General features: G+C 61.9%; 55 protein-coding genes and 3 pseudogenes. 28 read left to right on the top strand and 30 right to left on the bottom strand.

The window, feature by feature from the left end:
* The 3 genes from BLT75_RS15740 to BLT75_RS24880 form a co-directional block, all read right to left on the bottom strand.
* Window positions 1-271: transposase (locus BLT75_RS15740; RefSeq protein ID WP_143028577.1), on the bottom strand; the 271-nt coding region annotated here is incomplete at its 3' end.
* 27 nt (window positions 272-298) lie between these two features.
* Complete coding sequence (locus BLT75_RS24425; RefSeq protein WP_176828071.1) at window positions 299-469, bottom strand: hypothetical protein; 171 nt, start codon at window positions 467-469, stop codon at window positions 299-301.
* 441 nt (window positions 470-910) lie between these two features.
* Window positions 911-1147, bottom strand: a complete 237-nt coding sequence (locus BLT75_RS24880) for a hypothetical protein (RefSeq protein ID WP_093033725.1) — start codon at window positions 1145-1147, stop codon at window positions 911-913.
* A 153-nt stretch (window positions 1148-1300) separates the two neighbouring features.
* Between BLT75_RS24880 and BLT75_RS15730 the strand changes: the two genes are divergently transcribed.
* Window positions 1301-2029, top strand: a complete 729-nt coding sequence (locus BLT75_RS15730; RefSeq protein WP_093033775.1) for a Crp/Fnr family transcriptional regulator — start codon at window positions 1301-1303, stop codon at window positions 2027-2029.
* Window positions 2030-2052: 23 nt separating this feature from the next.
* Here BLT75_RS15730 and BLT75_RS15725 read toward each other — a convergent pair whose 3' ends face one another.
* From BLT75_RS15725 to BLT75_RS15715, 4 genes are all read right to left on the bottom strand, one after another.
* A complete protein-coding gene (locus BLT75_RS15725; protein ID WP_093033722.1) occupies window positions 2053-2217 on the bottom strand; it encodes a DUF3309 family protein in 165 nt (54 codons plus the stop codon).
* Between the two features lie 75 nt (window positions 2218-2292).
* Window positions 2293-2433, bottom strand: coding sequence for a hypothetical protein (locus tag BLT75_RS24420; protein WP_176828069.1), 141 nt, complete (start codon window positions 2431-2433; stop codon window positions 2293-2295).
* Between the two features lie 117 nt (window positions 2434-2550).
* Window positions 2551-2724, bottom strand: coding sequence for a CsbD family protein (locus BLT75_RS15720; RefSeq protein WP_093033719.1), 174 nt, complete (start codon window positions 2722-2724; stop codon window positions 2551-2553).
* Window positions 2725-2816: 92 nt separating this feature from the next.
* Window positions 2817-3452 (bottom strand): YiaD family glycine zipper/OmpA-like lipoprotein, encoded by a 636-nt coding sequence (locus tag BLT75_RS15715; protein ID WP_093033716.1) that lies wholly within the window; start codon window positions 3450-3452, stop codon window positions 2817-2819.
* Window positions 3453-3748: 296 nt separating this feature from the next.
* Here BLT75_RS15715 and BLT75_RS15710 point away from each other — a divergent pair, with 296 nt between their 5' ends.
* Together BLT75_RS15710 and BLT75_RS15705 are read left to right on the top strand one after the other, a co-directional pair.
* The gene (locus BLT75_RS15710; RefSeq protein ID WP_281243173.1) at window positions 3749-4183 is read left to right on the top strand and encodes an AI-2E family transporter; all 435 of its coding nucleotides are present in this window, start codon (window positions 3749-3751) and stop codon (window positions 4181-4183) included.
* Window positions 4184-4365: 182 nt separating this feature from the next.
* Window positions 4366-6234: an OmpA family protein gene (locus tag BLT75_RS15705; RefSeq protein WP_093033713.1), complete on the top strand. Its 1869-nt coding sequence runs from the start codon at window positions 4366-4368 to the stop codon at window positions 6232-6234.
* 305 nt (window positions 6235-6539) lie between these two features.
* Here BLT75_RS15705 and BLT75_RS15700 read toward each other — a convergent pair.
* From BLT75_RS15700 to BLT75_RS15680, 5 genes and pseudogenes are all read right to left on the bottom strand, one after another.
* Window positions 6540-7300: pseudogene (locus BLT75_RS15700) on the bottom strand (transposase); the annotation flags it as partial.
* A 276-nt stretch (window positions 7301-7576) separates the two neighbouring features.
* The gene (locus BLT75_RS15695) at window positions 7577-7786 is read right to left on the bottom strand and encodes a hypothetical protein (protein WP_093033710.1); all 210 of its coding nucleotides are present in this window, start codon (window positions 7784-7786) and stop codon (window positions 7577-7579) included.
* A 120-nt stretch (window positions 7787-7906) separates the two neighbouring features.
* The gene (locus BLT75_RS15690) at window positions 7907-8095 is read right to left on the bottom strand and encodes a hypothetical protein (protein WP_093033706.1); all 189 of its coding nucleotides are present in this window, start codon (window positions 8093-8095) and stop codon (window positions 7907-7909) included.
* 214 nt (window positions 8096-8309) lie between these two features.
* On the bottom strand, window positions 8310-8723 hold the full coding sequence (locus BLT75_RS15685) for a hypothetical protein (RefSeq protein ID WP_245706557.1): 414 nt from the start codon (window positions 8721-8723) through the stop codon (window positions 8310-8312).
* Window positions 8720-9145 (bottom strand): hypothetical protein, encoded by a 426-nt coding sequence (locus BLT75_RS15680; RefSeq protein ID WP_093033700.1) that lies wholly within the window; start codon window positions 9143-9145, stop codon window positions 8720-8722. The genes BLT75_RS15685 and BLT75_RS15680 overlap by 4 nt, the downstream gene beginning before the upstream one ends.
* 444 nt (window positions 9146-9589) lie before the next feature.
* Between BLT75_RS15680 and BLT75_RS15670 the strand changes: the two genes are divergently transcribed.
* The 10 genes from BLT75_RS15670 to BLT75_RS15630 all read left to right on the top strand — a co-directional run bounded on the left by BLT75_RS15670 (window position 9590) and on the right by BLT75_RS15630 (window position 16068).
* Entirely contained in the window at window positions 9590-9934 is a 345-nt protein-coding gene (locus BLT75_RS15670; protein ID WP_093033694.1) for a hypothetical protein, read from the top strand.
* Window positions 9935-10043: 109 nt separating this feature from the next.
* Window positions 10044-11111 (top strand): FtsH protease activity modulator HflK, encoded by a 1068-nt coding sequence (hflK, locus tag BLT75_RS15665; RefSeq protein WP_093033772.1) that lies wholly within the window; start codon window positions 10044-10046, stop codon window positions 11109-11111.
* Complete coding sequence (hflC, locus tag BLT75_RS15660; protein ID WP_093033691.1) at window positions 11108-12196, top strand: protease modulator HflC; 1089 nt, start codon at window positions 11108-11110, stop codon at window positions 12194-12196. The genes hflK and hflC overlap by 4 nt, the downstream gene beginning before the upstream one ends.
* 23 nt (window positions 12197-12219) lie before the next feature.
* A complete protein-coding gene (locus BLT75_RS15655; protein WP_245706556.1) occupies window positions 12220-12540 on the top strand; it encodes a hypothetical protein in 321 nt (106 codons plus the stop codon).
* Complete coding sequence (locus BLT75_RS25205) at window positions 12486-12650, top strand: hypothetical protein (protein WP_342727716.1); 165 nt, start codon at window positions 12486-12488, stop codon at window positions 12648-12650. Before BLT75_RS15655 ends, BLT75_RS25205 begins: the two co-directional genes overlap by 55 nt.
* A 319-nt stretch (window positions 12651-12969) precedes the next feature.
* Window positions 12970-13449, top strand: a complete 480-nt coding sequence (locus BLT75_RS15650; RefSeq protein WP_245706555.1) for a hypothetical protein — start codon at window positions 12970-12972, stop codon at window positions 13447-13449.
* A 177-nt stretch (window positions 13450-13626) separates the two neighbouring features.
* On the top strand, window positions 13627-14007 hold the full coding sequence (locus tag BLT75_RS15645) for a transglutaminase-like domain-containing protein (RefSeq protein ID WP_245706554.1): 381 nt from the start codon (window positions 13627-13629) through the stop codon (window positions 14005-14007).
* Between the two features lie 132 nt (window positions 14008-14139).
* Entirely contained in the window at window positions 14140-14277 is a 138-nt protein-coding gene (locus BLT75_RS24415) for a hypothetical protein (RefSeq protein WP_176828067.1), read from the top strand.
* A 76-nt stretch (window positions 14278-14353) separates the two neighbouring features.
* The gene (locus BLT75_RS15635; RefSeq protein ID WP_093033686.1) at window positions 14354-14887 is read left to right on the top strand and encodes a hypothetical protein; all 534 of its coding nucleotides are present in this window, start codon (window positions 14354-14356) and stop codon (window positions 14885-14887) included.
* Window positions 14888-15141: 254 nt separating this feature from the next.
* On the top strand, window positions 15142-16068 hold the full coding sequence (locus BLT75_RS15630; protein ID WP_342727714.1) for a transglutaminase family protein: 927 nt from the start codon (window positions 15142-15144) through the stop codon (window positions 16066-16068).
* Between the two features lie 706 nt (window positions 16069-16774).
* Here the strand turns inward: BLT75_RS15630 and BLT75_RS15625 are convergent.
* The 6 genes from BLT75_RS15625 to BLT75_RS15600 all read right to left on the bottom strand — a co-directional run bounded on the left by BLT75_RS15625 (window position 16775) and on the right by BLT75_RS15600 (window position 23396).
* On the bottom strand, window positions 16775-17935 hold the full coding sequence (locus BLT75_RS15625; protein ID WP_245706553.1) for an alpha-hydroxy acid oxidase: 1161 nt from the start codon (window positions 17933-17935) through the stop codon (window positions 16775-16777).
* Window positions 17935-18678 carry an SDR family oxidoreductase gene (locus BLT75_RS15620; RefSeq protein ID WP_093033766.1) on the bottom strand — a complete coding sequence of 248 codons (744 nt, stop codon included), beginning with the start codon at window positions 18676-18678 and terminating at the stop codon, window positions 17935-17937. Before BLT75_RS15620 ends, BLT75_RS15625 begins: the two co-directional genes overlap by 1 nt.
* Window positions 18679-18688: 10 nt before the next feature.
* On the bottom strand, window positions 18689-19453 hold the full coding sequence (locus BLT75_RS15615) for an SDR family oxidoreductase (protein ID WP_093033677.1): 765 nt from the start codon (window positions 19451-19453) through the stop codon (window positions 18689-18691).
* A 3-nt stretch (window positions 19454-19456) separates the two neighbouring features.
* Entirely contained in the window at window positions 19457-20755 is a 1299-nt protein-coding gene (locus BLT75_RS15610) for a M24 family metallopeptidase (protein ID WP_093033674.1), read from the bottom strand.
* 66 nt (window positions 20756-20821) lie between these two features.
* On the bottom strand, window positions 20822-21628 hold the full coding sequence (locus tag BLT75_RS15605) for an SDR family NAD(P)-dependent oxidoreductase (RefSeq protein ID WP_093033671.1): 807 nt from the start codon (window positions 21626-21628) through the stop codon (window positions 20822-20824).
* Window positions 21629-21647: 19 nt separating this feature from the next.
* Window positions 21648-23396, bottom strand: coding sequence for an ABC transporter substrate-binding protein (locus BLT75_RS15600; protein WP_245706552.1), 1749 nt, complete (start codon window positions 23394-23396; stop codon window positions 21648-21650).
* Between the two features lie 306 nt (window positions 23397-23702).
* Here BLT75_RS15600 and BLT75_RS15595 point away from each other — a divergent pair, with 306 nt between their 5' ends.
* The 6 genes from BLT75_RS15595 (at window position 23703) to BLT75_RS15570 (ending at window position 29927) form a co-directional block, all read left to right on the top strand.
* Window positions 23703-24650, top strand: a complete 948-nt coding sequence (locus tag BLT75_RS15595; RefSeq protein ID WP_093033665.1) for a sugar ABC transporter substrate-binding protein — start codon at window positions 23703-23705, stop codon at window positions 24648-24650.
* 77 nt (window positions 24651-24727) lie between these two features.
* A complete protein-coding gene (locus BLT75_RS15590) occupies window positions 24728-25516 on the top strand; it encodes an SDR family NAD(P)-dependent oxidoreductase (RefSeq protein ID WP_093033662.1) in 789 nt (262 codons plus the stop codon).
* 33 nt (window positions 25517-25549) lie between these two features.
* The gene (locus BLT75_RS15585) at window positions 25550-26524 is read left to right on the top strand and encodes an ABC transporter permease (RefSeq protein WP_093033659.1); all 975 of its coding nucleotides are present in this window, start codon (window positions 25550-25552) and stop codon (window positions 26522-26524) included.
* Window positions 26525-26537: 13 nt separating this feature from the next.
* Window positions 26538-27539 (top strand): ABC transporter permease, encoded by a 1002-nt coding sequence (locus BLT75_RS15580; RefSeq protein ID WP_093033656.1) that lies wholly within the window; start codon window positions 26538-26540, stop codon window positions 27537-27539.
* On the top strand, window positions 27536-29041 hold the full coding sequence (locus tag BLT75_RS15575; protein WP_093033654.1) for a sugar ABC transporter ATP-binding protein: 1506 nt from the start codon (window positions 27536-27538) through the stop codon (window positions 29039-29041). The genes BLT75_RS15580 and BLT75_RS15575 overlap by 4 nt, the downstream gene beginning before the upstream one ends.
* Window positions 29042-29069: 28 nt before the next feature.
* Window positions 29070-29927, top strand: a complete 858-nt coding sequence (locus BLT75_RS15570) for a fumarylacetoacetate hydrolase family protein (RefSeq protein ID WP_093033763.1) — start codon at window positions 29070-29072, stop codon at window positions 29925-29927.
* Between the two features lie 293 nt (window positions 29928-30220).
* Here the strand turns inward: BLT75_RS15570 and BLT75_RS15565 are convergent, their stop codons facing one another.
* The 3 genes from BLT75_RS15565 to BLT75_RS15555 are packed head-to-tail and all read right to left on the bottom strand — an operon-like array spanning window position 30221 to window position 32375.
* Window positions 30221-30604, bottom strand: a complete 384-nt coding sequence (locus BLT75_RS15565) for a hypothetical protein (RefSeq protein WP_093033652.1) — start codon at window positions 30602-30604, stop codon at window positions 30221-30223.
* Complete coding sequence (locus tag BLT75_RS15560; RefSeq protein WP_093033650.1) at window positions 30601-31926, bottom strand: recombinase family protein; 1326 nt, start codon at window positions 31924-31926, stop codon at window positions 30601-30603. The genes BLT75_RS15565 and BLT75_RS15560 overlap by 4 nt, the downstream gene beginning before the upstream one ends.
* On the bottom strand, window positions 31923-32375 hold the full coding sequence (locus BLT75_RS15555; protein WP_093033647.1) for a DUF2924 domain-containing protein: 453 nt from the start codon (window positions 32373-32375) through the stop codon (window positions 31923-31925). The genes BLT75_RS15560 and BLT75_RS15555 overlap by 4 nt, the downstream gene beginning before the upstream one ends.
* Window positions 32376-32474: 99 nt before the next feature.
* Here BLT75_RS15555 and BLT75_RS15550 point away from each other — a divergent pair, with 99 nt between their 5' ends.
* From BLT75_RS15550 to BLT75_RS15525, 6 genes are all read left to right on the top strand, one after another.
* Window positions 32475-32744 (top strand): hypothetical protein, encoded by a 270-nt coding sequence (locus tag BLT75_RS15550; protein WP_093033644.1) that lies wholly within the window; start codon window positions 32475-32477, stop codon window positions 32742-32744.
* Between the two features lie 300 nt (window positions 32745-33044).
* On the top strand, window positions 33045-34331 hold the full coding sequence (locus tag BLT75_RS15545; RefSeq protein WP_093033641.1) for a site-specific DNA-methyltransferase: 1287 nt from the start codon (window positions 33045-33047) through the stop codon (window positions 34329-34331).
* The gene (locus tag BLT75_RS15540; protein WP_093033638.1) at window positions 34328-34525 is read left to right on the top strand and encodes a DUF7220 family protein; all 198 of its coding nucleotides are present in this window, start codon (window positions 34328-34330) and stop codon (window positions 34523-34525) included. The genes BLT75_RS15545 and BLT75_RS15540 overlap by 4 nt, the downstream gene beginning before the upstream one ends.
* Window positions 34525-34950 (top strand): hypothetical protein, encoded by a 426-nt coding sequence (locus tag BLT75_RS15535; protein ID WP_093033635.1) that lies wholly within the window; start codon window positions 34525-34527, stop codon window positions 34948-34950. The genes BLT75_RS15540 and BLT75_RS15535 overlap by 1 nt, the downstream gene beginning before the upstream one ends.
* Complete coding sequence (locus BLT75_RS15530; RefSeq protein WP_093033632.1) at window positions 34947-35450, top strand: phage terminase small subunit P27 family; 504 nt, start codon at window positions 34947-34949, stop codon at window positions 35448-35450. The genes BLT75_RS15535 and BLT75_RS15530 overlap by 4 nt, the downstream gene beginning before the upstream one ends.
* Before the next feature lie 78 nt (window positions 35451-35528).
* Window positions 35529-36260 carry a recombinase family protein gene (locus BLT75_RS15525; protein WP_093033629.1) on the top strand — a complete coding sequence of 244 codons (732 nt, stop codon included), beginning with the start codon at window positions 35529-35531 and terminating at the stop codon, window positions 36258-36260.
* 229 nt (window positions 36261-36489) lie between these two features.
* Here the strand turns inward: BLT75_RS15525 and BLT75_RS15515 are convergent.
* The 8 genes and pseudogenes from BLT75_RS15515 to BLT75_RS15485 form a co-directional block, all read right to left on the bottom strand.
* A pseudogene (locus tag BLT75_RS15515) lies at window positions 36490-36967 on the bottom strand (DUF411 domain-containing protein).
* 38 nt (window positions 36968-37005) lie between these two features.
* Window positions 37006-39339: a heavy metal translocating P-type ATPase gene (locus tag BLT75_RS15510; RefSeq protein WP_093033623.1), complete on the bottom strand. Its 2334-nt coding sequence runs from the start codon at window positions 39337-39339 to the stop codon at window positions 37006-37008.
* A 68-nt stretch (window positions 39340-39407) separates the two neighbouring features.
* A complete protein-coding gene (locus BLT75_RS15505) occupies window positions 39408-40718 on the bottom strand; it encodes an APC family permease (protein WP_093033620.1) in 1311 nt (436 codons plus the stop codon).
* A complete protein-coding gene (locus BLT75_RS15500; protein ID WP_093033617.1) occupies window positions 40715-41359 on the bottom strand; it encodes a TVP38/TMEM64 family protein in 645 nt (214 codons plus the stop codon). Before BLT75_RS15500 ends, BLT75_RS15505 begins: the two co-directional genes overlap by 4 nt.
* A gap of 1 nt (window position 41360) precedes the next feature.
* Window positions 41361-41747 (bottom strand): DUF302 domain-containing protein, encoded by a 387-nt coding sequence (locus BLT75_RS15495; protein ID WP_093033613.1) that lies wholly within the window; start codon window positions 41745-41747, stop codon window positions 41361-41363.
* Between the two features lie 16 nt (window positions 41748-41763).
* Window positions 41764-41889 (bottom strand): hypothetical protein, encoded by a 126-nt coding sequence (locus tag BLT75_RS25100; RefSeq protein ID WP_281243170.1) that lies wholly within the window; start codon window positions 41887-41889, stop codon window positions 41764-41766.
* Between the two features lie 136 nt (window positions 41890-42025).
* A pseudogene (locus BLT75_RS15490) lies at window positions 42026-43501 on the bottom strand (multicopper oxidase family protein); the annotation flags it as partial.
* Between the two features lie 599 nt (window positions 43502-44100).
* Entirely contained in the window at window positions 44101-44301 is a 201-nt protein-coding gene (locus tag BLT75_RS15485; protein WP_093033757.1) for a heavy-metal-associated domain-containing protein, read from the bottom strand.
* A gap of 246 nt (window positions 44302-44547) precedes the next feature.
* On the opposite strand from BLT75_RS15485, the gene BLT75_RS15480 reads away from it, so the two are divergent.
* The 3 genes from BLT75_RS15480 to BLT75_RS25095 all read left to right on the top strand — a co-directional run bounded on the left by BLT75_RS15480 (window position 44548) and on the right by BLT75_RS25095 (window position 47524).
* Window positions 44548-47025, top strand: coding sequence for a heavy metal translocating P-type ATPase (locus tag BLT75_RS15480; RefSeq protein ID WP_093033610.1), 2478 nt, complete (start codon window positions 44548-44550; stop codon window positions 47023-47025).
* A 72-nt stretch (window positions 47026-47097) separates the two neighbouring features.
* On the top strand, window positions 47098-47349 hold the full coding sequence (locus tag BLT75_RS15475) for a glutaredoxin family protein (protein WP_093033608.1): 252 nt from the start codon (window positions 47098-47100) through the stop codon (window positions 47347-47349).
* A gap of 52 nt (window positions 47350-47401) precedes the next feature.
* On the top strand, window positions 47402-47524 hold the full coding sequence (locus BLT75_RS25095; RefSeq protein ID WP_281243169.1) for a hypothetical protein: 123 nt from the start codon (window positions 47402-47404) through the stop codon (window positions 47522-47524).
* A 119-nt stretch (window positions 47525-47643) separates the two neighbouring features.
* Here BLT75_RS25095 and cueR read toward each other — a convergent pair whose 3' ends face one another.
* Window positions 47644-48096, bottom strand: a complete 453-nt coding sequence (gene cueR / locus BLT75_RS15470) for a Cu(I)-responsive transcriptional regulator (RefSeq protein ID WP_093033605.1) — start codon at window positions 48094-48096, stop codon at window positions 47644-47646.
* Window positions 48097-48671: the final 575 nt, after the last annotated feature.

Raw genomic sequence — 48671 nt, 5'->3', positions numbered from 1 at the left:
TGATCGTCTTGTGCTCAGTCCCCTCGGCAGCCAGGCCTGTCAGGATGCGGGCGAAGATGCCGTTATCGCTCCAACGCTTCCAGCGGTTGTAGAGCGTCTTCGCCGGGCCATATTCCCTCGGCGCATCGCACCATCGCAAGCCATTGCGATTGATGAAAATTATTCCACTCAGAACGCGCCGATCATCAACACGAGGCTTCCCGTGCGACTTCGGGAAGAAGGGCTTCAGACGCTCCATCTGCGCCTCGCTCAGCCAAAAAAGGTTGCTCATCATTCAGGTCTCCTTGCGGACCCTGAATCACGGCAGATGACCAAAATCAATGGGTCTGGAGCCTAGGACACAGAAGGATGCGGCAAGGGCGACGATCAGGATGCCGATAGCAGATGGCAGGCGGAAGACGATGTGATTTACCGCTCCGAACACGCCGGCGAACACAATCAGAAGCGTGCCGATCTGCAAGGCGTTCATCGGGACCTACGTTTTGCTGCCCGACGGTTTCCTGGCAGGCTTGGTTGGGCCATCTGGCTCGGGCCCACTCCAACGCGGAATGGTCAGCTTGTTGTCAGGCCGGCGCCCCGGAAGCCGTCTGTCACCGGTTGTATCGGACGCATCAGCACCTAGACCCAAACCCGTTCCGGCATGTGTGTCGTCAGATGAGCCACTTAAATCAAAACCGGGTCGGTCGATCTTTTGAGCGCCTTCGTCTGGTGGGTGCGGTTCGTCTTCTACGGCCTTCCCGCGCTTGTGTTCGCCGGTTTCGTCTGGGACCTTCAGGGACCGAGACTTAGGTGAAGTGGCAGGTTTTTCGTGATCTTTCATGGTTTTCCTCCTTTTGTAAATAATGGGGCCTGCTCTCCGAACTTGGTGAGTGCGCCATGTTGGCCTGAACCAGGCGCGCCATCTGTAGAGTCACCCCCTGCGAACAGAATTCCCTCCAGCAATGATCCTTCGGAGCAATGCTGCCGCAGCCTGGTGCCTTTCGACATCGGCCGCGGATCCAACGGCGTTCTCATGGGTGACAGCGGCATCCGTCAGAACGCCCATGATCTCTTTCTCGGGCAATATCCCGGCATCGTTCAGTGCGAGGAGCAAGGCCTCACAAACTGAGAGAGCTGCCATGCCTGAATACGTATGATCGTCCGTCATGGAGTATCGACCTTTCCGACGCCTGCGACGCGGGGGGGGCGCCTGTTGTTTACGGAACAGACTTGCAGGAACTCTGTTATGCTGGGCTGATCGACATCAGTCTTCGGGGCGATTTCTTTTGTTAGAAATTCGATGCGCGTCAAAGAGGGACAAATGATCGATAACACTCCGCTTGTCCGGAAGATTGGTGCATTCGTCGCACTTTCGGACCCCGAACTGTCGGTTCTTGCGTCCTTGCACAAGCGCCGCCGCACTTTCGTTGCGGGGCGCGATCTTGTCCATCAGGGGCAAACGGAACAGGCTGCCTATATACTCGCCTCTGGCTGGGCCTGTTCCTACAAGCTTCTTTCGGATGGTCAGCGGCAGATCGTGGATTTCCAGATCCCCGGCGACTTCCTGGGGCTGCGAAGTGTTCTTTTGCATGTCTCGGATCACAGCATTGAGCCGGTGACGGATATCGAGGTGACGGAGGTTCTTGTGGCCGACCTTCTGGACGCATTCACGCAAACGCCGCGATTGGCCACCGCGGTTCTGTGGGCTGCGTCCCGGGACGAGGCGATGGTGGTCGAGCATCTTGTGGATGTGGGGCGTCGGAATGCCGGCGAGCGAATGGCGCATTTCCTGCTGGAGTTTGGCGCAAGGCTTGCCTTGGTGGGCCTGGGGAACAAGGACGGCTATGCCTGTCCGCTGACGCAATACCACCTGGCCGATGCGCTTGGGCTGAGTGCCGTCCACGTCAACCGGGTGCTGAGGCAGTTGCGCGAGGCAGGCATGGTCACGTTTCGGGACGGGTTTGTCGCGTTCGACGACTATGACCAACTGGTCAAGTTCGCCCAGTTCGATCCATCCTACATGGATCATAAAGGGCCCATTCTCCGCTGACGTCTTTGCGCATTGGCGTGCCGTCAGATGCGACCCAGCAGCATCAGGATGACAACGATGATCAACACGGTACCAAGAACACCGGTCCCGGCATGACCGAAGCCGTAGCCATAGCCGCCGAAGCGCCCGCTGAACCCGCCGAGCAGAAAAATGACAAGAATGATGATCAGGATCGTACCAAGTGACATGGCGCTTTCTCCTATGTTGGGGCGCGCTCGTCATGCGAGACGCTCCGATGGTGGTATTGTCGGCAAGAGGTCGTTTCAGTTCCCCTCGATGGTCACGCCATGCTCGTTGATCTCGATGTCGATGCCGCTTTGGCGTTCCTTATAGTAGAGATAGCCTGCGCCGATGAGGCAGACGGCGAGCACACCGATCAGGAGGAGAAGCAAGTTCCGGCTCACCGAAATTGTCCTCGCTGGTACGTGGAGCTCTCGCGCAAGGCAGAACCGTGGTCGCAGGAAGGCCGTGCTGCCGGGACCATTGCCTGCGAATGAGTGGACGCTCGAAGCACTGGGGCTCTAGGCGTCACGGATCGTATCCTTGATGCCGCCAACAGCGTTCTGGACCTTGCCCTCGACCTTTTCGGCTTTGCCCTCCGCTTCGAGCTTGGCGTCGCCGACCGCCTTGCCGACGGCAACCTTGATCTTACCCTTCACGACCTTGGCCGAGCCGATCACCTGGTCCTTGTCCATTGCGTTTTCCTTTCCGAAGGTAGGTGGTCGCCAAATCCGTTGCGACCAGGAGTTATGCTGTCGGCTTTGCGTTGCTTGTGCATTGATGTAGGTCAGCGCGTCGGCGTGATCACGATTTCGACCCGGCGGTTCTGCGCCCGGCCGGCGGCCGTGGCGTTCGTCGTGATCGGCTCGCTGTAGCCGCGACCGGAATAGGTAGTCCGCGAAGAAGACACGCCATCGCGGACCAGAATGCGCGCCACGGCCAACGCCCGATCCTCGCTCAGCTGTTGATTGTAGGCGGCAGAGCCAACGTTGTCGGTATGACCTACAACACGAACCGTCGAATTCGGATGCGCGTTCAGTGAACGCGCGACTTCGCGCAGGGCAGGCCGGAAACTGGAGGCTACAGTGGCGGACCCTGTCGGGAAGGTCACGCCTTCGGGCAGGATAACACGCAGCTGGCTGCCGGTATTGGTGATGACCGCGCCGCTGCCCGCCAGTTGTTGATTCAACTCGTGTTCCTGTTGGGCCATGTTCGCCCCGATGGCGCCGCCCACCGCAGCGCCGATCGCTCCGCCGATGATGGTGGAGCGCGTATCATCCCCAATGGCGTTTCCGATGGCCGCTCCTGTCACACCACCGACAACCGCACCGGTTGCAGGTTGGTTCGGCGTGCCATCATTGTAGGTGCAGCCCGCCAGGGTGATGACGGTTGCCGCAGATAGAATTCCAGTGACTTTGAACATGGTTCTGTCCTTTTGGAGCGAGTCTTTCCAGAAGATGACGTGGTGCCATGTTCCTAACCCGGCGATTGAGTCTTTTTCGCCTCTCGTCCCAAGAGCCGCACTAACCCTGATTAGCCCACGGAAAAGAATGCTGTTGCGTCGTCAAACCCACGTCACAAGATTGCTCTGTGATCCCAATGTGTGGCGGCGGACATGACCTGTTTCACACCCACGGCGTTGTCGTTCGCGCCACGGTACGTGGGGACATTCTCGTATCCCTTTTGCAGGGCTGCCTTGGCGGACTGGGGTTCTAGTTCCTGGGGGTTCATGCTGTCATTTTGTGGACGGTGCTGATGTCTCTCCTGTCGCTGGTTCCAGTGTTCGGGGCGGCACTGGTCTGGGGACCGGTGGCAATAGATTTCCTTGCTAATGGAGTGATCTGGAAAGGAATTGCCCTGATGGTCTATGGCGTCATGGTCATCGGCCTGATCGAAAACATCACCCGGCCATGGCTTGTGGGGCAAGCAACGCGAATACCCCACTATGTCGTCCTGATTTCGACCATCGACGGGACCGCGACCTTTGGCATACAGGGTTTCATCATGGGTCCGGTCATAGCGGCCATGTTTATCGCGGTCTGGACGACATTTCTGGCGAAGGCCAAATCCTTTGGTATGTTGATGCAAGTTAGTGCGGCGCTGTGCATTGCAGAATTTTATGTAGTGGGGATGATGGGTGCTCGGTCGGCTTAGGGAATATGGCTTCGGTTTCGAATATGGCGTCGTGGGCGCTATCAGTGTGATCTTTATCGTTATCGTCGTTCTGGTCCTCACCGTTCGTCTGTAACGGGGTTCTTTAATTATTCATTGCTCTGCCTTTTTGCGCATCTCGTGGGTTGAATTGGCGGAGAATGATCAATCAATAGGAAGCGGACATGATCAAGAACAAACTGGATTCCACAACTGCACTGGTTCTTGTGCTGTCGTTTCTTCAGCCGCTGCCCGCACTGGCGCAGTCCAAAGCCGAAACGCCGGGAGCTATTCCCGAAGCGATGCTGGCCTCGACTCTCGCCTGTCTTGAGAGTTTCAGCGGCAAACCCAAGGCGGCTGAAGAGGCATGTCTTGAGGAGTTGAAACTCACTGGGATTGTCTGCGGTACAAACCTGCTTGAAGTCGATGATGCGGCGAACAAGAAGGACAAGAAAAACAGGGGCGAATCCAACGAAATTATAGCGGAGCGGATCGTGCGCGTAGCCAATGCCGAGGCCTGTTCAATTGAACAGGCTGCTGTCGACTCTGTGAAAGCAACGGAAGACGCGCAGGTCGCGGCCGATGCGAAGGCGAAGACCGATGCCGAAGCGCTTGCGTCAGCCGAAGTCGAAAAGGCTACCGAGGCCAAGGCTACCGCCGACCTGAAAGCTCAGGAAGCAGCAGACGCTGAACTAAAAGTAAAAGATCAAACTGACGCAAAAGCACAAGAAGATGCCTTAGCGGCTGCTTTGGCTGCCGCAAAGGCTGAGGCCGGGGCCGCAGACAAAGCGGCGAAAGCAGAAGCCAAAGCCGCGAAGGCTGCGAAAGCGCAGGCAAATGCCGACGCCCAAACGAAGTCGGAAGCGGAAACAACTGCGATCGTGGATGCCAAAGCCTTGGCGCAAGCCAAGAAAGCCGAAGAAACCGCAATCGCCGAAGCCGAGGCCCGCGCCGCCACCCAAGCCAAGGAATGTGTTGTCGAACTGGTCGACGTCAAAGGCGAAACACTTTGTGCCGATGATATGAGCCAGGCGGAGATCGCCGTCGTGACAGCCGACGCAACAGTTGGTGCCGATATTGAAGTGACAACCCAAACCGTCACCGAGGAGGCCACGCGTTCCAGCAGCGAAGAGTTTGTCGAGCCGAAGGTCAAGTCCAAGGACGGTGGCCTGAGCACTCTTGAAAAGGCCGGCCTGCTCGCGCTTGGCGCACTTGTTGTCGGGTCTGTTCTATCCAATGGGCAGAAAGTTACAGCAAAGACGGGCGACCGGGTCGTCGTGCAGGACCAATATGGCAATTTCAGTGTTCTGAAGGACGACGATATCCTCGTCCGCGAGGCCGGGTCCGACGTTCGCACGGAAACCTTCAGTGATGGCTCGACACGCACATTTGTCACGCGCCAGGATGGTGTCCAGATTGTAACGATCCGCGACGCCTTGGGTCGGGTTTTGCGCCGCACCAGGATTGATAGCAATGGCAAAGAGGTACTGCTGATTGACGACACAAGACGTTTCGAGCCGGTTGAAATTCAGGCATTGCCGAAACCGACTGTCTCTGATCTATCTTATCGTGACGCTACCGACAAGGACACCCTGCGCGAGGCGCTTCGGGCTGCCGAGCGTCGCGACCTCGGACGCGCCTTCAGTTTGAGCCAGGTCAGGGAGTACCGCGAAGTTCGCGACCTGGCGCCCGAAATCAATCTGTCAAACATTACCTTCAGAACCGCCTCCGCTGCTATAGAGCCTTCCGAGGCGGAACAGCTTCTGGAAATCGGTTCGCTGATGGTGGAGTTGATTACAAAAAATCCGCGGGAACTTTTCCTGATCGAGGGCTATACCGATGCTGTCGGTGACGAGAGCTACAACTTGCTTCTTTCGGACCGCCGCGCGGAAACCGTTGCGCTGGCCCTGTCCGAGTATTTCGACGTGCGACCCGAGAACATTGTCGTCCAGGGTTACGGCGAACGCTTTCCAATCGTTCCGACACTGGAAGCCGAGCGCCTCAATCGCCGGGTTGCGGTGCGTCGGATCACAGGACTGATCCAGCCAAAGTGAGATTTCCGCATAGTTTAAGATACTCGCCTCTCGGTGCGCGATTGAGCCAGCCTACGCTCCGGGCGCCGCAGCGATCGGTGTAGACGCGGACTCTCAACAACAAGCCGTTGATGGCCAAGCTCACATGCGGTTGCCGGGGACCCCGGCTGCACCATAATTCCGCATCCTGCGGACAGGGCTCGTGAGGACGGGACCATTCTTAACTACGGCATGTAAGGCCAAACCCTACGCCGGTTCGTCCCCCCGGATCCGCCGACACTGATCAGGTCCCGGTGGAATTGGTTGCTCGTCTTACAGGCTGGCGGTCAGGTGGCCTTCATTCGGGCGCCTTCGATAACAACGCTGGCTGTCACATATTTCCACAATGCGATAAGCAGCTTCCTGGCCAGAGCGACGATCGTGACTTTCCTGGCGCGGGGGCCGAACCGGCGGACCCTCTCGGCAAACCATCGCGCAAGCGCCGTGTCAGGTTGATGCCGCAGCCAAAGCCAAGCCATTTCCACGGAAATGGCGCGCAGACGGGGGGGTGCCCGCCTTCGAAACGCCCTGTTCATGGTTGATTGTGCCACTGTTCCAAGGCGTGGGGGCAAGCCCCGCATACGCTGCGACCTGGCGCCTGTTGGCGAATTTCCGGAACAGTCCTTTGGACCATAAGGCGCCGGCAAAACCAGGACCAATGCCCTTGAGCCCGAGCAGCATCCGAACCGGTTCCGGTGCGCAACCGTTGGCCGGAGTTTCTTCCAAGAGCGCGTCGCGTTCCGCCTTCACAGCCTCGATCTGCCGGTTCAGCAGCTCGATAACATCCAGCTCGCGCAAGGGCCAGTGCCTTCAGGTGTTTCGGCAACGGCCGCCCATCCCCCGTGCGCAGTTCCTCCAGCCGTTCACGGCGGTCCTTGTTCCGCGGCTCGTATCCGCCGACCCCTTGCGAGAAAAACAGCCCTTACAGCCGGTTCACATGACGGACGTGCTCTCCAATCAGCGTCTTCAGCTCCCAGCAGGCACGTCGGCGATCCTCTTCTTCCGGTGACGGAGCGCAAACCATCGAACAAACCCGCGGTTCGCCCCGTTACCCTGCGGTGTGCCCCGATGGTGACGTTTCCGGCACGAGGCCGGTCATTTCAGATCCCCTCGATGGTCATGCCATGCTCGTCGATTTTGATGTCGATGCCGCTTTGACGTTCCTAATATTAGAGATAGCCAGCCCCGATAGCGCAAACGACAAGCGCCCCAATCAAGACGAACAAGAAGTTGCGACTCTTCACGGTCTTCCTTTCATCTTTCCAGTGTTAGGCGTGTCCGAGGGAACGCGTATGAAGCGCTCACTCCGATGGTTTTTGCCCCACTATTCGTTGCGGCAGCCGGGCACGTTCAGGTCTCTGCAAAGGTAACCCGCAGCGCCGCCGATAACAGCGCCGGTAACAGGGCTTCCGCCAGTTGCTCCGGAAATCACTGCACCGCCTGCAGCACCGGCAATACCGCGTTCTGTATCGTTTCCGAGACATCCGCCGAGACCAATCAAGACCGGCAGGAGAAGAATGGCTTTGAAGTACATCTGATAATCCTTTGATCTGTTGGACGAAAATCTGTTAGATGCTCCGAATGGATTTGGCTCGTGCGCGGTCGCCAAGCGGGTGTCGCAGAGCGACCGCGCATTTAATTCAGACGGGAAGCTTTACGCGAGAGCGTGCGTTGCTGCGTCCAGTTCTTTGTTCGTGTCGGTGTCGTTCTTCGCCGTGTTGGCCTTTTCGGCTGCCTGGTAGTGCTTCAGCGCCGCATCCTTCTTCGGGCCAGCGGGCGCCTTGTCCCAAGCGGCTTTCACGGACTTCATCTTCTCGGCAGTCTTGTTCTGTTCGGGAGTCATTGGAATTGTCCTTTCCTGGACGTTCCGAGAATAAGAAGCGTGTCGACATGCGGTCCTTTGGGGATCGACACGCCCACACGCTTCTCAGGTACTCGGAAAAAGATGCACCACCAAATACTCGGCGGGCACGTCTCACCTAAACGGAGTCGGCGCCCCGCCGCACTGACGCAGGTTAGCCCCGGCGCCTGCGGCAGGTCGGTTGCCTATGCGCTTCTCAATTCACCGCAGTTTGCTGGTGGGAAATCCTCAGCCAGGTGTCCTCATCGTTAAGATAGGTTGAGGCGCAGAGCGCCTTGTAGATTGGCACGTCGGGCTTCTCCGCCGAGACCCGATAGGTGAGAATGGCGATGTCATGACATCGCATCACGCGCCGTTCGGCCATGGCAACGGAATGCCATCCGGTCCTTTCACGAAGATGGGTCCAGATCTGGTCGCCCTGGAGGATGCCGGGCGGATAGGGGAAGACCATGACGGCGTTGGTCGCTGTCGTTGCCCGCGCGTTGTCGGCGCCACTGGTCCAGAAGTGTTCCTCCATGTCCCAGAGTATGCCCTGTTCGTGTGGAGAAAGCGTACCGGACTTGTGCGCTGCATGGGCCGGTCTCGTCGCGGTCGCGGTTGAGACGGTCATTCGCCTGACCCCGACCCGCCAACCATGAACATCTGAAACAGTACAAAGATGATCGCGAGTATCGCCCAGATCGCTCCGCTAGTGCCCGGGCGGCCGTCGGCCACCGTGGAGGCAGCGCGCTGCAGGGCAGCTGACGTCTGGCCTTCGGGAAGCAGCTGGCTCAGGTCTCGTGCGATCTTGCCGTGATCGCTTGCGAGCGCGGGTACGTCCCGAAAACGAGCAAGCAGCGTTCCCAAGCGTGCTTGCGCGTCGTCGCGCCCAAGCGTGACCAGTTCAGCGGTTTCTTTCCATGGATCGAGGCCGAGGCGCGCGAGTGTGGAGAGCACAGACACGGCATAGCCGTTCCGGTCCTTGCCGACCGACGCATAGAGAAATCGATCGAACTCGGGCGGGTGCGGGTTGAGAACATCGGGGGCGGCCATCGCCAATCCTTTCAAGGGTTGCAGGAATGCAGATCATCCCTGTTTCGCAAAGGATACGCGCAGGTCGGTCCCCGCGCCCTTACACAGGTCAGTGCGGGCGAGCGCCTCCAGGGAGGTCGCAACCGGTTCGGTGCCCGGGACTAACATGCGATAGCGCCAGTCGAACGTTTCCGATGTACAAGAGGAGAAATCGTTCGACTGGTCGGTCCCGGCCTCCAAGGGGCCGTCAACAGTGGCGAGCGACGGATCTGCCAACATCGCGGAGATCAGAGATGAACATGCGGTCGACCAGATCGACGGTGACTTTTTTTAAACCCGTTCATCTTGCCGGGATACCCGGGCGATTTCCGAAAGCGACCTGAAAGAGGTGCTGGGCCGGGATGCGGCCACGACCGAAACGAACAATCACAGCGAGGCGGCGCTTTCTCCGAAGGAGGACTTGAAATGAATACTCCCAAATGGCTCAAACCGGGCATCTATGGTGCCGTGATCGGTGCTGTCTTTGTCGGCGTCGTCGGGTTTACATGGGGTGGCTGGGTGACCGGCGGCACTTCGCATGACCGGGCGGTGGCGATGTCCCGTAACGATGTCGTCGCCTCAATGGTACCGATCTGCCTCGACATGGCGCGGTCAGATCCAGCTCGGGCGGACAAGCTTGCAACGATTCGGGCAGCCTCGACCTACCAGAGGCGCGACGCTCTCATGACAGCCGGCTGGGCGACGATGCCAGGAACCGATGCCCCAGACCGAGACATTGCGCAAGCCTGCCTGACGGAACTGGAACTCTGAGGTCTTGCTGTTCAGAGCCGACGATGTGATGGCGCAAAACGGGTCGCACCGTCAAACGCGCGAGCCACGCATCGCCCCGAGCGCCGAAATCGAGAGAGAGGAGCTTGCGATGCCTGCTGATGACAATGGACAGGAAGATCGCGGACCTTGGAAAAACAAGCAGACCCGCGTTCCCCCTGAGGTTGACGCAATTCTCAGGCGGGGCCGGGATCGGCTGCACGGCATTCTGCCGGACGGTCTGCCGCCGGTGAAGCGTCTTGCGATCGGGGCCGCCATTGCGCTTGCGGCGTTTGGGGCGTGGTCCTCATATTACACGGTGCCGAGCGACTCCGTTGCGATTGTCCAACGGTTCGGGAAGTACGCGGCCGAGGTCCCTCCGGGGCTGCACTTCAAGATTCCATTCGGGATCGACGTAGCTAGTTTGGTTCCGGTCAAGCGCCAGCTAAAACAAGAGTTCGGGTTCACGACTCCGGGTGCCTCCGATCCCTATCAGAGCCCGACGGACGGTCGCCGCGAAACCGAGATGGTGACTGGCGATCTCAACGCCGCGCTCGTGGAGTGGGTGGTGCAGTACCGGATTTCCGAACCTCGGAAATTTCTGTTCGAGGTGCGTGAGCCGAGCGCGACCCTGCGTTACGTCTCGGAGTCCGTCATGCGCGAAGTTGTGGGAGACCGCACAGTCGACGAGGTGATCACCGTCGGGCGCCAAGAAATCGAAAGCGAAGCCCTGCTGAAGATGCAGGCGCTCGCGACCAAATACGCGATGGGCATCAGTATCGATCAGGTGCAGCTGAAGAACATCAATCCGCCCCAGCCGGTTCAAGCCTCGTTCAACGAGGTCAACCAGGCACAACAAGAGAAGGAGCGGATCATTAACGAGGCCCGCCGCGAATACAACCGCGTCATACCTCTGGCCGAGGGCGAAAAGGACCAGCGCATCCGCGAAGCCGATGGCTATCGCTTGAGGCGGATCAACGAAGCCGAGGGCGATGCGGCCCGGTTCACGGCGCTCCTGACGGAATACCGCCAGGCTCCCGAGGTGACCCGGCGCCGGATCTACATCGAAACCCTGCAGGATGTTCTGCCGGGAATTGGTTCCAAGATCATCGTCGACGGGTCCACGGCAAGCATCCTGCCGCTTTTGAACCTGGATCGACAGACAGGAGAGCATCCATGAAGACCATTTCGCTTATTGCCTCGGGGATCGCGGTTGCCGGGGTCGTCGCTGCGTCATCCGCCGTCTACACGGTCGGCGAGGTCGAACAGGCCATCATCACCCAGTTCGGCAAGCCGGTCGGCGCGCCGATCACCGAGGCCGGTCTCAAGTTGAAACTCCCCTTCGTTCAGGAGGTTAACCGGATCGACAGCCGGGTTCTGGAGTGGGACGGCTCGCCATCGGACATGCCGACCAAAGACAAGCTCTATATCTCGGTCGATCTCTTCGCGCGCTGGAAGATCACCGACCCCCTGCAATACTTTCTGCGCCTGCGCGACGAACGCAGCGCCCAGTCGCGCCTCGACGACATACTCGGCAGCGAGACCCGGAACGCCGTCGCCAAGCACGAACTCATCGAGATTGTGCGGACGACGAGGGGGCGGACACCACTTCGGGATACGCTTCTGACAGACCAAGAGCTTGCGCAGGACATTGGCGCCCTCGTTCCAATCACCAAAGGGCGGGCGTTGGTCGAGCAGCAGATCTTCGAGGCGGCGGCGGAAAAGGTGCGCGTCTTCGGGATCGAACTTCTCGACATCCGCTTCAAACGCATCAACTACAACGAAAGTGTACGGCCCAAGATCTACGACCGCATGATCTCGGAGCGGCGGCAGATCGCCGAACGCTTCCTATCCGAAGGCAACGGTGAAGCGGCCCGTATTCAAGGCAACAGGGTGCGGGATCTGAACAAGATCCAGTCCGAAGCCTATCGTGCCGTCGAGGAAATCCGCGGTACCGCCGACGCCGCAGCAGCAGCAATCTATGCGGGCGCCTACAATGTCGATGCCGTTTCGGTCGAATTCTATGATTTCACCCGAACTATGCAGGCCTACGGCGACATGATCTCCGACGACACGACGCTTGTCCTGACGACGGACAGCGATCTGTTCCAGTTCCTGCGCGGCATGCAGGGCGGGGCAGACCCCGTCCGCGACCCCGGCAGCGTCCCAGGCGATGGTGACGTGGCGTCAATCGGCAGGGCCCGACCAGCGCAAGACCCCGCGACGCCAATCGTGACACAGACGGAGGTCGAAGCAGGCCCGTAGGTTCATGGTGGAAGGCTTCAAGCATGAATAGAGGGTACCAAGCGGGAGCGGTAGCGGTAGACAGGGCGGTTCCCCCACAGGAAGACGACGGCGCAGGGCGCGGCGAAAGGTTGTTTGCCCTGGGTCTGTTGCTGGTTGTGATCGTGGCCATTACCCTCCTCGCTGTCACATTCGAAATCGTGGCTATCTATCGCCTTGGCACAATCCTGCTTGCCGATATTCTGCTGATGTTTCTCTATCTTGAAGTGATCGGAATGGTTGCGTTGTATTACGCCAAACGCAATTCTGTATTCGTGTATCCAATTTTATTGCGATCCCTGCGGTCGGACGGCTGGTCGTCCTGAAGGGCAAGGAATTAGCGCCGGAAAACATACTGATCGAGGCGGCCGCCATTCTCCTCCTCTCATTGTCCGCACTCGTCATCATCTGGGCCATCGGCAAGCAGGCAACATGATGAGACTAACGCGAGATTTCATGCAGGCTTTTTGGGGTTTCCACATATGAAGTGAATTGGGCTACACCGAAGGCAGAAGGACCTACTCATGCCGGAAGCACCTTGATGACACTTGGACTGCCGAGGCCGGTTTCGTTCCGCTTCTGAGCAAGAGACGCCTACTTAATTTTCGTGCCCCTAACCTGCGTCAGCACCCGATGTCCGCCTGGATGTTAGGTGGATGGCAAGAGCTGGATTGCGACGAGGCGACGGCCTCCCTGTCGACGCTCGAACACACGATATCCAGCGTCGCACCACGAAGCGTGAAGGATGATAAGCCATGACATCAGTCAAATATCTTACCAGAACGGCAGCAGAGACGACCGATCTCGAACGGCGCGTGCTGGCCCATGAACGGATCCTGCAGGCCCTGATCGCCTACATGGCTCGTACCGAGCCGCGTTTCGTCGACCACCTGCGAGAACGGTTCGTCGAGCCGATGCGTATGGCCCGGCACGAACATGACCACCGCGAAACGGACGACTACGCGGAAGAGTTCATTCGCGCCGTGATGCTCCTCGGAGAAGAGCGCACGCGCAATGCGAAGGAGCCGGACATGACCGACAAGCAACCCGTGCCGCCGAAAAGCAAAGGAGAACAGGGGTCTTCTATGGTCCGGCCAGCGCAGCGCGGTGGGGTTCAAGTGCGCGAAAGAAACGGCATTTGGGAGGTGCAGGTCGATGGCAAGTTCCGCGGCGACTACCACCAGAAGGAGCATGCTCTTGCAGCGGCGGCCTTGCACAAGTTGTCTTTGCGATGACCGGTAGCACCCACCCGACAATCCCGCAGGACTTCGCGATCCAGGTGGCCGAGAACGAAGGCACTCCATCGAAATCGAATTTCAATGCCTCCCCACCTAAGGTCGAGCGCACCCGACGGCTGTTCGAGACCTCGGCCCCCGGTTGGTCACGCGTTCGGGCGATCTGTGATTTCGTGTATGGACATGTCCGCGCGACTATATGCAGGCGAAGGCGACGCGCACCGCATCGCAGTCCCTCGCCGAGCGACAGGTGTCTGCCGCGACTTTGCACATCTTGCCATCGCGCTGTGTCGTTGCATGAACATTCCGGCCCGCTGCTGCAGTGGATATCTGAGTGACATCGGGGAGACTCGTCCTCATCCGCCCGGGGACTTCGCCGCTTGGATGGAGATTTTTCTCGCCGGTGAATGGCACATGTTCGACCCGCGGAACAAAAAACCGCGATTTGCGAGAATTCTGATCGCGCGCGGCCGCGATGCCGCCGATGTCCCTCTAAACCAGACCTTCGGCCAGAACACTTTGACGGAATTCAACGTCTGGACGGATGAATTGGCCTGACTGATTTTGGCTACCTTTTCGATGCACCATCGTAATTCGGGTCGTTAATCCTCATATAGATATTACCGATGCTAGGTATCCCGGTCCGACATGGACGAGGAGTTGGCGTCGGCCAATCAAAGGATCGATGACATGTCCTTCAAAGACCTGACCGCCAGGGCCGCGGCCGCAATGAAGCCGAAGCCTGTGGAGACCGCGAAGACCCCTGCCAAGGAGACCGAGCCCAAGGCCGCTGGCAAGGAAGCACCCGCGAAGTCCAAGACATCTTGAGACGTACAAAGGTTACGCGCCTCATACCTATGAGGGGCGCGGACCATCCACAGCAACAAGGGAAAGGAACGCGCCAATGGAAGATCTGACGAGCAAGACCGTTGCGGTTTTTTCCCGGCCCTTCACTGTTCCAGGCTTTGACGAGACGCTCGCGGCGGGAGAGTACGAGATCGAAGCGGAGGTTCCTTCACCCCCTGATCAACGGGACCCCGAAGCCTGGAAAGCCTCCGTCCTGGTGAAACTTCATCCCCGGATATCGCATCCGGGGCTTGCGCGGACTCTGACCGTTTCCCTTGCCGACCTGGACCATGCACGCGCCAAGGACAAGCTGACGGGCAGGGCGTTGACCGACTTCTTTTTGGAGGAAATGCTGGCTGATCCGATGATACGTCTCATGATGAAGGCCGACGGCGTCTCCGAGGCGCACTTGCGACATCTTTACTCCGGGCTTGGGACGCCTGATCCCGGCTCAAATGCTCCGACTTCGAAGACGACCACCCAAAGGAGACGGGACGATGAGGCAATCCGGACCGCCGAAAACGAAGGCATGCCTTCACGACCGGACCCGCCGCCGGACTTGCGCACCCGGCTGGCAGCGGGACAAACGTGATGGCGGACGAGGCCCTCTCTGAAGTTGTTGCGCCGGAAATCGCGACCGCGAGGGCCTTGGGTGACGTTCCGCAAGACCGCAAATGCCTGCGATGCGAAACCTTGTTCTGGAGCGAAGGCTTCGGAGAACGGATTTGTCGGCGCTGCAAGGGGTTGAACGCCTGGCGAAACGCCGTGCCTGCTAGCCCGGGCGCATCTCGCCGCCGATGATCCCCATAGGCGCGCGCCGTCTTCCTCGAACCGTACGGGAACACAATTCTGGCCTGTCTCGACATCGTTCACACCACAACCTATCGATACCGTAACGTGGTCTCTCTCGGACCGCACAGGTTGATGGTGCATCCCCGCGAAACTCGGGAACTGCGACTACTTGCGCATGCCCTGCCCATTTCTCCGACGGCGACGGTAACCTGGGCTCATGACGTGGCCGGTAATACCATCGCCACCGCCGTCTTTGACGGCCAGACAGATCATCTGGTGATCGAGAGCCGCGCCACCGTGGAGCTCACCGCGCCAGCGTGGCCGGTCTTTGCAATTGCTGCCTCGGCTGCCCAGTATCCCTTTGTCTACGCCGCAGATGAATGGACGGATCTGGGCGCGTTGACGGTACCGCAATACTACGACCCAGACAGCCACCTGGCCCGATGGGGCGAGGGATTCGTCATGGCACGCCCAACCGACACGCTTTCTTTGCTGAAGGACGTCAGCAACGGTGTGTTCAGCAAGACGTCGTACCAGAGCCGAGACACCGAAGGCACCCAGTCACCGATCGAGACGCTCGAACGGCGATGCGGCTCGTGCCGTGATTTCGCGGTCCTGCTCGCCGAAGCCGCGCGCACGCTTGGACTCGGTTCCCGCATAGTGTCCGGCTATCTGTCCGATGCGGAAGAAAGCCTCCTTGGGTCTGCGGGTTCCGGGTCCACCCATGCCTGGGTCGAGATATTTGTCCCCGGTGCCGGATGGATTGCCTTCGATCCCACAAACCGGAGCTTCGGGTCCCGGAACCTGATACCACTCGCCGTGGCCCGAAACATCGCACAGGTCACCCCAGTGGCAGGCAACTTTATCGGATCGTGCGTCGATTTGCTCTCGATGGAGGTACTAGTAAGAGTGGAGAGTGCTTCGGCTCAAGACAACTCGCTCCTGCCTCAAAGAGGCGGGACGGACATCTCGCTTGTCTGATGGCGTTTCGGTGGGACTGGCTTGCGGCTGCTGGTTTAAACCTCTCAATAACAATGCCTTAACGGCCGGAGAAGGTTTGACGCCAGACCCGTCCCCTCCGCCACTTGCCCCTGCGAAAGCGTTCTCCCGATCCGGCTGCGGCTGGATTTTTGCGTTGTTTTAGAGGGTTATGCGGGAGAAGCTGAGCACTAGCCTAGAGGGCGGAGTGTTCAAAGCGTTCTCTCTGCCCCGATACTCTCTAAAGCTGATGACTGCGCCGATTTAGTAAATTTATGATAAGCATTTGAAGTTAAACAGATATATCTATGGATCACCTTGATACTTCGATCTCGGTGGCGAGTGTCGAGAAAGGCCTGAAATCGAACGTTCGCTCGTACGACAGCGAGAGGGAGGCTGGATATTTTTGCTACGAAGCAAATCAACCTTTTCGATAGGGGGACAGGGAGCGTGAATTCGCCGCGATGCAGCAAGGTTTTCGGCAACCGCCAATGCGGACCTTCTTTACAACGAACCGACCCCCCGCACCTCTACCGGCAAGATCCAGAAATTCGCCCTACGCGATCAGGCGCGGGCGCTTCAGGAGGCATGAACTTGCGAAAGACGGTTTTGCCTCGCTGACAGCGACTCAGGAGCCGATCCGGCAACAGTTAACCGCTGGCGGACTGTATCTACGGTCCGCTCACAGCTCTTGCAGGACCGCGCGCCTTTACGGACGATTGCGCGAAACTGCGGTGACGAGATGCTCGGGACCGACGTCGGCCATGGCAGGCACACCCAGCTGTCCCAACGCGCGGACCAATTCCAGTTTGAGGATATCCATCGCGCGCGCCGCCCCTGCCGCACCACCTGCGCCCACTCCGAAGGCAAGCGCCCGTCCCGCAAGCGCGAAATCTGCTCCAAGTGCGCGGGCGCGCAAGAGGTCCGCGCCGCGCCGGATGCCGCTGTCCACGATCACCGTCATCTTGCCTGACACAGCCTCGGCGATTCCGGGCAGCACCGCCACCGTACTGGGCCCAAAGGCGACCTGACGCCCGCCATGGTTCGACACGACGATCCCGTCACAGCCGAGTTCGGCGCAGCGTTTCGCGTCCTCCGGGTGCAGGATTCCTTTGACCAGAAGCTTGCCCTTCCAGCGGTTGCGCAGTTTCCTCAGGTCGTCCCAGGTAAATCCCGGCGTGATCAGGGTCTTTTGCACCTTTGCGTAGGAGGTCGCGCTTTGAAGCAAGTCGGCGTAATTCGCCACGTTGGGCGTGCCGCAGCGCAGACTTGTCAGCGCCCAGCGGGGGTGCATTGCGCATTGTGCGATGACCTCGGGGGTAAAGCGGAAGGGCACGGCAAGCTGATTACGGATGTCGCGGTCGCGCTTGCCTGCGGCGGGCACGTCCGCAGTGATGAACATCGTCGTGTAACCTGCGGCTTCGGCGCGGGAGATCAACCCTTCGGTCACGCTGTCGTCGCCCGAGACGTAGAGCTGGAACATGCCGTTGCCGTCGGCGGCCTCGGCCAGCGCTTCGAGCGTGGTTGAGGCGGCGGAGGACGCCACGTAGGGGATGTTTTCGCGTTTGCACAGGCGCGCAAGGATCAGATCGGCTCCCGGCCAGAACGCGTTGAGCATTCCAATGGGTGCCATGCCGAAGGGGGCGTTGTAGGTCTGGCCAAACAACGTTGCACGTGTGTCGATCTGCGACACGTCCACCATGTAGCGCGGGGTAAGTTCGATGTCTTCAAAGGCTTCGACGTTGCGGCGCATATTGCGCTCTGACTCCGCCCCGCCGTCCACAAGGTCGAAGGCAAAGCGCGGGATGCGCTGCCGCGCCATCACGCGCAGGTCGTCAATGCAGGCGGCGCGATCAAGCGGGCGGGCCATCAGATCGACCACCCGCCATCGACGGCAAAGGCCTGTCCGGTCGTAAACGCCGATCCGTCGCCCGCCAGATAGCAGACCATCTCGGCAATTTCTTCGGGTTTGCCAAGGCGGCCCATCGGCTGCCGATCCTTAAAAGCTGCCAGCGCCGCGTCGAAATCGCCGGTGGCACGCAGACGGTCTTCGAGCGAGGGGCTCTGCACCGTGCCGGGGCAAATGGCGTTGCAGCGGATACCCTGTTTCACGAAATCGGCGGCGATGGATTTTGTCATGCCGATGATCGCAGCTTTGGACGCGCCATAGGCGAAGCGGCGCGGCGCGCCCTTCTCGCTTGAAACGATGGAGGCGATGTTGACGATGGAGCCTGCGCCCCGGTCCAGCATCCCGGGCAGGACGGCCCTGGTGATGCGGTAGAGTGCCTTGGCGTTCAGTGCGAAAGAGCGGTCCCAAGCCGCTTCGTCGCAGTCGAGGATGGAGCCGTCATGCACCCACCCGGCGCAGTTCACCAGGACCTCGATGCCTGGATAGGCGGCGACAAGGGCGTGCACCGCTGCGCTGTCCAGCACGTCGAGTTGTCTGGCGGTAATGCCCTGCGTTCCTGTGGCGACGGCCTCAACCGCCGCGCCGTCGATGTCGGTGGCGATCACCTTTGCGCCCCGCGCCGCCAATGCCTCGGCGGCGGCGCGTCCGATGCCGTTTCCGGCGGCGGTGACGAGGGCGGACTTTCCTGCAAATGTCTGTGTCATGGTTTCTCTTTCATCTCGCCAGCCAGCCGCCATCCACGGTCACGACGCTGCCATGGCAATAAGCGGCAGCATCAGAGGCGAGGAACACGGCGGCCCCGGCGATTTCATGCGGTTCGGCAAAGCGGCCTGCCGGGATACGCTCCAGCAGCGCCATCGACCGCTCGGGATCGTCGCGCAGCGCCTGCGTGTTGTCCGTGGCGGTGTAGCCCGGAGCGATGGCATTCACGTTGACGCCATGGCCAGCCCATTCGTTGCACAGCGCCTTGGTCAGGCCCAAGACTGCGTGTTTCGACGAAGCGTAGGCCGGCACGCGCAGGCCGCCTTGCGATCCCAGCACCGAAGACACGATCACGATCTTGCCAGACCCCTGCCCGACCATTCGTTTGCCAGCCGCTTGCGACAGCAACCAGACGGAATCGAGATTGACGGACAGTACGCGCCGCCAGTCTTCGAACGGCATATCGGTGCTGTCTCCGCGGTGGATGATCCCGGCATTGTTCACCAGAATATCCAGCCCGCCGAGTGCGTCGGCGGCAAAGCCGACCACTTCCCCGGCGGCGGGTTCGTCCATGCCGGTGAAATCAGCTTTCACCGCCACAGCCTTGCGCCCCATGGTCTCGATCTTGGCGATGGTTTCCTCCGGGGCGTGACTTCGATAGGTCAGCGCCACATCGGCACCCGCGTCGGCAAGGGCAAGGGCTATGCCCTTGCCAATGCCGGTTGCGCCGCCGGTGACAAGCGCGCGTCGCCCTGTCAGGTCGAACGGGTTAGCCATCGCTCAGTACCGGTTCGCAATGGGCAGGTCTTCGGCGGGGAACAGGCTGATGACTTCGCATCCGGTTTCCGTCACGACAACTTCTTCCTCGATGCGCGCGGCACTGTATCCGTCGGCGGCGGGGCAGTAGGTTTCCAGCGCAAAGACCATGCCGGTCTGGATTTCCATCGGGTGATCAAGCGACACGGCGCGGGAAATGATCGGGCGTTCGTGCAGCGCCAGACCCAGACCGTGACCGAATTGCAGACCGAATGCAGCGTCCTCGTTCGGGAAGCCGAATTCCTCGGCCTTGGGCCAGACTTCCGCGACTTTGTCGGTGCTCACGCCCGGTTTGATCATGGAGATCGAGGCGTCGATCCACTCGCGCGCCTTCACGTAGGCGTCGTTCTGCGCTGGCGTCGCGCGGCCGATGTTGAAGGTCCGGTAGTAGCAGGTGCGGTAGCCTTGATACGACTGGAGAATGTCAAAGAACGCCTGATCGCCTGGGCGGAAGAGCCGGTCGGTGAAGTTATGTGGATGCGGGTTGCAGCGCTCGCCGGAAATGGCGTTGATCGCCTCGACGTCGTCCGAGCCCATCTCGTAGAGCATCTTGTTCGACAGGGCGACGATGTCATTCTCGCGCACGCCGGGTTTCAGCTCTTCGTAGATCATGTGGTAGACGCCATCGACCATGGAGGCCGCCTGCGTCAGCAGCTGGATTTCGTCCCAGTTCTTGATCTCACGCGCGGCGAGCATGATCTGCTGGCCATCAATGACGTTGAGGCCTTCTTCTTGCAGGGCGTGGAACATGGCGGTTTCGGCGTAATCGACACCGACCGGCATATTGCCCATGCCGGCATCACGGATCAGCCCGGCGATCTGCTTGGCGTATTTCTTCATCAGACCAAATTCGGGCGGAATTGTCCCTCGCATGCCGACAACGCCGGCAAGGCAGTGCTCGGGCTCCAGCCAGTCGGAATAGCGCTTGTGGTGTTCCGCCGCCGAGCCAAAGTCCCAGACATAGGGGCTGTCATCGCCGGTCAGCAGGCAGAAACGGCACATCTTGTCCCGTTCCCATTCGCCGATCTTGGTGGCGGACACATAGCGGATGTTGTTAACATCGAACAGCAGCAGCGTACCTGCAGGTGAGTTCTGAAGCGCCTGTCGCGTCCGCGCCAGGCGGTAGCGGCGCAGGCGGTCGTGGTCGATCCGGCGTTCGAAATCGACCGACATGTGGCCCCATGCGGGCAGCTTGTCGCGCCACTCCCAGTTGGGTTCCAGATCTTGCGGGGTGAGCATGTTCGGCATCAATGCGCGGGACATGGGGATCTCCTCCGGGCGGCGGATGCGCGGCCCGTTGATTGTGTGAAGTTAAGGAATTTCAGCTCGTTACTTGGTAACCCAACCGCCGTCGACCGAGATCATCTGGCCGGTCATGTAGTCGCTGTCCGAGGACGCGAGGAACGATGCGGTGCCGGTGATGTCTTCGGGATAGGACACCCGTTTGATCACCAGATTGTTGGCCACGATGTCGTCATAGGCCTGACCGGCACGTTCCTTGAAGCCGATCTCGACCAGGTCTTTGTCGAGTTGTTCCCACAGGGGAGTCACAACGACGCCAGGCGCATAACCGTTGACGGTGATGTTATGTTCGGCCAGACCCAGCGCGCCGCATTCGGTCAGCGCCAGACAGCCGTATTTCGAGGTGCAATAGACCGTTACATCAACCAAGGGTTTCTTGGACGCGATGCTGCCTACGTTGATTAGCTTGTATGGTCCGCCCTCGGGGCCCTGCGCGATCATCTGACGGGCGGTTTCCTGCATGCCCAGCCACATCGCCTTGGTGTTGACGTTCATGATCATGTCCCAGTTGTCTTCGTCGATATCCATGAAGAACCGGGGTTTGTTGAGGCCCGCGTTGAACAGACCCACGTTGATCGACCCGAACGCTTCGACCGTGGCTGCCACGGCGCTCGCGTTGTCTTCGCGTTTGGTCACGTCCATTTTGACGGCAATCGCTTTGCCGTTGCCGACGGCGTTGATCCGGTCGGCCACCTTCTGCGCCTCTGCCTGATCAAGGTCTCCAAGGCACACGTTGGCGCCTTGCGCGGCAAAGGCTTCGGCATTGGCGGCGCCCATGCCGCGGGCGGCACCGGTGATCAGTATGTTCTTACCTTTCAGTCGATTGGGGTACATGGTCTCTCCTCCTCGGGTGTCACGGTATTCGGTTTGATTGGATGATGGCGTCGGCGCGGGCCTGTGCCTTGCGCAGCGCGTCGCGCGGGGTGACGATGCCGCGCAGCATGTCGTGGAATTCCTCGCCGCAGATCTGGATGATATCGACAATCTCGGGTACCGGCGGGCGCGGCCAGAATTGCAACTCGTCACGCCAGGACATGGCATCGACCGCCTCGAATATGGACGACGCGCGGCGCACTTCGGGGTCAGACCCGACGGAATAGCGCGGGTTGGTGCGGCTGCCGTTTTGCACATAGAGCTTTTGCGCCTCGGGCGAGGTGAACACGGTCAGCGCCTCTACAGCGGCGGGCACGCGATCTGGGCTCAGGTTGGCCGGGATTCCCAAGACATAGCCGCCAACCGGGGCGACCGGGCTAGCGCCGGGGCCAGAGGGGTGCGGCAAATATCCGGTTTGCCCGCTGGCGGGCGAGCTTTCGTCGAGCTCGAAGTACGGGGCCAGCAAGGTATAGCCATAGGCCATTGCAATGCTGCCTGCCGCGTAGGGGCGAACGCGTTCGTACCACGACATCGACAGAATATCGGGGGGCGAATAGTCCAGCAGTTCCAACAGGAATTCCGCCGCGCGTAGGCCCGCGTCGGTGTCGATGGTTGGCCGGTAGTTGCCTCGCGCCAGGTGATCGGTGTCGAACCCACCGGCGATTTCGGGCAAGTCCAGCACTGGTTGACCAAAGTCCGCCATGGTCATCAAAACAGTGTGCCCCAGCGCGGTGCCGCGCGCCGCGTTCCACGCGATGCCATACCGGCCCCGGCGCGGATCGTGCAGGGTACGTGCGGCAGTCAAAAGCGCGTCGGTGGTTGCCGGGGGTTCCAACCCGGCCTCGGCAAACAAGTCGCGGCGATAGAACAGCAGCTCCGGCGTGGTCTGGGCTGGCACGCCATAGGCGCGCCCACCCCAATGCGCCGCTTTCCAGCCGGCAGTGTGGAAATCCGCCGGATCAAGCCGCACCAGATCCATCACCTGATCCAGCGGCATTAGAACGTTCTTTTCGGCAAACTCGCCGATCCAGGGCAGGTCCACCGCAATGATGTCATAGCGGCTGGCGGGCCGTTCGGCGTTGCGCAGTGCCTCGTCGCGCAGGCGGTCGATGGAAAAGGCGCGTTGTGCAATAGTGGTTCCGATCACCTGTTCGAACTGGCGCTTGAGTGTGTCCATCACCATGAACGTTGGATCGCCATGAACAAGAACCCGCAGGCCGCCCGGCAGTTTCAAAGGCTTTGACAGAACACTGAGCGGCGGGATGGACTGCGCAGCTGAATAGCTGCCGCCGAAATAGTAATCCTTGGTATCCTGTGCCCGCGCCCGCCCACCAAACCGCGTTTCGGCCAAGCGCCGGACCCGCCCGGACAATTGCATCCATTGTTCCAGCAGCTGTTCGCTGGGATGCATGGAAAAGCTTTTGCCGGTCTTCGTGCGGGGGCGCTGTTCGATCAGTCCTGCTTCAACCATTTCCCTGAGCCGGCGGTTCGCCGTGGCATACGGCACGCGGCTGGCGCCAATCATCGAGGTCGGCGTCACCATCTTGCCATCGAAATGGCCCTGCAACAGGTGCATTGCCATGTGCAGATGGGCATTTGGCGCGATGATGTCGAGTGCGCTTTCAAGCTCGTCGTTGAAATCATCCAAAAAGGACAAAATCGCGAGACTCTCGGCCTTCGCCTGAGGCGAAGCCGGTCCGGATTGAATTTGTCCTCCAAGGGCGTTCATGGGTTTAGCGGGTCTCTCTACATTGGCCCTGCGGGGTTCAGGCCGGGAAATGTTCATTTTGAATTTCGACGAGTCGGTCATGCAGCGGCCTCTTTGAAAATGTTCAAGTTGACATCCGGGGCGTATCCCAAAAGTGTCGGATATGGACAATTGTATATCCATTTTGGATACATTGCATGCGTCGCGGTGCAGCGAGAATCGGCAAAGTAGCTTCAGTCGTTCGGTACGCCGAATGCTGCGTCAGTGTCCGGGAGGGGTGCAGGCGCTCAGGGAATGTAACCGGTTCAATCCGGGAGGAGATTACAAATGAAAATTCGCACTGCTCTGGTTGCCAGCACCGCTGTTTTCCTGGCTGGCGCCGCATCCGCCGAAACCATGAAGATCGGCATCACCCAGAATAACGTCGGGGTAGATAGCTATCAGACGACCTACGAAAAGGCCTTCATCGCGGCCGCCGAGGCGAATGCCGATGTCGAGGCTGTCGTGCTTGATGCAGGTGGCGATGTGGCGCGTCAGATCGCCCAGATGGAAGACCTGATACAGCAGGAAGTCGACGCCATCATCATCTGGCCGACCAATGGCGAGGCCGTGATCCCCGCTGTCCGCAAGGCACATCAGGCTGGTATCCCGGTCATCGTGACCAACTCGAACATCGCCGAAGCCGGTTTCGACTTCGTCAAGTCCTTCTCGGGCCCCGACAACATCACCCAGGGTGCACGTTCGGCCGAGATCATGTGCGACAAGTTCAAGGAAATGGGCATCGAGAACGAGGCCCAGGTCGTGCACATCACCGGTCAGCCGGGATACACCACCGCGATCGAACGGGCCAAGGGCTTTGAAGACCGTCTGCCCGAAGTTTGCCCGAACGTGACCGTGGTCGACACCCAGCCGGGCGACTGGAACCGCGAGAAATCCCAGCAGGTGATGGAAGCGTTTCTTGTAAAATACGACGACATCGACGGCGTCTACGCCGGGGACGACAACATGGGCGTCGGGGCTCTGAACGCCGCCAAGGCCGCGGGCCGCGAAGGCATCATCTTTGTCGGCGCCACCAACTTTGCCGTCGGTTACGAGGCAATGGGCGCGGGAGAATACTGGGGCTCGATCTACCAGTCGCCGGTCGACGATGCCGAAGCCGCTCTGAAGACCGCCATCGACGTGCTGGAAGGCAAGGACGTTCCGTTCCTGAACTACTTCGACACGCCGAAGATCACCCAGGACAACATGGGCGACTTCACCAAGCCGGTCTTCTAAGACCAGCCAGCATGCTGCGGGGGTGGTTGGGTCCATGCCCCGCAGATTTTTTTCAGTGACATTCAGGGGGGCACGCCATGGGACGGGTGTCGGATCGCGTCTGTATCGTGACAGGCGCCGCACAAGGTATTGGCCGCGCTATCGGAGAGGCTCTTTTGCAGGAGGGCGCCAAGGTCTGTTTCGCTGACCTGAACGGCGACAAGGTGGCCCAGGTGGCCGAAGCCGCCCGCAGCGCCCACAACGGGCGCGTGACGTCGGCACAAGCGAACGTCACGGACCGCGAACAGGTCCGCGCGATGATTGCGCATACGGTAGAAACCTTTGGCCGTCTTGACGTGAAATTCAACAATGCCGGTGTGAACAAACCGATGAACTTCCTCGATGTGACCGAAGAAAACTGGAATTTCATCATGGGTGTGAACGGTCTGGGCTGCATGATCGGCATGCAGGAGGCCGCGCGCCAGATGATTGCGCAGGGTGGTGGCGGCAAGATCATCAACACGGCGTCCATCGCCAGCCGTCAGGGGTTTGACAATGTCGCGCCCTACTGCGCGTCCAAATTCGCCGTTGTGTCGCTTACCCAGTCGGGCGCGCGCGACCTTGCCAAGCACAACATCACCGTGACAGGCTTTGCGCCGGGCGTTGTGGCCACCGAGATGTGGGAGCAGGTCGATCAGGACCTGATGGAGATCGGGGCCGCTCACCGTCCGGGTCAGGCGATGGAGGAATTCTCGGCAGAGATCCTCAGGGGGCGCGTCGCGACCCCAGATGACATAACGGGAACAACGACGTTCCTGGCGTCGAAAGACAGCGACTACATGACCGGCCAGATCGTGATGATCGACGGTGGCATGACGCTGGTCTGACGGAAAACGCACGGGGACTTCAGGGAGGGGACCATGGCGACACTGACCAAGCAAAAGATCGGCGGCATCCTTGCCAGGCAAGGTATCCTGATCGCCTTTGCGATCTTCATGATCGCGTTCACTCTTGCAAGCGCCAAGTTCCTGAGCGTCGACAACGTGTTCAGCGTCGTTCGGTCCTCGGCCATCCTTGGGGTCATGGCATTGGGGGTGACCTTTGTGGTGATCAGCGGCAATCTGGATCTGTCGGTCGGCTCGATGATGAGCTTTTCGACCATCGTGGTGCTGGATCTGCACGACAAGATCGGCCCGGCGCTGGCCATACCGGCGATGTTTGCCATGACGCTGTGCCTTGGGGCAATCATCGGGTTTCTGGTGGGGTATCTCAGGCTCAATTCGCTGATCGTGACCCTGGGGATGCTGTCGGCTATCCATGGCCTGACGCTGACCTATTCGGGCGGCCAGAACATGGATATCGCCGACAAGGAAGGCACGTGGTTTTCCGTCTTTGGCCAGGGCAGCGCTCTGGGTATTCCGGTGCCGATCCTGATCTTTGTTGGTCTGGCTGCGTTTCTTGGGGTGGTGCTGGCCCGCACGCCGTTCGGTCGCAAGGTCTATGCCGTGGGCGGCAATGGCACCGCAGCCACGTTTTCCGGCATCCGCCGCGCACGGATTGTGTTTCAATGCTACCTGATTTCATCGGCTTGCGTCGCCACCGCCGGTCTTATTCAGGCCAGCCGGTCCTTGGGGTCGCAAAACACCGTTGGGCAGGGGCTGGAGCTTGAGGTTCTGGCCGCTGTGATCCTTGGCGGTGCGTCGCTTCTGGGCGGGTCGGGCACGATCTTCAAGACCGTGATCGGCGTGCTGATCCTTGGATTCATCCAGAACGGCCTTCTGCTGCTCGGTCTGCAATTCTACGTCCAGTTCGTTGTGACGTGGGTCATCATCATCCTTGCTGTCTGGCTCGATATCGCGGCCAAGCGCGGCAAGCTCTTGTCGCCTATAGCTTGAGGGAGTGCTGAATATGCAACCGGGTGCACTGTCCAAAGCGCTGAAAAGCGGCGCGATCTGGGGCTTTATCGTGCTGGAGTTGATCTTCTTCAGCGTGGCGGGGGAATTCCTGTCGCTGTCTGACAAGGCCTTCATGAACTGGGAAAACATGCTGTTGTTGCTGAAACAGTCGGCGCCCATCGGGATCATCGCCATGGGCATGACCATGGTCATGGTCAACGGCAATATCGACCTGAGCGTTGGCGCCACCTTTGCCATCGCCGCGATTGTCCTGTTGGACAGTATGACTTGGCCGATCTTTGCGGGGCTTGGCGACTGGGTGATCCCGGTTGCTTGGCTGCTGGCGCTGCTGGTTGGCACGGCTCTGGGTGCGCTGAACGGGCTGATCGTGTGGAAGACAGGGGTGGATGCCTTTATTGTTACGCTGGGCTCCATGCTGGGCTATCGCGGCGTCGTCTTCATGTTCAACGGCGAAAACCCCACCAGCCACCTGAACTGGACGCTTGTGGACTTTGCCGAAGCCGAATTCCTCGGGCTGGCCACGGCCTCTTGGTTCCTTCTGGCGGTGACGCTGGTGATCTGGTTTCTAACCAAGCACACGGTGCATGGCCGCAACGCCTATGCCATCGGCGACAACCGCGACGCGGCGGTCAATGCCGGTATCCGCGTCGGCCCGCATATGATGATCAACTTCGCGATCATCGGCTTTCTGGCGGCACTGTCGGCGGTGGTGTTCTACTCCGAGAGCGGATCGGTGAACCCCAATGACGGTCAACTGTATGAACTGTGGGTAATCACCGCCGTTGTGCTAGGCGGCACCAAGATCACCGGCGGTGCCGGGTCGGTCATCGGCACCTTTGGCGGCGTCATCGCCATCCAGTTGCTGCGCAAGGGGCTGGGCCATATCGGCGCCGACACCTCGACCGTGAACCTTGTGATCGGCTGCATCCTGATTGCGGTGCTGTTCCTTGATCGACAGCTCAACGTCAAAGGCAAAGAGGAGTTGAAGGTATGACCGATCCGGTTCTGCGTCTCGAAGGCATCGTCAAGACCTTCCCCGGCGTGCGTGCCCTCGACGGTGTGTCCTTTTCCGTCCTGCCCGGCGAAGTTCATGCTCTGATGGGGGAAAACGGCGCGGGCAAGTCCACGTTGATGAAAGTGCTGGGTGGCATCTATCAGCCTGACGGCGGCGAGATTGTCATGGGCGGCGAGACCGTCGTCATGTCCGGCCCGCTGGAAGCCAAATCCAAAGGCATCGTCTTCATCCACCAGGAACTGAGCCTCGCCGAGGAATTGTCAGTTGCCGAAAACATCTATCTGGGCGAGTTGCCGCGCAAATCCTTTGGCCGCGTCGACTGGGCACGGCTGGCCGAGCAGACCAACACCATTCTGAAAAAGCTGAACGTTGGTTTCGATGCCATGACGCGTGTAGGCGATCTGTCCATCGCCAACCAGCAGATGGTCGAGATTGCCCGCGCGCTAACCGTGGATGCCAAGGCGGTGATCTTTGACGAACCCACAGCCTCGCTGACCGATGCAGAAAAGGTAGTGCTCTTCGAAGTGATCGCCGATCTGCAAAAGGACGGGGTTGGGATCATCTACATCTCGCACCGGATGGAAGAGATCTTCAAGATCACCGACCGGATCAGCGTGCTGCGCGACGGCCAGTATCAGGGCACCGTCGAGACCACCGGGACCGACGAGGAAACCGTGACCCAGATGATGATCGGGCGCAAACTGGACCTCAGCCGCAACGCCGCCCATCACGAATTGGGCGCCGTGGCGCTGGAGGTGCGGGGGCTCAGTTGCGGCGACCTCTACCGCGATGTCAGTTTTACTGTACGCCGCGGCGAGGTTGTGGGCTTTTACGGGCTGGTCGGCGCAGGCCGGACCGAGATTGCCGAAACGCTGTTTGGCCTGCGCGTTCCGTCGGCTGGACAGATCCTGCTAGACGGCGAGGAAGTGCACATTCATTCGCCCGCCGATGCGATCGGGAAGGGGATCAGTCTGGTGCCCGAGGACCGTAAGGGGCAAGGGCTGGTCCTGGGCATGAACTGCCGCGATAACATGACCCTGCCGCAGGTCGATGATCTCAGGGCGGGACCGTTTATGGCCGAGGGCGCCGAGGTGGCGATTTTCGACCAATATCGCGACAGGCTGGACATCCGCACACCGGGCTGGCGTCAGAAGGTCGGAAACCTGTCGGGGGGCAACCAGCAGAAGATCGTGATTGGCAAATGGCTATCGATGCATCCCAACGTGCTGATCGTCGACGAACCCACGCGCGGCATCGACGTCGGATCGAAGTCCGAGATCCACAAATTGCTTCGGGAGCTTGCGGCGCAAGGCTATGCGGTGATTGTCATCAGCTCGGAAATGCCCGAGGTGCTGCATGTCTCGGACAGGATTATTGCGATGTATTCGGGCCGCATCATGCGGACGTTCACGAGTGACGAAGTGACCGAAGACAGCCTGATACAGGCGATTTCGGGCCTTGGTGGGGATCGCGAGGCCTGAAGGGCTGCGACAAGTAAACGGAGAGATCATGAAACTGCTTCGCTACGGCGCGCCTGGTGCCGAGAAACCGGGACTATTGGATAAGGATGGCCGCGTGCGCGACCTGTCGCAGATCGTGCTGGATATCGCGGGGGCTGTTCTGGAGCCCGAGGGGCTGGCCGCCCTGCGCGCGCTCGACCCCGACAGCTTGCCGGTGGTTGCGGGTATCCCGCAAGTGGATCTGCGCCTTGGCCCTTGCGTGGGTGGTATCGGCAAGTTCGTCTGCATCGGCCTGAACTACGCCGACCATGCCGAAGAGGCAGGGATGGCTATCCCGCAAGAGCCGATCATCTTCAACAAGTGGACCTCTGCCGTGGTTGGCCCAAATGATGCGATAAGCGTCCCGCGCGGGTCGGTCAAGACCGACTGGGAGGTCGAACTGGGCGTGGTCATCGGCAAACCCGGCGCCTATATCGAAGAGACGGACGCTTTGGATCATGTCGCCGGATTTTGCGTGATCAACGACGTGTCCGAACGCGATTTTCAGCTCAATCGCGCGGGGACATGGGACAAGGGCAAGGGCTGTGACACCTTTGGCCCGACGGGCCCCTGGTTGGTCACACCGGACGAGATCGAAGATGTCAACCAGCTCGACATGTGGCTGGATGTCGACGGCGAACGCATGCAGTCCGGCAGTACGTCGACACTGATCTTCAAGGTGCCGCACCTGATCGCCTATTGCAGCCAGTTCATGAGCTTGCAGCCGGGTGACGTGATCTCCACCGGGACGCCGCCGGGCGTTGGCATGGGCCAGACGCCGGAACGCTATTTGCACGGCGGCGAGGTCGTGACACTGGGAATTGCCGGGCTGGGGCAACAACGGTCACAGGTTCTGCCTGCCGGGTAATGCAACGAAAGGGTGGGTGAACAGCGCCCGCCCAAATGCCTTTTTGCCACTGGTGGAGCATACTGCGTTGTAATGGGCGATATTGGTGCCGATTTGTTCGGTAGTCGGAGTACGCTGCCCTACTTCCTCAGTAGCAGTTGTTTGCCTCGGACGGAATGAACGGCTGGAATGTTTGCGTGAAAGACTCCTTCCTTGGCAGGATTATAGCGCTACCCGTGAATGGTAGCGTTGGCGTGCTGCGTCGCAGCATCCCAAGCGTAATTCGAGTAGCCGGTTTGGGCCATTCACGACGGTCACGACATCTCTTGGACCTGCTTCTCCCACTCGACCGGAAACGGCTCAAGCAGCTGCGTGAGGGTAACCTCCGGTCCCTGTTTCCCGTCCAGACACGCCTCGACAATGTCGGGCGCGAGCAGCGTCAGGCGCAGGACGCGGGTCATGTAGGAGGGTGCGATTCCCTCACGCTCGGCCAGTTCGGCGATGGTGGCGTACTCGCCCGACTCCAGCATGCGCTTCCAGCGGAAGGCGCGGGCCAGCGCCTTGACCAGCGTGTTGTCGGTTCGGCGCGACTGTGTGGCGCCTTCGGGCATCTGCATCTCCTTCCGCCCGCCGCGCTTCACGATACGGAACGGGACATGGAGCGTCACCGTCTCGGGGATCGGTGCGCCGCGGGTCATGCTGCGGCCCCGATGTCGCCCACACGCATTTCGCGGGCAAGGCCGCTGAGACCGTCCACTCGGAGTCGGACGTTCAGCCCGTCCGTGCCGATGTCCACGCGCTCGACAATCAGCGCCACGATGCGCGCCTGCTCTGCAGGGAAGAGCTCATCCCACAGCGGATCGAGCTGCTGCAGGGCCACACGGGCGTCCGCCTCGGAGATGTCGTCGGCGTGAGCCCGCGCCGCCTTCCAGGTTCCCGCAACAATCTCTGGCTGGCGGAACACGGCACGAAGCTGGTCGATGACAGCCTCCTCGATCTCCCCTGCAGGTACGCGGCCCACGGGGCATGACCCGGCACCATGCTTTAGCACGGTCTGACTGACATAGTAGCGGTACAGGCTGTCGCGCTTGCGGGTGTGCGTCGGCGAGAACGCTGCGCCATCGGGACCGAACAGCAGCCCCTTGAGCAGCGCCGGCGTCTCGGCGCGGGTTCGTGCGGCGCGCTTGCGCGGGCTTTCCTGCAGGATGGCGTGGACGCGGTCCCACGTCTCGCGGTCGATGATCGCGTCGTGCTCGCCGGGATAGCTCTCGCCCTTGTGCACCGCCTCGCCGATATAGGCGCGGTTGTTCAGCAAGCGGTAGAGGTACTTCTTGTCGATCCGGTTGCCGCGGGGCGTCCGAAGTCCCCGCGTGCTGACCTCCCGCGCCAGCTCCGTCCCCGAGCCGATCTCGAGGAAGCGGGCGAATATCCAGCGAACATGCGCCGCGTGCTCGTCGTCGACCACCAGTTTCCGGTTCTCGACGCGGTAGCCGTAGGGCGGCACCCCGCCCATCCACATTCCCTTCTTGCGGCTGGCGGCGACCTTGTCGCGGATGCGTTCGGCCGTGACCTCGCGCTCGAACTGGGCGAAGGAGAGCAGGATGTTCAGCGTCAGCCGCCCCATGGAGGTGGTGGTGTTGAACGACTGCGTGACCGAGACGAACGTCACGCCGTTGCGGTCGAACACCTCGACCAGCTTGGCGAAGTCGGCGAGCGAGCGGCTGAGGCGGTCGATCTTGTAGACCACCACAACATCCACCAGCCCGTCCTCAATGTCTTCCAGCAGTCGCTTCAATCCGGGCCGTTCCAGCGTGCCGCCCGAGATGCCGCCGTCGTCATACTGATCGCGGACCAGCACCCAGCCCTCGGATTTCTGGCTGGCGATGTATGCCTCGCAGGCCTCCCGCTGGGCGTGGAGCGAATTGAACTCCTGCTCCAGCCCTTCCTCAGACGATTTACGGGTGTATACGGCACACCGCAGTTTGCGGACGACCTTCGATTTATCCGGCGGCTTCGTCATGTCCGCCCCCTGTGGTTCTTGAGCCCGAAGAACACCCAGCCGTTCCAGCGGGTGCCGGTGATGGCGCGGGCGATGGCGGAGAGCGACTTGTAGGGCCGCCCCTGCCAGTCGAAGCCATCCACTGTGACCGTGACCACATACTCGATGCCCTGCCACTCGCGGATCAGGCGAGTGCCTGTGATCGGCATCAAGTCCGCGCGCATCCTGCTCTTCTTGCGATCGCCGCCGTCGAGGTCCTCGCCCAGCTTTTCCAACCGCCGAACGGTCTCAGGCTTCAACCCGCCATAGGCCAGTTCCTGGCTGCGATAGGCCAGGCGACTTTCGAGGTAGCGGCGGTTGAACGGCGGTGGCTCGCAGTCGAACAACTCGCGCCATTGCGCCTTCAACTCGGATGTTTTTGCCGTTTTCAGCGCGGCCAGGCGCGCGGGGATGGGATCGTGATTGGTCATGCGGTTCTCCGTTTCAAGGTGGTTGCATGACCGCTCTGGTCGGCTGAGTTGTGTAGCGGAAATTCTCCGATACCTGCAGATTGTCCGCTTGACTGCCGGATGGCGGTTCCACCCTCCATCGCCGCAGCCTCGGCCGCCTATTTCGACGAGGAGGATACGGTGGGGCAGTTTCTGCAGGACGAGACCCGCATTGATCCACAAGGCTTCGTGGCCTCAGAGGATCTGATCACCCGATTCAACTTTTGGTCCGAGCGGCAGGGGCTCGCTGCCTGGACACAACGCACTCTGATCAAGGAGTTGAAGCAACGCGGCTTCCAGGATGCGCGCAACAACAGTCATCGGGGCCTGCGCGGGCTCCGTTTAAGGTAGGAATGACAAAAATGACAAAGTACAGACTATCCACCGTATAGGCTTTTTCAGAACTCCCTACACGGGGATAATGGGGAAACTGTCATTTTTGTCACTGCGGCCGCTGATGGCCGGAAAATGTCAGGACTGGCGCGTCAACCCCGAAGGCTTGCGCGCCAAGTAGAGCCAGGAGTTTCGGGACATCGTGTCGGCTCATGTCGGCAAAATGAGGAAATTGTCATTATTACAGTGACTTATCAGCTGTGATATACTGCGAACAAGGCAGTCAGACGGATCAAGGTTATTCCGGACGGGGTGGTGATGGGGCAAGCAGCGGCACTGAAAGAGCAGACATCGGGCGGACTTCCCGGGGCGGCGGCGATCCGGCAAAGTCCGATCGAAGCCCTGATCCCCTACGCAAACAACGCCCGGACGCATTCGGAGGCGCAGGTGGCGCTGATCGCGGGGTCGATCCGGGAGTTCGGCTTCAACAACCCGGTCCTGGTGGATGGGGGCAACGGCATCATCGCGGGTCATGGCCGGGTACTGGCGGCGCGCCAGTTGGGGCTCGCCTCGGTCCCGGTGATCGAGTTGGCACATCTGACGGAGGCGCAGAAACGCGCCTATATCCTCGCCGACAACCGGTTGGCGGAACAAGCAGGCTGGGACCGGGATTTGCTGGCGCTGGAACTTGGCGATCTGGCCGATCTTGGGATCGACCTCGAGGCCCTGGGCTTCGAGGGGGCCGAACTGGACGATCTGCTTGGACATGGACAAGCGGATGCGCGCGAGGAAGCGACCCCCGAGGTGCCCCAGGTGCCGGTCTCGCGCCCGGGCGATCTCTGGGTTCTCGGGTCGCATCGGCTGCTCTGTGGCGATGCGACGGATGCAGCGGCGGTGACACGCCTTCTGAACGGCGTGCGCCCGCACCTGATGGTCACCGATCCCCCCTATGGTGTCGACTACGACCCCGACTGGCGCAACCGGGCAGGCGCGGCGCAGACCAAACGCACCGGCAAGGTTCTGAACGACCATCGGGCCGACTGGCGCGAGGCCTGGGCCTTGTTCCCCGGCGACGTCGCCTATGTCTGGCACGGCGCGCTGCATGCCGCCACCGTGGCCGAGAGCCTCTTGGCGACCGGGTTCGATATCCGCTCGCAGGTCATATGGGCCAAGGACCGGCACGTGCTCTCGCGGGGACACTATCACTGGCAGCACGAACCCTGCTGGTATGCGGTGCGGGGCAAGGGCCACTGGTCGGGTGACCGTCGGCAATCCACCCTGTGGTCGATCCCGAACCGCGATCAGGATGCCACCACGGTGCATGGTACGCAAAAGCCGGTGGAGTGCATGCGCCGGCCGATGCTGAACAACGCAAGTCCCGGCCAGGCGGTGTACGAGCCCTTTTCCGGGTCGGGGACCACGATCATTGCCGGCGAGAGCTGCGGGCGCCATGTCTGTGCGCTGGAACTCGACGCGGCCTATGTCGATGTGGCCGTGCGCCGCTGGGAGGCCTTCACCGGCAAGACGGCGACCCTCGAGGCGGATGGCCGAAGCTTCGCCGAGACAGCCGCCGCACGCGCGGGCGATACGGGGGCAGCGGCATGAGCCAGAATCGCGTCCTGTCCGCGTTCGGGGTCCTGGCGAACGCATTGGTCGGCTGGGCTGTCGCCATCGAGGCGCAGCCGGCGCTGGGTCTGCAAGCCATGCCCTGGCAGCAGGTCACGCTCGGCGTCGGGATCTCCCCGGTCGCGGTGATGCACGGTCATGTCCTGCGGCGCCAGTTCGCGAGGACCGGCTGATGGCGCGCCCGACGATCATGCTGTCGCCCGACCAGGTGCGCGAGGTCGAGACGCTGGCGGCGCTGCTGAGCCAGGATCAGATCGCTGACTATTTCGGGATCTGCCGCAACACCTTCCAGGCGATCTGTGCGCGCGATCCGGAGGTTGATGAGCGGTATAAAAGGGGAAAGGCAAAGGCGATCGCGCATGTGGCCAACGGGCTGCTGCAGAAGGCCCGGTCCGGCTGCACCACTTCGGCGATCTTCTATCTCAAGACACAGGCCGGCTGGCGCGAAGCCAACCGTATCGAGCACACAGGGCCGGATGGCGGTCCGGTGACCTCGGTGGTCCGGGAGATCATCTCGCCCGCCGAAAAGCTGCGGGCGATGCTGGACAAGACGGCCGAGCGCCTCGATGCGGCAAAGCCACTGGTCGGGCGGCAGTGAGAGGACGCAAGCCATATCCCGGCAAGCGCGACGCGCCAAGGCCGCCCGATGCCCTGCCACGCTGCCCGGCGCATCTGACACCCGTTGCGGCCAAGGAGTGGCGCCGGCTGGCAAAACCGCTTTACGACATGGGTGTGCTCTCGATCACCGACCGCGCGGCGCTTGCCGCCTATTGCCAGGCCTGGGCCCGCTGGGTGGAGGCGGAGGAGAAGCTCAGGGAAACGCCGATGCTGATCCGCACCCCCTCGGGCTATGCGCAGCAGTCGCCCTGGCTTTCGATCGCCAACAAGCAGATGGAACTCATGGGCCGATACATGGCCGAACTGGGTCTGACCCCGGCGGCGCGGGCGCGATTACCGGCAAACGCGGTTCCGGATGCGGGCCCGGTGACGGTGTTTCGGGTGCTGTTTCAGGGGGACGACAACAAGTTCCGCGACCAGGACGGCAACATTGTCGAGGATGATGGGGACACCGAGCAGGTCAGACAGAAACTCATGTGAAATCAACGCCATGGGCGCTACACTCCTGCGCCAGAACGCTGTACACATCTGCGCAACCAACGTTTGGCAGATGTGTACATGGTCAACAATGCTGACCCACCTCTCAAATTGATCGCCTACGAGCGGGTTTCCACAGAGAAACAGGGACGCTCCGGGCTCGGGCTCGAAGCACAACGCAAGGCCATCGACGATTTCGCCGAAAGTCGAGGTGGTACTGTCCTGGCTCGCTTCACGGAGATCGAGAGCGGCCGCAAGACGGATCGCCCGAAACTGACGGAAGCCTTGGCACTGACGCGCCTGACCGGTGCCACGCTGGTGATTGCCAAGCTGGACCGGCTGTCCCGCAACGCCGCATTCCTTCTAACGCTGCGGGACTCGGGCGTGAAGTTCCTCGCCTGTGACATGCCCGAGGCGAACAACCTCACGGTCGGCATCATGGCGCTGGTCGCGGAGCAGGAGCGCGAGGCGATCTCGCGGCGCACGAAGGAGGCGCTGGCGGCGGCCAAGGCACGCGGCGTCAGGCTGGGCAACCCGAAGGGGGCGGCTGCGCTCAGGCGGGCGGGGAAGGGCGGATCACCCCTGCGGGCAGCGGTGCAGGAGAACGCGAGCGCCTTTGCGCAGGAACTTGCGCCGGTGATTGACGATATCCGCAGTCAAGGCCATGTCACGTTGCGCGCCATGGCTGCCGAGTTGAACGCCCGCGGTATCCGCACACGACGGGGCGGGCGATGGCATGTGTCGAATGTCCGGAACCTGGTGGAGCGGCAGAACCTGGCTCGAGGCGGCGGCGCGTCGCCCTCGTTCTCGTGATGAGCTTGCTTAGCAGTTGCGCGACGGGTGGTTTTGAGCCAGGTGGGTTCGGGGCTTGTCCGCCGGTTGTCGAGTACAGCCGGGAGCAACAGGCGCGGGCGGCTGAGGACTTGGCTGCCCTGCCGGAGGCCTCGGTGGTCGCGGAGATGCTGGCGGACTACGCTGTGATGCGGGATCAGGTGCGCCTGTGTTCTCGTCCCTGATCAGAAGCGGAGTCGCAGCTTCAAGGTCATGCGGCAGCGTAGCTGGCGAAAATTTCAATCGATCCGTCACGCTGGATCAGGAACACGTCATAGGCCTCGCGCTCGCTTTCCGGCCCCATTCCGGGCGAGCCGTAGGGCATGCCGGGCACTGCGAGGCCGACCGTCGGGACGTTCCACCAGCAGACGGTGAATGTCGGCAGCAGGGACGTGACCCTCGATCATATAGCCTTCCACGCGACCCGTATGGCAGGAGACCATCTCCTGCGGGATGCCGTTGTCCAGCTTGTAGCGCATCAGAAGCGTTCCGGCGCTCGCCTCGGTCGTGACTGCGAAACCGTCATTCGCGAGGATATCGATCCAGGCCGAGCAGCAGCCACAGTTCGGGTCCTTCATCACGTGGATCGACGGACCCACGCCTTGCGTCAACGTCCGAAGGGGCGAGGTGGCCACGAGCGCAGTCGCTCCGACCATGATCGCGCGGCGAGAAATCGTTTCATGGGTCATATGGTTTTCCTTTCCGATTGGTGTGGTGTGCTGACGGGTCAGAGATCGACCCGCCTCAGCCGCAGCGCGTTGGTGATCACCGAGACCGAGGACAGGCTCATGGCCGCCGCCGCGATCATCGGCGAGAGGAGAAGTCCGGTGACAGGGTAGAGCAACCCGGCTGCGATGGGGACGCCAAGAGCGTTATAGGCGAAGGCGAAGAACAGGTTCTGCTTGATGTTGCGCAGGGTGGCGCGGGCGAGCTTGCGTGCCCGCACGATGCCCATCAGGTCGCCGCCCAGCAGGGTGATGCCGGCGCTTTCCATCGCCACATCCGCGCCCGTGCCCATGGCGATGCCCACATCAGCTGCGGCCAGCGCCGGGGCGTCGTTCACTCCGTCGCCCGCCATCGCGATCTTGTGGCCATCGCGGCGCAATTGGTCGATCAGGTCCTTCTTCGCCTCGGGCAGGATGCCCGAGCGCACCTCGTCGATGCCGAGTTTTCCCGCCACCGCCTGCGCGGTGCGCTCGTTGTCGCCCGTGGCCATTATGACTCGCAGACCCTGGGCATGCAGTTCTTGGATCGCCTGTGCGGTGCTGTCCTTGATCGGGTCGGCGACCGCCACGATCCCGGCCAGCGCGCCATCAACCGCGATGAACATGGCCGTCTTACCTTCGGCGCGCAGGGTGTCGGCCTGCGCCTCGGCGGCGCCCGTGTCCAGGTCCATCTCCCGCATCATCGCCGCGTTGCCCAGCGCCACCGCGCGGTCGCCGACCCGGCCCTGCACGCCCTTGCCAGTGACGGCTTCGAAGTCGGCGGCCTCCTGACGCGGGGAGCCCTGTGCTTCGGCGCCGTCGACGATCGCCTCGGCCAGCGGGTGTTCCGAGCCGCGCTCGAGCGCCGCAGCCAGCGACAGCAGCTCCGTCTCGCTCAAATTCCCAAGCGCGACCGTATCCGTAAGCTTCGGCTTGCCCATGGTCAGGGTGCCGGTCTTGTCGACGATCAGCGTATCGACGCCCGCCATGCGCTCCAGCGCCTCGGCGTCCTTGATCAGCACGCCCGCCTGCGCCCCGCGCCCTGCGGCCGTTGTGATGGAAATCGGCGTCGCAAGGCCAAGCGCGCAAGGGCAGGCAATGATGAGGACCGAGACGGCGGATGCTATGGCGAAGACCAGCGCGGGTTCTGGGCCGAAAATCATCCAGACGATGAAGGCTATGATGGCAATGGCGACCACGGTTGGCACGAAGACCGCCGACACCCGATCCGCCAACCCCTGTATGGGAGCGCGGGACCGTCGCGCGTTCGACACCATGGCCACGATCTGTGCGAGCACCGTATCCGCGCCAACCTTGCCCGCCTCGATTACCAGGCTGCCGTTCTTGTTGATCGTGGCCCCGGTCACATCATCGCCCGGACCTTTTTCCACTGGCATCGACTCACCAGTCAACATGCTCTCGTCCAGCGAAGACCGGCCCTCGATCACCGTCCCGTCGACCGGGACCGCGTCGCCGGGGCGCACGCGCAGCCGGTCGCCCTCCATGATGTTCTCCAGCGGGGCATCATATTCGGTGCCGTCCGGCAGGATGCGACGGGCGGTCTTGGGTGCAAGGTCTAGAAGCGCACGGATCGCGTCGCCTGTGCGCTCTCGTGCGCGCAGTTCCAGCACCTGGCCCACGAAGACCAAAGTGACGATGACCACGGCCGCCTCAAAGTAAGTGCCGACGCCGTGTCCCATCCGGTACTGTTCGGGGAAAACCCCCGGTAGGAAGGTCGCGAAGATCGAATACAGGTACGCCGCCGCCACGCCGAGGCTGATCAGCGTCCACATGTTGGGGCTGCGGTTCATGATCGAGTCCCAGCCGCGCCGGAAGAACGGCAAGGCCGCCCAGAGGATGATCGGCGTCGCCAGCATGAATTCGAGATAGCTCGCCGTCTGGTGCCCGATCCAGTCGCGCACCGGCAAGGCGACCAGTTCGCCCATTGTCAGGATGACAAGCGGCACCGCCGCCGCAGCGGAAATCCACATGCGCCGCGTGAAGTCGGTCAACTCCTCGCTGGGCTCGTCCGTCGGCACCATCGGTTCCAGCGCCATGCCGCAGATCGGGCAGGACCCCGGCGCATCGCGGACGATTTCGGGATGCATCGGACAGGTGTACTGGACATTGGCCGGTGCAGCCTTCTTCTGCCCGGACGCGCGGCCGGAGGCGTAGAACCACGGATCCGCCTTGAACTTCGTCTGGCACTTCTCCGAGCAGAAATGGAAGGTCTCGCCATGGAACTCAGCGTGACGCCCATCGGGTTTGATCGCGACCGTCATCCCGCAGACCGGGTCTTTCGCCGTCTCTGTCCCCGCCGGAATGTCGGGCGTCGCGTAATGGTGATCATGCTCCATGGTCTGCCAGCCTTTCGATCTCTTGTTTCAGCTTGCGGCCTCCAGCCGTTGGAAGCTGAAGCTCCTTTTTAGTGATGGTCGTGAGCGTCTTCCGGGGCGGGATTGCGTGAAAGGAAGATCCCGACGAACAGGAACACCAGCGCCATGCCGATCGCGCCAAGGACGACAATGAGGGGGTCGGACTGCCACTTCATCGCGGCGAAGGCGGCCAGTACCACGGCGTCCAGGGCGATGGCCGTCAGCAACACCCATCCCTTCGCGCCGATCTCATCGCGCAGATGCCGGAACACGCCGAAGTGGATGATCATGTCCATCACCATATAGAAGAAGGCCCCGAGCGAGGCGATGCGGCTGAGATCGAAGAAGACCGTCAGGAAGCCCGCGATCACGACGGTGTAGACGAGCGTGTGGTCCTTGATCGTGCCCGGCATCCCGAAATGGCTGTGCGGGATCATTTTCATGTCGGTCAGCATTGCCAGCATCCGCGAGACCGCGAACACGCTGGCGATCAGACCCGACGCGGTGGCTACCAGTGCCAGCGCCACCGTCAGGTAGAAGCCTGTTTGGCCTAGCGCGGGCTCGGCGGCTTCGGCCAGCGCGTAGTCCTTCGCCGCGACGATACGGTCGAGCGGCAGGCTGGAGCCGACCGCAAAGGCCACCAGCAGATAGACGAAGACGCAGATGGCGATGGCCCGGATGATGGCCCGGCCCACGTTGCGGTGCGGGTCGGTGATCTCTGCGCCGCTGTTGGTGATGGTTGTGAAGCCCTTGAACGCCAGGATCGACAGCGCAACCGACGCCACGAACCCTGTCGCTGCAAAATCATCATCCGTCGCCTCGAACGAAACGCCGCTCGCCCAAAGACCGGCCGCGCCGAACAGCGCGATGCCGCCCACCTTGAGCACGGCCATGATGATGGAGAACAGCCCGACCGACCGGGTGCCCGATGCGTTCACGAGATAGGCGAAGACGATCAGCCCGACACCGAGAATAGGCACGAGGATGCTGTCCGGATCGCCGCCGAACGCCCGCAGCGTGTAGGTGCCGAAGGTGCGCGCGACGAGGCTTTCGTTGATCACCATCGACAGCGCCATCAGGAGGGCGGCGCCCGCCGCGACCGTCGTCGGGCCGTAGGCCTTCTTCAGGATCATCCCGATGCCGCCCGCTGACGGATACGCGTTCGACATCTTGATGTAGGCGTAGGCGCTGAACGCGGTCACGATGGCGCCCACGATGAACGAGAGCGGGAAGAGCGGCCCGGCAAGCTCGGCGATCTGGCCGGTCAAGGCGAAGATGCCCGCGCCGATCATCACGCCGGTTCCCATGGCCACAGCACCTGGGAGGGTGATGCTGTTCTTCTCGTAATCGCTTTTCGTCATGGATTTTCCTTATCAGGCTTTTGCCGCAGCGCCACCCACAGCAACGGCAACCCCGTCACGAGCCCAAGTCCGAGCACCGCCCATGTCGCGCGCCCGAGGTCTCCGCTAATCGCCTCACCGCCGAAATGGGCGAGCGTTGCCATTGCGAACCGCCAAGTGTGCCGGCGGCTGAGCCCCGCAGCGTAGCTGATCATGTCGAAGGACACGAAGGGCATAAGGCGGCTGGCGAAAACCGTCGCGGTCAACGCGGCTTGCGACCCGAGAAGCCCGGCATCGACGCGGTCCCCGAAAACCCGCCGCAAGGCATCATGCCCCAGAACCCGTGCGATGCCGAAGGCGATCAGAGCCCCGAGTCCGGCGCCGATCACGATCTGCACGGTCCCCCAGACATGCCCATAGGCTGCTCCCGCCGCCAGCGCGATCGGCGCGCTCGGGATCGGGCTGGCAACGACCGCGAGGGTCATGAGCGTGACGATCACGACCGGCCCCCAGAGACCCGCGCGCACCATCAGCATTTCCAGATGCTCGGGCTCCAGAAGGCTGCGCGCCTCGGCAAATACCGAAGGCGCGAACTGCCAGACAGCGAGCAGTCCGATGCCGAGGATCGCAATGCCCGCGAGAATGGTGGCACGCAGGCTCATCTCAGACCGCCGCGACGGCCTTCGCCAGAAGGTCGCGCACCTCGCCCGCCACGGCCGTCAGTTCGGCGTTCTCAATCGCCTGCATCGACGCCACGGGTTCGATCGCGCTGACCTCCACGCCGCCCCCCACTTCGCGCAGGATGACGTTGCAGGGCAGCATCGCCCCCACGCGCGGTTCGATCCCGATGGCCTGATGCGCCATCTTCGGGTTGCAGGCGCCGAGGATGCGATAGGCGGGCATCTCGACATCGAGCTTCTTCTTCATCGTCGCCTTGACGTCGATCTCGGTCAGGACGCCGAAGCCGTGGTCGCCGAGGGCCTTTCTCACGCGCGCGTCGACGTCGTCGATCCCGGTGTCGGGGATCATGCGATTGATTGTGTAATCCAATGAGAATTCCTCTCGTCTATTTCCGAAGATATTTGACCAGCGCTGCTATGGCCAAAACCACCAGAACGAGGATCAGCAGGCCGAAGAGCCAGCCGAACCCCATTCCGAACCCCATTCCGGAGCCCATGTCGTTCCAATTCATCTTTTCGTCCTCCCGGTTTTCACCCGTATGCTGCGCCTGATATTCAGACATCACTACTGCACGAGCAGTATAGCATAGGATTGGGGTCTGGACGGCGGGGCGCCCTGTCCGGACCGCCCCGTCCGGACCACACCGACGCCGTGACCGCGAACTCGGTCATCATGCCGGTCGCAAGGTGCGGCATGTGATGGCAATGCAGCATCCAGCGCGCGGCCTCGCCGGCGTCCAGGGCGACATCGACCATCGACATCGGCGGCACATAGACGGTGTCGCGCAGAGCACCAGCGAACCGCCGCCCGTTGATGCCCACCACCTGGAACACATGGCCGTGCAGATGCATCGGGTGGCCCATCATCGACATGTTGTGGAACGACAGCACGACCCTCTCGCCGCTCCGCGCGATGATCGGCTGGTGCCGGCCCCAGACGGCGCCGTTGATCGTCCAGACATAGGGCTGCATCGAGCCGCCCAGTATCAGCATATGGCTGCGGTCCACTTGCCGGTCCGGCAGGGCGTCGCTGGCGATCAGGCGCGCCTCCTGCGCAAGTTCGGTGTCGAAGGCCGGGGCTTCGGCCTCCGCGAGGACGTCGAGGCGACGGACCTCCGCTCCCGGCGTCGCGAGGATCAGCCCCGTGCGTTCGGGTGCGCCCTCGCGAAGCGCGAGTATCGGCCAGGCGCCGCCTTCGCTCGGCAGGTCGATCTCGAGATCGAGCCGCTGTCCCATCGCCAGCCCGAAGCGGTTGCCTGCAAGCGGCCGTACCGGATGGCCGTCCACCGCGACGAGGCGCGCCGTGGCCGAACCGGTGTCGATCCAGAACCCCGTGGCCGCCGCCGCGTTGATGACGCGGAGCCGGATACGGCCGCCGCGTTCGACCCGGACCACTTCGGGGTCAGCGAGCGTGCGGTCGTTGGCGAGATAGGCGTCCCAGTCGTAGTCGTTCAGGTCCATGGCCATGTCGCCCATGCCCATCATGCTGCCCATCGGCATGCCGCCCATGGCTCCATGGCCCATGGCACTGTGATCCATTCCCGGCATGGCACCCGCGCCGTCCATCGGCATCCCCTGCATGGGTTGGACGTCGCCATGTCCGCCGTGCCCGCCGTGACGGCCGCCTCCGTGACCGCCCGCGATCTCGGCCAAGACCTCTTCGGGCGACTTGAACGAGAAGTCGTGCAGGAACATCACGACCTCCTGCCTGTCGGCTGCGACGTCTTCGGCCGAGCGCACGATGAGCGGCGCGGCGAGCAACTGCATCTCCTGGATCGGCACGTGGCTGTGCATCCAGTGCGTTCCCGGCTGGGCCTCGAAGTCGTAAGACCGGGTCTCGCCCGGGGCGAGAAGGGGCATCGGCATGTCGGGCACGCCGTCCTGGGCGTTGGGCGGGATTTGCCCGTGCCAGTGGATGATCGTACCGACATCCTGATTCTTGGTCAGGTCGACCCGGAACCGCTGCCCGGGATCGAGTACCAACCCCTGGCCGCCGGGCCCGGCGAGACCGAAGACCGTTGCTGCGCGCCCGTCAATATCGAGCGTTCGGGTCGCAGCCGAGAGGCAGGAGGTCGTTCGTTCAGATCGGGAGACCGGCTTTCGACGCTCGTCCCGGAAGGGAATTGGTGCCTTGAAGGATCCGCAGACCGGGCGGCCTCCGCGACCGGAACCGGAGCGAAAGCTGTCAGCCCCGCGCAGACGAAAACGCAAAGTCCGGCATCTGCCTCGCCGCACGCAGCCTCACCTGCGCAATCATGGGCATCGCCAGCCTCCATGTGAATCATCACGTCGGCATGAAACGCATGTTTCGCCTCCGCACTCATGCTGGCGGCATGCGACGGCGCGACTGTCGTTAAGAGGACGACAGCGAGCAATGCCAGCAATATAATGGCACGAGCGAACATGACGAGAACATAGTGACCAGTGGCTCGGGAGTCCATTTCAGCCGGTATCACTTTCGCGGGTGTGCTGGGCGAGATTGACCGCCCCTTCCGGAGACCGCGCAGCGGGAGCCGCCCTCGCGAGGGCGGCTCTGCAGGAGCGGGGTCAGTGTCCGCCATGAGGCGCGCCAGATGGAGCAACCTCGTGAACGGAGTGGGCGATCGGTTCAGCCGCTACCGGGCCGTTCGCAGCCATTTGCACCTGGATCAAGGCGAGAGCCACGGCGGCAACTGATGCCGTTCCCAGGAACGCGATGGAAAGGCGGGACATCGCCGACCCCGTCACGCGGCTTCGCGGGCAGCGGGATAGCCCGCCTCGGCGAGAACGGCCTCGATCTCGGCGCGCGCGGCCGAGGTTTCGACCTCGATCTTGCGGTTCTCGGGATCGGCCTTGATCACCGCGGCCTTGTCGACCGACTGGATCGCTTTGGTTACGCTCCGTGCGCACCCGAAGCAGGTCATGTTTTCGATGTGGAATTGCATGTTTGCCTCCTTTGCTTGATTGGCAAACGAACAATTGGGTGTTCCCATGCTGGGAGGGTCAAGTGCGTAACTGCGGAATTTTTCCTGGCGGTCGATGATCATGTTCCGGTGCGTCGTGGGTATGAGAACACGCGCGCGCGAGACCATCACAGGCCTTAACAAGAAATCGAAAAAAGGCTGTTGACCCTCCCAACATGGGAGATCCCATTTCCTTGCGCATCACTGCTCATCCGAAGGGAATCAGCCATGAATGCGCCAGCCAGTTTCACCCGGGAGACCGTCTCCCTTCCGATCGAGGGCATGACCTGTGCCTCCTGCGTGGGCCGTGTCGAGCGTGCCCTGAACGCCGTTCCCGGCGTTCTCGATGCCAGCGTCAACCTCGCCACCGAGCGCGCGGACGTCCGCCTTGCAGGGCCCGTCGAACGCGCCGAGCTGATACGGGCCGTCGAGAATGCCGGCTACACCGTCACCGCCGCGACCATCGAACTCGCCATCGAGGGGATGACCTGCGCCTCCTGCGTCGGACGCGTCGAGCGAGCGCTGCGCGCCGTGCCCGGCGTCAGCGAGGCGACCGTGAACCTCGCCACCGAGCGCGCGACGGTGAAGGGCGCGGCGGATCCCGCCACCCTGGTCGCCGCGGTCGCCGAGGTCGGTTACACCGCCCGGGCCGTAGACGGCGGCGCTGCTGCCAACGCAGAGGCCGAGGCGAAGAAGGAGCAGGAACACCGCATCCTGCGGCGCGACCTCGGTATTGCCGCGGGCCTTACCCTGCCGGTCTTCCTGCTCGAGATGGGCAGCCACGTCATCCCCGGAATGCACCACCTGATCGCCTCGACCATCGGCATGACGGCCAGCTGGCTAATCCAGTTCGCGCTGACCACGCTGGTGCTCGCCTTCCCCGGCATGCGCTTCTACCGAAAGGGCATCCCGGCGCTGCTGCGCGCCGCGCCCGACATGAACAGCCTGGTCGCCGTGGGAACACTGGCGGCATACGCGTATTCGCTGGTCGCGACCTTTGCGCCGGGCTTGCTGCCCGCGGGAACCGTGAATGTCTATTACGAAGCCGCCGCGGTCATCGTGACCCTGATCCTGCTGGGCCGCGTGCTCGAGGCGCGGGCCAAGGGCCGCACCTCGGAAGCAATCAAGCGGCTCGTGGGGCTTCAGGCCAAGACCGCACGCGTACGGCGCGGAGCCAGCGTCGTCGAGATCGAAGTTTCCGATGTGGCCCCCGGCGACATCATCGAAGTCCGGCCGGGTGAACGGGTTCCGGTCGACGGCGAAGTGGTCGAGGGCGACAGCTGGATCGACGAGTCCATGATCACCGGCGAACCACTGCCGGTTGCCAAGACCGCGGGCGCCACCGTCACCGGCGGCACAGTCAACCAGACCGGCGCTTTCGCCTTCCGCGCAACGGCTGTCGGCGGCGACACGATGCTCGCCCAAATTATCCGCATGGTCGAAGAGGCTCAAGGATCGAAGCTGCCGATCCAGGGACTGGTGGACAAGATCACCATGTGGTTCGTGCCGGCGGTGATGACGCTTGCCGCGCTGACCTTCGGCGTCTGGTTCTTCTTCGGACCGGATCCGGCGCTGACCTTCGGCCTTGTGAACGCGGTTGCGGTTCTGATCATCGCCTGCCCCTGTGCGATGGGCCTCGCCACGCCGACCTCGATCATGGTCGGCACCGGCCGCGGCGCCGAACTGGGTGTGCTGTTCCGCAAGGGCGACGCGCTGCAGGGACTTCAGGATGCGAAGGTCGTGGCGCTCGACAAGACCGGCACGCTGACCGAGGGCAAGCCGACGCTGACCGACCTCGTCCTGGCGGACGGGTTCGACCGCGCCAAGGTGCTGTCCCAGATCGCCGCCGTCGAGGCCAAATCCGAGCATCCGATCGCCCGCGCCGTCGTCAAAGCGGCCTCGGCCGAGGGCCTGTCCCTGCCTGCGCTGTCGAGCTTCGAGAGCGTGACCGGCTTCGGTGTCGCCGCCGAGGCGGACGGCCTCCGGATCGAGATCGGCGCGGATCGCTACATGGCGAAGCTGGGCCATGACGTGGGCGCCTTCGGCGAAGCCGCCGCGCGGCTCGCCGATGAAGGCAAGTCGCCGCTCTACGCCGCCATCGGCGGGAGACTGGCGGCAATCATTGCCGTGGCCGACCCGATCAAGGCGACCACGCCGGAGGCGATCCGCGCGCTGCACGCCCTCGGGCTGAAGGTCGCAATGATCACCGGCGACAACCGCCGTACGGCGGAAGCCATCGCACGGCGTCTCGGGATCGACGAGGTCGTGGCCGAGGTTCTGCCGGACGGCAAGGTCGCGGCGATCAAGCGGCTCAAGGCGCTCGGCGCGGTGGCCTTCGTCGGCGACGGCATCAACGACGCCCCCGCGCTGGCCGAGGCCGACGTGGGCCTGGCCATCGGCACCGGCACCGATGTTGCCATCGAGGCGGCCGACGTGGTGCTGATGTCCGGCAGCCTGAAGGGAGTTCCGAACGCCATCGCGCTTTCTCGCGCGACGATGCGGAACATCCGGCAGAACCTGTTCTGGGCCTTCGCCTACAACGCCGCGCTGATCCCGGTTGCCGCCGGCGCGCTGTGGCCGGTGTCGGGCATCCTGCTCTCGCCCGTCTTCGCCGCCGGCGCCATGGCGCTCTCGTCGGTCTTCGTCCTTGGCAACGCGCTGCGGCTGCGCCACTTCGCCGCACCGATGGCCGAGGTGGCCCGCTGAGCCGCCCTGCGTCCCCGGCCCGACCGGGGACGCCCCTCCCAACCCGTACCATCCGAGACCCGGAGACTTCCCATGACCGATACCGTCACCGTCTATTCCACGCCGACCTGCCCCGACTGCCGCACACTGAAGGCCTGGCTCACCCGCCTCGGCATCGCCTACGTCGAACGGGATCTCACCGATCAGGCCGTGATGGACGAGGCCAAGGGCCGCTTCGGCGTGCGTGTCGCCCCCATCGCCCAGATCGGCGACTGGTTCACCTACGGCACGTTCCAGGACATCAAGCCCCGGATCGAGGTCCGTCTGAAGGAGATCGGGTCATGACCTATCTGACGCACGAACCGGTCTGGCCCCAGGACGGGCAGGCCCTCCGGTGATGATCGATGCCCTAACGGAAGTCGTTTTGGCTTCGGGGTTGCAGCGCCCCGATCTGCGCGCCTACATCTTCTTCACGCCGCCCGAGGCGTCCATGACCGCAGATGTCGCGGCGGCCAGCTGAGAAACGGAACAGAAAAGCCGGGAGTTGGAAAAACTCCCAGCACACAGTCTGAATGACTTCGTCAACAGCGCGGACGCTCGCGCGGAGATGCGGGATCGGCCAGTATGGTTCGGCGAAACTCAACCCGCGACGCCGAAGCTCCGCCGCGACACCTTCTTGCGTTTGGATTTGGGTTCGGCGTCTTCCTCCGAGCCGAGGCTTGAAAGGATCGGGCAGTCGGGCCGGTCATCACCGTGGCAATGGTGCGCGAGATGCTCGAGCGTCGCAATCATCTCGTCCAGCTCCCGCCGCCGCTGTTCAAGTTCGCGGACATGATCGAGAGCCAGAGACTTCACATCGGCGCTTGCGCGACTACCGTCCTGCCAAAGGTCCAGCAGAGACGCGATTTGCTTGACCTGGAACCCGAGATCGCGGGCCCGGCGCACGAAGCGCAACATCGCAATGTTCTTGTCGGAATATACGCGGTACCCCGACAGGCTGCGGAGCGCAGCACGAACAAGACCGATTTCTTCATAATACCTCAGCATCTTCACCGAGATCCCGGTAGCTTTCGAGGCTTCTCCAATATTCATGGCATTACTCCATTCGCATCCGGTCAGGCCAGGATCGAATCGTGTCTACACCCTACCACCATTGGAGGGTCAACAGCAGACGGCGTGCGTTTAGGGGCCACGCCTTCAATCCGCCACGCCACCTGTCAGAGAACTGGCGGCTTGGTCGAGAATCAGACAGGTCGTACTCGGACCAGATGTGACTTGAGCAGAATGTGCTCGTCTATTTCCTTGCCTTCGATGTCAAGCAACACCAAGCGCTCGAGCGTTCCGTTGCTTAGGACTTACAGAAGATGCCTGATTAGAGTCGGACGATCGGACGACGGGGAAGCATGTTTCATCGAGGTTCTCCGCGCAATGAAGGCATTGTCGAATCGGCTTTTCCGGCTTCCAAGGCAGGCAGGGTCAAGATGAAAGAAGCGCGCCGCGCATCAGCGTCGACAGACTGACTGAAATCGCACCCTGACAGGCTGGGAGGGGCGTTGACCCTGCCACGATTGGAGCCACGAGGACGCAAGTCATCCGTACGAATCTCTACGGCCCAACTGCAACCAAAGCACTTCCTCCGATGTCACTTCCCAATACTGATCCAAAAC

The organism is Ruegeria marina (assembly GCF_900101475.1).
Lineage (GTDB): Bacteria > Pseudomonadota > Alphaproteobacteria > Rhodobacterales > Rhodobacteraceae > Ruegeria_B > Ruegeria_B marina.
The sequence above is the reverse complement of the archived record's forward strand: the minus strand, read 5'-3'. Positions and strand labels throughout refer to the sequence as shown.

Coding starts and splice junctions, on each gene's coding strand:
- BLT75_RS24425 (WP_176828071.1), bottom strand. CDS start 469: ATGAACGCCTTGCAGATCGGCACGCTTCTGATTGTGTTCGCCGGCGTG.
- BLT75_RS24880 (WP_093033725.1), bottom strand. CDS start 1,147: ATGACGGACGATCATACGTATTCAGGCATGGCAGCTCTCTCAGTTTGT.
- BLT75_RS15730 (WP_093033775.1), top strand. CDS start 1,301: ATGATCGATAACACTCCGCTTGTCCGGAAGATTGGTGCATTCGTCGCA.
- BLT75_RS15725 (WP_093033722.1), bottom strand. CDS start 2,217: ATGTCACTTGGTACGATCCTGATCATCATTCTTGTCATTTTTCTGCTC.
- BLT75_RS15720 (WP_093033719.1), bottom strand. CDS start 2,724: ATGGACAAGGACCAGGTGATCGGCTCGGCCAAGGTCGTGAAGGGTAAG.
- BLT75_RS15715 (WP_093033716.1), bottom strand. CDS start 3,452: ATGTTCAAAGTCACTGGAATTCTATCTGCGGCAACCGTCATCACCCTG.
- BLT75_RS15705 (WP_093033713.1), top strand. CDS start 4,366: ATGATCAAGAACAAACTGGATTCCACAACTGCACTGGTTCTTGTGCTG.
- BLT75_RS15695 (WP_093033710.1), bottom strand. CDS start 7,786: ATGTACTTCAAAGCCATTCTTCTCCTGCCGGTCTTGATTGGTCTCGGC.
- BLT75_RS15690 (WP_093033706.1), bottom strand. CDS start 8,095: ATGACTCCCGAACAGAACAAGACTGCCGAGAAGATGAAGTCCGTGAAA.
- BLT75_RS15685 (WP_245706557.1), bottom strand. CDS start 8,723: ATGACCGTCTCAACCGCGACCGCGACGAGACCGGCCCATGCAGCGCAC.
- BLT75_RS15680 (WP_093033700.1), bottom strand. CDS start 9,145: ATGGCCGCCCCCGATGTTCTCAACCCGCACCCGCCCGAGTTCGATCGA.
- BLT75_RS15670 (WP_093033694.1), top strand. CDS start 9,590: ATGAATACTCCCAAATGGCTCAAACCGGGCATCTATGGTGCCGTGATC.
- hflK (WP_093033772.1), top strand. CDS start 10,044: ATGCCTGCTGATGACAATGGACAGGAAGATCGCGGACCTTGGAAAAAC.
- hflC (WP_093033691.1), top strand. CDS start 11,108: ATGAAGACCATTTCGCTTATTGCCTCGGGGATCGCGGTTGCCGGGGTC.
- BLT75_RS15655 (WP_245706556.1), top strand. CDS start 12,220: ATGAATAGAGGGTACCAAGCGGGAGCGGTAGCGGTAGACAGGGCGGTT.
- BLT75_RS15650 (WP_245706555.1), top strand. CDS start 12,970: ATGACATCAGTCAAATATCTTACCAGAACGGCAGCAGAGACGACCGAT.
- BLT75_RS15645 (WP_245706554.1), top strand. CDS start 13,627: ATGGACATGTCCGCGCGACTATATGCAGGCGAAGGCGACGCGCACCGC.
- BLT75_RS24415 (WP_176828067.1), top strand. CDS start 14,140: ATGTCCTTCAAAGACCTGACCGCCAGGGCCGCGGCCGCAATGAAGCCG.
- BLT75_RS15635 (WP_093033686.1), top strand. CDS start 14,354: ATGGAAGATCTGACGAGCAAGACCGTTGCGGTTTTTTCCCGGCCCTTC.
- BLT75_RS15625 (WP_245706553.1), bottom strand. CDS start 17,935: ATGGCCCGCCCGCTTGATCGCGCCGCCTGCATTGACGACCTGCGCGTG.
- BLT75_RS15620 (WP_093033766.1), bottom strand. CDS start 18,678: ATGACACAGACATTTGCAGGAAAGTCCGCCCTCGTCACCGCCGCCGGA.
- BLT75_RS15615 (WP_093033677.1), bottom strand. CDS start 19,453: ATGGCTAACCCGTTCGACCTGACAGGGCGACGCGCGCTTGTCACCGGC.
- BLT75_RS15610 (WP_093033674.1), bottom strand. CDS start 20,755: ATGTCCCGCGCATTGATGCCGAACATGCTCACCCCGCAAGATCTGGAA.
- BLT75_RS15605 (WP_093033671.1), bottom strand. CDS start 21,628: ATGTACCCCAATCGACTGAAAGGTAAGAACATACTGATCACCGGTGCC.
- BLT75_RS15600 (WP_245706552.1), bottom strand. CDS start 23,396: ATGAACGCCCTTGGAGGACAAATTCAATCCGGACCGGCTTCGCCTCAG.
- BLT75_RS15595 (WP_093033665.1), top strand. CDS start 23,703: ATGAAAATTCGCACTGCTCTGGTTGCCAGCACCGCTGTTTTCCTGGCT.
- BLT75_RS15590 (WP_093033662.1), top strand. CDS start 24,728: ATGGGACGGGTGTCGGATCGCGTCTGTATCGTGACAGGCGCCGCACAA.
- BLT75_RS15585 (WP_093033659.1), top strand. CDS start 25,550: ATGGCGACACTGACCAAGCAAAAGATCGGCGGCATCCTTGCCAGGCAA.
- BLT75_RS15580 (WP_093033656.1), top strand. CDS start 26,538: ATGCAACCGGGTGCACTGTCCAAAGCGCTGAAAAGCGGCGCGATCTGG.
- BLT75_RS15575 (WP_093033654.1), top strand. CDS start 27,536: ATGACCGATCCGGTTCTGCGTCTCGAAGGCATCGTCAAGACCTTCCCC.
- BLT75_RS15570 (WP_093033763.1), top strand. CDS start 29,070: ATGAAACTGCTTCGCTACGGCGCGCCTGGTGCCGAGAAACCGGGACTA.
- BLT75_RS15565 (WP_093033652.1), bottom strand. CDS start 30,604: ATGACCCGCGGCGCACCGATCCCCGAGACGGTGACGCTCCATGTCCCG.
- BLT75_RS15560 (WP_093033650.1), bottom strand. CDS start 31,926: ATGACGAAGCCGCCGGATAAATCGAAGGTCGTCCGCAAACTGCGGTGT.
- BLT75_RS15555 (WP_093033647.1), bottom strand. CDS start 32,375: ATGACCAATCACGATCCCATCCCCGCGCGCCTGGCCGCGCTGAAAACG.
- BLT75_RS15550 (WP_093033644.1), top strand. CDS start 32,475: ATGGCGGTTCCACCCTCCATCGCCGCAGCCTCGGCCGCCTATTTCGAC.
- BLT75_RS15545 (WP_093033641.1), top strand. CDS start 33,045: ATGGGGCAAGCAGCGGCACTGAAAGAGCAGACATCGGGCGGACTTCCC.
- BLT75_RS15540 (WP_093033638.1), top strand. CDS start 34,328: ATGAGCCAGAATCGCGTCCTGTCCGCGTTCGGGGTCCTGGCGAACGCA.
- BLT75_RS15535 (WP_093033635.1), top strand. CDS start 34,525: ATGGCGCGCCCGACGATCATGCTGTCGCCCGACCAGGTGCGCGAGGTC.
- BLT75_RS15525 (WP_093033629.1), top strand. CDS start 35,529: ATGGTCAACAATGCTGACCCACCTCTCAAATTGATCGCCTACGAGCGG.
- BLT75_RS15510 (WP_093033623.1), bottom strand. CDS start 39,339: ATGGAGCATGATCACCATTACGCGACGCCCGACATTCCGGCGGGGACA.
- BLT75_RS15505 (WP_093033620.1), bottom strand. CDS start 40,718: ATGACGAAAAGCGATTACGAGAAGAACAGCATCACCCTCCCAGGTGCT.
- BLT75_RS15500 (WP_093033617.1), bottom strand. CDS start 41,359: ATGAGCCTGCGTGCCACCATTCTCGCGGGCATTGCGATCCTCGGCATC.
- BLT75_RS25100 (WP_281243170.1), bottom strand. CDS start 41,889: ATGAATTGGAACGACATGGGCTCCGGAATGGGGTTCGGAATGGGGTTC.
- BLT75_RS15485 (WP_093033757.1), bottom strand. CDS start 44,301: ATGCAATTCCACATCGAAAACATGACCTGCTTCGGGTGCGCACGGAGC.
- BLT75_RS15480 (WP_093033610.1), top strand. CDS start 44,548: ATGAATGCGCCAGCCAGTTTCACCCGGGAGACCGTCTCCCTTCCGATC.
- BLT75_RS15475 (WP_093033608.1), top strand. CDS start 47,098: ATGACCGATACCGTCACCGTCTATTCCACGCCGACCTGCCCCGACTGC.
- BLT75_RS25095 (WP_281243169.1), top strand. CDS start 47,402: ATGATCGATGCCCTAACGGAAGTCGTTTTGGCTTCGGGGTTGCAGCGC.
- cueR (WP_093033605.1), bottom strand. CDS start 48,096: ATGAATATTGGAGAAGCCTCGAAAGCTACCGGGATCTCGGTGAAGATG.